Origin of the sequence: Micromonospora sp. NPDC051543, from assembly GCF_044454415.1 — a bacterium.
Classification (GTDB): domain Bacteria; phylum Actinomycetota; class Actinomycetes; order Mycobacteriales; family Micromonosporaceae; genus Micromonospora.
Window position 1 is genome coordinate 287,179 of record NZ_JBITDT010000011.1, and the last position, 44,983, is coordinate 332,161.

The 44,983-nt window shown below is 73.6% G+C and carries 32 protein-coding genes; 15 read left to right on the plus strand and 17 right to left on the minus strand.

The window, feature by feature from the left end:
• Position 1 precedes the first annotated feature (1 nt).
• Positions 2-1,366, minus strand: a complete 1,365-nt coding sequence (locus tag ACIA3K_RS21765; protein ID WP_396803261.1) for a serine/threonine-protein kinase — start codon at positions 1,364-1,366, stop codon at positions 2-4.
• 46 nt (positions 1,367-1,412) lie between these two features.
• Between ACIA3K_RS21765 and ACIA3K_RS21770 the strand changes: the two genes are divergently transcribed.
• The gene (locus ACIA3K_RS21770) at positions 1,413-1,958 is read left to right on the plus strand and encodes an RNA polymerase sigma factor (RefSeq protein WP_396803262.1); all 546 of its coding nucleotides are present in this window, start codon (positions 1,413-1,415) and stop codon (positions 1,956-1,958) included.
• A 27-nt stretch (positions 1,959-1,985) separates the two neighbouring features.
• On the opposite strand, the gene ACIA3K_RS21775 is transcribed toward ACIA3K_RS21770, so the two are convergent.
• Positions 1,986-4,280 (minus strand): BTAD domain-containing putative transcriptional regulator, encoded by a 2,295-nt coding sequence (locus ACIA3K_RS21775; protein ID WP_396803263.1) that lies wholly within the window; start codon positions 4,278-4,280, stop codon positions 1,986-1,988.
• 298 nt (positions 4,281-4,578) lie between these two features.
• Here ACIA3K_RS21775 and ACIA3K_RS21780 point away from each other — a divergent pair, with 298 nt between their 5' ends.
• From ACIA3K_RS21780 to ACIA3K_RS21810, 7 genes are all read left to right on the plus strand, one after another.
• On the plus strand, positions 4,579-7,071 hold the full coding sequence (locus ACIA3K_RS21780; protein ID WP_396803264.1) for an amino acid adenylation domain-containing protein: 2,493 nt from the start codon (positions 4,579-4,581) through the stop codon (positions 7,069-7,071).
• Positions 7,068-10,370, plus strand: coding sequence for an amino acid adenylation domain-containing protein (locus ACIA3K_RS21785; protein WP_396803265.1), 3,303 nt, complete (start codon positions 7,068-7,070; stop codon positions 10,368-10,370). Before ACIA3K_RS21780 ends, ACIA3K_RS21785 begins: the two co-directional genes overlap by 4 nt.
• Positions 10,367-13,450 (plus strand): type I polyketide synthase, encoded by a 3,084-nt coding sequence (locus tag ACIA3K_RS21790; RefSeq protein ID WP_396803266.1) that lies wholly within the window; start codon positions 10,367-10,369, stop codon positions 13,448-13,450. The genes ACIA3K_RS21785 and ACIA3K_RS21790 overlap by 4 nt, the downstream gene beginning before the upstream one ends.
• Positions 13,450-13,641, plus strand: a complete 192-nt coding sequence (locus ACIA3K_RS21795; RefSeq protein ID WP_396803268.1) for an MbtH family protein — start codon at positions 13,450-13,452, stop codon at positions 13,639-13,641. The genes ACIA3K_RS21790 and ACIA3K_RS21795 overlap by 1 nt, the downstream gene beginning before the upstream one ends.
• Before the next feature lie 530 nt (positions 13,642-14,171).
• A complete protein-coding gene (locus tag ACIA3K_RS21800; protein WP_396803269.1) occupies positions 14,172-14,651 on the plus strand; it encodes a hypothetical protein in 480 nt (159 codons plus the stop codon).
• Positions 14,652-14,729: 78 nt separating this feature from the next.
• Complete coding sequence (locus ACIA3K_RS21805; RefSeq protein WP_396803270.1) at positions 14,730-15,956, plus strand: MFS transporter; 1,227 nt, start codon at positions 14,730-14,732, stop codon at positions 15,954-15,956.
• An 81-nt stretch (positions 15,957-16,037) separates the two neighbouring features.
• Positions 16,038-16,508: a hypothetical protein gene (locus ACIA3K_RS21810; RefSeq protein WP_396803272.1), complete on the plus strand. Its 471-nt coding sequence runs from the start codon at positions 16,038-16,040 to the stop codon at positions 16,506-16,508.
• An 8-nt stretch (positions 16,509-16,516) separates the two neighbouring features.
• On the opposite strand, the gene ACIA3K_RS21815 is transcribed toward ACIA3K_RS21810, so the two are convergent.
• The 12 genes from ACIA3K_RS21815 to ACIA3K_RS21870 all read right to left on the minus strand — a co-directional run bounded on the left by ACIA3K_RS21815 (position 16,517) and on the right by ACIA3K_RS21870 (position 34,313).
• Positions 16,517-17,713 carry a 2-oxo acid dehydrogenase subunit E2 gene (locus ACIA3K_RS21815; protein WP_396803273.1) on the minus strand — a complete coding sequence of 399 codons (1,197 nt, stop codon included), beginning with the start codon at positions 17,711-17,713 and terminating at the stop codon, positions 16,517-16,519.
• The gene (locus tag ACIA3K_RS21820) at positions 17,706-18,719 is read right to left on the minus strand and encodes a transketolase C-terminal domain-containing protein (RefSeq protein WP_357125625.1); all 1,014 of its coding nucleotides are present in this window, start codon (positions 18,717-18,719) and stop codon (positions 17,706-17,708) included. The genes ACIA3K_RS21815 and ACIA3K_RS21820 overlap by 8 nt, the downstream gene beginning before the upstream one ends.
• Entirely contained in the window at positions 18,712-19,650 is a 939-nt protein-coding gene (locus tag ACIA3K_RS21825; RefSeq protein WP_396803274.1) for a thiamine pyrophosphate-dependent dehydrogenase E1 component subunit alpha, read from the minus strand. Before ACIA3K_RS21825 ends, ACIA3K_RS21820 begins: the two co-directional genes overlap by 8 nt.
• Entirely contained in the window at positions 19,647-19,895 is a 249-nt protein-coding gene (locus ACIA3K_RS21830) for an acyl carrier protein (protein ID WP_357125631.1), read from the minus strand. The genes ACIA3K_RS21825 and ACIA3K_RS21830 overlap by 4 nt, the downstream gene beginning before the upstream one ends.
• A complete protein-coding gene (locus tag ACIA3K_RS21835) occupies positions 19,888-21,771 on the minus strand; it encodes an HAD-IIIC family phosphatase (protein ID WP_396803275.1) in 1,884 nt (627 codons plus the stop codon). Before ACIA3K_RS21835 ends, ACIA3K_RS21830 begins: the two co-directional genes overlap by 8 nt.
• Before the next feature lie 38 nt (positions 21,772-21,809).
• On the minus strand, positions 21,810-22,838 hold the full coding sequence (locus tag ACIA3K_RS21840; RefSeq protein WP_396803276.1) for a 3-oxoacyl-ACP synthase III family protein: 1,029 nt from the start codon (positions 22,836-22,838) through the stop codon (positions 21,810-21,812).
• On the minus strand, positions 22,835-24,592 hold the full coding sequence (locus ACIA3K_RS21845) for a hypothetical protein (RefSeq protein WP_396803277.1): 1,758 nt from the start codon (positions 24,590-24,592) through the stop codon (positions 22,835-22,837). The genes ACIA3K_RS21840 and ACIA3K_RS21845 overlap by 4 nt, the downstream gene beginning before the upstream one ends.
• The gene (locus ACIA3K_RS21850) at positions 24,589-24,819 is read right to left on the minus strand and encodes an acyl carrier protein (protein WP_355048096.1); all 231 of its coding nucleotides are present in this window, start codon (positions 24,817-24,819) and stop codon (positions 24,589-24,591) included. Before ACIA3K_RS21850 ends, ACIA3K_RS21845 begins: the two co-directional genes overlap by 4 nt.
• Positions 24,816-26,204: an MFS transporter gene (locus tag ACIA3K_RS21855; protein ID WP_396803279.1), complete on the minus strand. Its 1,389-nt coding sequence runs from the start codon at positions 26,202-26,204 to the stop codon at positions 24,816-24,818. Before ACIA3K_RS21855 ends, ACIA3K_RS21850 begins: the two co-directional genes overlap by 4 nt.
• A gap of 11 nt (positions 26,205-26,215) precedes the next feature.
• On the minus strand, positions 26,216-32,818 hold the full coding sequence (locus ACIA3K_RS21860) for a condensation domain-containing protein (protein WP_396803280.1): 6,603 nt from the start codon (positions 32,816-32,818) through the stop codon (positions 26,216-26,218).
• On the minus strand, positions 32,815-33,618 hold the full coding sequence (locus tag ACIA3K_RS21865; RefSeq protein WP_396803281.1) for a thioesterase II family protein: 804 nt from the start codon (positions 33,616-33,618) through the stop codon (positions 32,815-32,817). Before ACIA3K_RS21865 ends, ACIA3K_RS21860 begins: the two co-directional genes overlap by 4 nt.
• A gap of 89 nt (positions 33,619-33,707) precedes the next feature.
• Positions 33,708-34,313, minus strand: a complete 606-nt coding sequence (locus ACIA3K_RS21870; RefSeq protein ID WP_396803283.1) for a class I SAM-dependent methyltransferase — start codon at positions 34,311-34,313, stop codon at positions 33,708-33,710.
• 124 nt (positions 34,314-34,437) lie between these two features.
• On the opposite strand from ACIA3K_RS21870, the gene ACIA3K_RS21875 reads away from it, so the two are divergent.
• Together ACIA3K_RS21875 and ACIA3K_RS21880 are read left to right on the plus strand one after the other, a co-directional pair.
• Positions 34,438-35,031, plus strand: coding sequence for a hypothetical protein (locus tag ACIA3K_RS21875; protein ID WP_396803284.1), 594 nt, complete (start codon positions 34,438-34,440; stop codon positions 35,029-35,031).
• A gap of 150 nt (positions 35,032-35,181) precedes the next feature.
• The gene (locus tag ACIA3K_RS21880; RefSeq protein ID WP_396803285.1) at positions 35,182-39,117 is read left to right on the plus strand and encodes a ThuA domain-containing protein; all 3,936 of its coding nucleotides are present in this window, start codon (positions 35,182-35,184) and stop codon (positions 39,115-39,117) included.
• A 53-nt stretch (positions 39,118-39,170) separates the two neighbouring features.
• On the opposite strand, the gene ACIA3K_RS21885 is transcribed toward ACIA3K_RS21880, so the two are convergent.
• Positions 39,171-39,584 carry a hypothetical protein gene (locus tag ACIA3K_RS21885; RefSeq protein ID WP_396803286.1) on the minus strand — a complete coding sequence of 138 codons (414 nt, stop codon included), beginning with the start codon at positions 39,582-39,584 and terminating at the stop codon, positions 39,171-39,173.
• Positions 39,585-39,624: 40 nt separating this feature from the next.
• The gene (locus ACIA3K_RS21890) at positions 39,625-40,077 is read right to left on the minus strand and encodes a septum formation initiator (protein WP_396803287.1); all 453 of its coding nucleotides are present in this window, start codon (positions 40,075-40,077) and stop codon (positions 39,625-39,627) included.
• Positions 40,078-40,180: 103 nt separating this feature from the next.
• On the opposite strand from ACIA3K_RS21890, the gene ACIA3K_RS21895 reads away from it, so the two are divergent.
• The 3 genes from ACIA3K_RS21895 to ACIA3K_RS21905 are packed head-to-tail and all read left to right on the plus strand — an operon-like array spanning position 40,181 to position 42,742.
• Positions 40,181-40,876, plus strand: a complete 696-nt coding sequence (locus ACIA3K_RS21895; RefSeq protein WP_396803289.1) for a response regulator transcription factor — start codon at positions 40,181-40,183, stop codon at positions 40,874-40,876.
• Complete coding sequence (locus ACIA3K_RS21900; RefSeq protein WP_396803292.1) at positions 40,873-42,159, plus strand: ATP-binding protein; 1,287 nt, start codon at positions 40,873-40,875, stop codon at positions 42,157-42,159. The genes ACIA3K_RS21895 and ACIA3K_RS21900 overlap by 4 nt, the downstream gene beginning before the upstream one ends.
• A gap of 28 nt (positions 42,160-42,187) precedes the next feature.
• A complete protein-coding gene (locus ACIA3K_RS21905; protein ID WP_396803293.1) occupies positions 42,188-42,742 on the plus strand; it encodes a DUF5872 domain-containing protein in 555 nt (184 codons plus the stop codon).
• Here the strand turns inward: ACIA3K_RS21905 and ACIA3K_RS21910 are convergent.
• Positions 42,726-43,634, minus strand: a complete 909-nt coding sequence (locus tag ACIA3K_RS21910; RefSeq protein ID WP_396803295.1) for a LysR substrate-binding domain-containing protein — start codon at positions 43,632-43,634, stop codon at positions 42,726-42,728. The two genes, ACIA3K_RS21905 and ACIA3K_RS21910, sit on opposite strands and share 17 nt — an antisense overlap.
• Positions 43,635-43,705: 71 nt before the next feature.
• Here ACIA3K_RS21910 and ACIA3K_RS21915 point away from each other — a divergent pair, with 71 nt between their 5' ends.
• Complete coding sequence (locus tag ACIA3K_RS21915; protein ID WP_396803296.1) at positions 43,706-44,185, plus strand: GNAT family N-acetyltransferase; 480 nt, start codon at positions 43,706-43,708, stop codon at positions 44,183-44,185.
• A 97-nt stretch (positions 44,186-44,282) separates the two neighbouring features.
• Positions 44,283-44,801, plus strand: a complete 519-nt coding sequence (locus ACIA3K_RS21920) for a PepSY domain-containing protein (protein WP_396803297.1) — start codon at positions 44,283-44,285, stop codon at positions 44,799-44,801.
• Positions 44,802-44,983 lie beyond the last annotated feature (182 nt).

The window sequence follows — 44,983 nt, forward strand, 5'->3', positions numbered from 1 at the left end:
CCTAGCCCTGCGCGATCGTCGGCCCGTCCACCCGCAGGGTGTCGAGGACCTCGTCGGTGCGGTCGGCCCCACCGGTCTGTCTCACCTGGACATAGACGCCGAAGGCACCCCCGGGCGCCATCAGGGTGACCTCGCTGAACGACATCGTGGTGCCGCGGCATCCCGACCAACGCCCGACGCTTCCGCGCAGCGCGCCGACCGTGACCGGGCGATCGGCAGCGCGTGTGCACCCACTGTGGTCCGGCAGAGCCGGCCCTCCCGTCCGGCTGGCGAGGGACGGGCTCGCCCCGGCGAACACCCCCGACGTCACGCTGCCCACATCGGGCCAGGCGGCGAGATCCGGGCCGACGAGCAGGCCCGGGGCCCGGCCGGCGGTCAGACCGACCACGGCCGGGTTCCAGCCGCGGTCGCGCAACTGCCGGGCCCAGCCGTCGGGTACGGCGATCGACAGCGCGCCGGTCACGTCACTCACCCGCGTCCAGCCGTGCGGTGCGAGCGGAGTCGGGGTCGATCCCGCCACGACCAGCGTCACCGCCGCGACGCCGACGGCGGCCACCGACCGGAGGACACGCCGCAGCGCCGGGCGGGCCGGAACCGGCGGCGTGGCGAGCACCTCCTCCAGAGCCGAGGCGTACGCGTCGGCGGTCGGCCATCGACGGCCCCGATCGCGGTGCAGGGCCCGGCGCACCACACGCTCGACGGCGGAGGGAACGCGGCGCGCGGTCACCGGGGACTGCCCAGGCGGGCCTCCGGTCAGCATGTGGTGGGTCAGGGCGCCGATCGAGTAGACGTCGGCCCGTTCGTCCAGTCCGCCGTTCGCGAGCTGTTCGGGTGCCATGTACCCGGGCGTGCCGGCGACCAGTGTGAGGCCGGAGGCGTGCGCGAGCGTCTTCGCCAGCCCCAGATCGGCGACCAGCACGCGGCTCTCCGGCCGGGCGGTGTCGAAGAGGACATTGGAGGGCTTGAGGTCCCGGTGCAGCACACCGTTGTCGTGCAGGACCGCCACCGCGCGGGCGACGTCGACGGAGATGCGCAGGGCCTCGCGGACCGGGAGCGGACCGCCGGCCAGACGGTCGGCGAGCGAACCGCCGTCGGCGTACGTCATCACCAGGTACGGCCGGCCGTCCGGCAGTTCGCCGACGTCCAGCACCCGGACCAGGTGGTCGGAGTCGACCTGCCGCATGAACCGGGCCTCCTGGCGGAAGCGGGCCCGGATGTCGGCCCGCTGTGACCAGTTGTCGGCGAGCACCTTGACGGCGACCGGGGACCGCAGTTCGTCGTCGTACGCCAGCCACACGGTGGCGAACGCGCCGGCCCCGACGGAGTGCGCGACGCGGTACCGGCCGATCTGCGAGGGAATGGACACGGCCGTATTATGCGGCGACAACACGGACGACCGGGGGGCGTCGACAGTGGACGGGGCGGGGACAGAGGAACTGGCACGCCGGGCCGCGGCCGGGGAGGCGGCGGCGCTCGACCAGCTGCTGTCCGCGATCGGGCCGCGGGTACTCGAGCAGTGTGGTCGGTTCCTGCCGTGCCGGCAGGACGCCGAGGAGGCGGCCCAGGACGCGCTCCTTCAGGTCGCCAGGCACATCGAGCGGTTCGAGGGCAGGTCGTTGTTCTCGACCTGGCTGCACACGGTGGTCGCCAACTCCGCCCGGCAGACGTACCGCTCGTTGCGGCGACGCGCCGCCGAGCACCCCAGCGACCTGCTACCCGCCGAGGTCGCCGACCCGCGCACCACGAGCGTCATCGCCGGAACCCGCCTGGACGTGCTCGACGCGCTGGACAGGTTGGAGGCGCACCGGCCGGAGCTCGTGACGGCGCTCGTGCTCCGCGATCTCTGCCAGCTGGAATATCCGCAGATCGCCGATCAGCTGGGCATTCCGGTCGGGACGGTGAAGTCGCGGATCCACCACGCCCGCAGACACGTACGGGAGTCGTTGCGGGAGCGGTGAGCCCGCCGGGTCACCCACGAGCGCCGGTCAGGCTGGATGCTCGATGAGACTCCTCGACGTCCGCTGCGCCGGGACACCGGCCGGACGGCCCGCGTCCACCTCCGCCGTCCACGGGGGTTGGGCGTCGGGGGTCCGCCACCGGGCGACCCGCGCCTCCGGCGCAGCCGCCGGATCCGCGTGCTGCCCGGTGTCGACGCCGGTCGTCGGGCTCGCCGGGGCGATGCCCAACTCCCGCATCCGCTCGACGTACGTGCGGTAGCGGCGTTGCGCCTCGCCGTGCCGTCCGGCCGAGCGCAGCACCTGCACCAACTCCAGATGGGCGTCCTCGTCGTACGGGTCGCGGTGCACCAGCCGCATCAGGTAGACGAGCTTCTGGTCGGTGTCCGGGGTGTGCTGGGCCAGGGCCCGCAGCACGCTGGTGTGGGCGGCCTGCGCCTCCTCCCGCAGCGGTTGGGCCCAGTCCTCGTACGGGTCGTCGGAGAGGAAGTCCCCGCCGTACAACTCGTCGGCGCGCACCAGCGCGCGGGACGTGTCCGGGTGCCCGGCCCGCAGGGCGGCCTGTGCCTCCTCGGCCGCGGTGAGGAACGTCTCGACGTCCACGTCGATCACGTCGAGGTCGATCGCCACCGAACCCCGGTCGGCCAGCACCGCCCCCCGACCGCTGGTGCGGCGCCTGGTGCTGAGCACCCGGCGCAGCGTGGACAGCAGCACCGACAGCCGGTTCGCGGTGCGCGACGGTGACTCGTCCGGCCAGAGCAGCTCCATCAGCCGGGCGCGGGGCACGGCGCGGCCCCGGTGCGCGACGAGGATCTTCAGCAGGTCCCGGGCCTTCTTGGACTGCCACTCGCCGTACGGGACGACGGCGCCGGCCCGGAACACCCGGAAGTCGCCGAGGGTGTGGATGACCACCGCCGGTACGCGCAGCGTGATCGCGCTGAGCCCGTCGGCGACGCCCGGGTCGAGGCGTACCCCGCAGCGGCGCAGTTTCTGCTCGGCGCCCTCGGCGCCGCGACGGGCCTGCCGACCCTGCAGGCGTGCGGCGATCAGCCGGACGGTGGCCTCCTCGGCCGGGTCGCCCAGCTCCCGGCAGAGCGCCGCCGCGTCGTCGAGCAGCCCGGCGGACGCGCGCGGGTCGTCCGCCGCGAGCACGGTGAGCTGAAGCGCCTCGATGAGCGTGGCGCGTCGCCGCCCGACGGTGGCCCCGGTGCGGGCCTCGGCGGCGTCGAAGTGGGCGGCGGCGGTGTCGCCGCGCAGCAGCGCCACCCAGCCGCGCGCCAGCAGGGCGTACGGCCGTTCGAGCTCGCGGGCCACGGTGACCGCCCGCTCGGCGAGGTCCTGCGCGGCGGCCGGGTCGTCGGCGGCGCGGATCCGCGCCAGCTCGGCGAGCACCCAGGCCGGCGAGGCGGGGTGTGCGGGAGACGTGGCCATGGCGCTCAGGGCGCCCTCCAACGCCTGCCGGGCCTGGCGTGGCTCGCGCCGCCGGCGGTGCACCATGCCGAGGGCGGCCAGCGAGAACGCCTCGTCGGCGGTGACGCCCGCCAGCTCCCGCAGGCGAAGACCTGCGGCGCCGTCGGCGAGCGCCTCCTCCAACCGCCCGAGCTGGCACTTCGCCACGGCGGCCAGGGTCAGCGCGTACGGCTCGTAGGCGGAGTCACCTGCCACCTCGGTCAGTCGTACGGCCGCCTCGGCCTGCCGCAGCGCGTCGGCGGCGTCGCCGGCCCGCAGCAGGTGGCCGGCCAGGTCCAGGTGGACCATGAGCCGGAACAGGTTGGCGTCGACACGGCGCAGCCCGTCGGTCGCCTCCGCCCGCGCGAGGGTCGCCATCGGGTCGCCGGTGGCGGCGGCGAGCAGCACGACCACCCGGGCGTACGCCTGGTGGGCGGTCGGTACGCCGCACGCGTGGGCGGCGCGGGCCGCCTCCTCGACGTCGGCGCCGGCCCGCTCGATGTCGTCGTCGAGCAGGTGGTGCACCGCGGCGTGGCAGTACGTCTGCACGGCGTGCGGCCCGGTCGCGCCGATCGGCGCGGTCGCCAGGAGGGCTGTCGCCAGGTGTGGTTCCCCGGCGAGGTGGTGCCGCAGCGCCGTGCGCCAGATCTGGGCGACCGGGCCGTCGGCCTCGTCGGGGTTCGCGGCGAGCAGGTCGGTCTGGGTGGCGAGCCACAGGTGCGCCGCCCTGCGGTCACCGGCGGCGGCGAGGTGCCGCAGCGCCCGCCCCGGATCACCGCTCGTGAGATGTCGTTCTGCTGTCGACGCGTCGCCTCCACCTTCGCTGCGAGCCGGCGGCGACGCGCGCCAGGCATGGTTGACAAGGTCTCCGGACATTCACCGCTCCTGTGTGCTCTCGTGGAGGATCAGGCGAGCGAAGAGACAACCGGGCCCTGCGAGTCGTCACCCGGCGTGGCTTCCCCCCGGCACGATCATTGCCTTCATCGAGCGGCATCGCCATAACCAAAAGAGTCGGTGTACTTACTGACTGCAATGCGCTATCGGCATAAAGCCGCGCTCAGGTTTCCCTCAGGTCGCCGCAACGGCACCCGAACGGTCCGTACAAGCAACTGGCACGGGCGCGGGCCATGCTCTCGGTCATTGCGTGTCACCCGCCGATCGGAGCTGAGATCCGATGACCGAACAGACAATTCTTCCTGCCCTTTCCGCCTTCTGGGAGCAGCAGCTCGCCGCCCTCCCGGACCCGCCGGACCTGCCCTTCACGCCGACGGCAGACCCGCCCGGCGACGCCCGAGTTGAGCTGAGCGAGGAGGTCGACCCGCAGGTCAGCGTGTTGGCTGGCCTGTTCGCGCTGCTGCACCGCTGGGTCGGTGCTCGGGATCTGCTCGCCGCGACACCGGCTACCCCGACCGACGCCGGACGCTGGCTGCCGGTCCGGGTTCGGCTGCCCGAGGATCCCACCTGGACCGAGCTGCGGGACCTGGTCCGAACGGCGCTACGCGAAGCCCGGGCGCATGACACGGAATTGCCCGAAAATCCTCTCGACTATCGGCCGGTGGTATCCATTGGCTCCGATCAACTGCCGGCCGGTAATCGTGGTGTGTTGCGGCTGCTGATCGACGACGCCGACGGACGGCCGACGGCCACCATGGGCGGGCACCCGCACGTCGCATCGATCGCGGCGGCCCTTGCCGTCCTGCTCGACCGGGCGCGGGAACGCCCCGGGGCGCGGCTGTCCGACCTGCCGCTGCTCGACCCGGCGACGGAACGGCGGGTGTTGTCTGACTGGAACGCCACCGACACCGCCTATCCGCGCGAGTCGTCGGTGCCCGCGCTGTTCGCCGAGTGGGCCCGGCGGACCCCGGACGCGCCCGCTCTGCGCGACGACGACCAGACCCTGGACTACCGCGAGGTGGACCGGCGCGCCAACCACCTGGCCGGGCGTCTGCTCCGGCTCGGCATCGGCGCGGAGACGATCGTCGGGATCTGCCTCGCCGACACCACGACCTGGGTGGTCGCCGCCCTGGCGACGCTCAAGGTGGGGGCCGCGTACCTGCCGCTGGACCCGGGTTACCCGCCGGAGCGGCTGGCGCTGATGTGCCAGGACGCCGCGCCGGGCGTCATCCTGCACGCCGCCGCGCTGGCCGACCGGCTTCCCGACGACGGCACACCCCGGATCGCCCTGGACCGGCTGCCGACCGACGACGGCCCGGCCCAGCCCCCGGCGGTGACGGTCCACCCCGACCAACTCGCGTACGTCATGTACACGTCGGGGTCGACCGGCCGCCCCAAGGGCACCGGCGTCACCCATCGCAACATCGTCCGGCTGGTCCGCGACACCACCTTCATCGACGTACGCCCCGACGACGTGATGGGGCAGGCCGCCACGATGTCGTTCGACGCGGCCACGCTGGAGGTCTGGGGCGCGCTGCTCAACGGCGCCTGCCTCGCGGACCTGGACATCAACGACGTGATCGTGCCGGACCGGCTCCGCGCCCGGCTGCGCGACACCGGCGTGACGATGATGTTCCTGGCCACCTCCGTGGCCCGGCAGGTGGCGACCGAGGCGCCGGACGCCCTGGCCGCGCTGCGCTACCTGACCTTCGGTGGCGAACAGGCCGACCGGACCGCCGTGGACCGGCTCCGGGCCGCGTGCCCGGACACGACGCTCGTCAACGGGTACGGCCCGACCGAGGCGACCACCTACAGCACCACGTACGACTGCGCCCGGCTCACCGCCGCGGACCCGGTCGTGCCGATCGGTGGCCCGGTCGCCAACACCCGGGTGTACGTGCTGGACCGGCTCCTGCGACCGGTGCCGCCCGGCGTGCTCGGCGAGCTGTTCATCGGCGGGGACGGCGTCGCCCGTGGCTACCTGGGCCGCCCCGACGCGACGGCCGAGGCGTTCGTGCCCGATCCGTTCGGGCCCCGCGCCGGGGGCCGGCTCTACCGCACCGGGGACGTGGTCCGGCAGCGCCCGGACGGGTTGATCGAGTTCGTCGGCCGGTCCGACCACCAGGTGAAGATCCGCGGGTACCGGGTCGAGCCGGGCGAGGTGACCGAGGCGCTGCGCCGCGGCGGGCTGGCCCGCGACGTGATCGTGCGCGCCGACCGCGACGCCGCCGGTGACACCCGGCTGGTCGCGTACGTCGTGCCCGACGAGGGAGTGGGCGTCGAGGCGATCCGGGAACGCGCCCGCGAGCAACTGCCCGACCACCTGGTGCCGGCCGTGTTCGTGGTGCTGCCCCGGCTGCCGCTCAACCGCAACGGCAAGGTGGACGTCGCGGCGCTGCCCGTCCCCGACGCCACTGCGGCAGCCGACGACGACGCTCCTCGTACGCCCACCGAGCGGGCGGTGACCGAGATCTGGCAGGACGTCCTCGGCGTGCCGGTGCGCCGACGTGCCGACGACTTCTTCGACCTGGGTGGACGGTCCCTGAAGGCGACCCGGGTCCGCTCCCGGCTCGCCGCCGCGATCGGCGCGGAGGTGCCGTTGCGACTGATCTTCGACCACCCGACGGTCGCCGGGCTGGCCGCCGCGCTGGACGAGATCGCTGGCACACCCGCCGGGTCTGCCGAACCGGTCGCGCCGGTCGTGCTGGGCGGGACACCGCCCGCCGATCTCGCGGGCCTGCTCGACCAGCTCGAACAGGGTGCCGCCCGATGATCGGCGCGCTCACCCCCGAGCAGTTGCGCCAGCGCGTGGACGCCCTGCCACCCGAGCGGCGGCGGACGTTCCTCGCGGCGATCCGCGCGGACGGCGACCGGTACGGCATCCACCCGCTCACCGCCGCCCAGGAGTGGATGCTCCTGCTGGCCCAGCTCCGACCGGACAGCCCCGCCTACCACGTGCCGTACCGGGTGGACCTGCGTGGTGACCTGGACGTGGCCGCGTTGCGCGGCGCGCTCGACGAGATCGTGGCGCGGCACGAGGCGCTGCGCACCGTCTTCGTGCCGCTGGACGGCCAGTCGTACCAGATGGTCCTGCCGCCGACCGGTCTGCCGCTCACGGTGGTGGACGTCGCGCCGGAGCGGATCGACGGGTACGCCGCCGCCGAGGCGGTACGCCCGTTCGACCTGGCCCGGGGCCCACTGGTGCGCGCCACCCTGTGCCGCACCGGCCCGGATGACTTCTCGCTGCTGCTGAGCCTGCACCACGTGGTCTGCGACGGCTGGAGCATGGGTCTGCTCTTCGAGGAGTTGTCGGCGGCGTACACGGCCCTGCGGGAGGGCCGTCCCGTGGCGTTGCCGACGGTTCCCCGGGACGTGCCGGCGGCGCTGGCCCAGGACCGGCTGCTCGGCCCGACCGAGCTGGCCCGGCGGCTCGACTGGTGGCGTGACGCGCTGGCCGGCGCGCCGCCCGGCCTCGACCTGCCCACCGACCGGCCCCGTCCGGTGGAGCTGGAGGACGCCGGCCACGAGATCGAGTTCTCCTGGCCTTCCGCGTTGGCCGACCGGGTCGCCGAGGCGCAACGCCGCACCGGCGCGACCCCGTACATGATCTTCGCGGCGGCCTGGGCGGCGTTGCTGCACCGGCGCAGCCAGCAACCGGACCTGCTCATCGCCACCCCGGTGGCGAATCGGCAGACGCTCGACAGCGAGACCGCCGTGGGCTTCTTCGTCAACACCCTGGTGCTGCGCAGTCGGGTCGACGGTGGACTGACGTTCGCCGCGCTGCTGGATCGGCTCCGCGACTCGGCGCTGACCGCGCTGACCGATCCGGTGCCCTTCGACGCCCTGGTGCAGGAACTGCGCCCGGTCCGCGATCCCGGCCGTCATCCGCTGGCCCAGGTCATGTTCGCCGTCGAGGACGGCTGGGAAGAGCGGCTGACGCTGCCCGGCGTGACCGTACTGGCCAGCGGCGAGACGCACACCGGCACGTCCATGTTCGACCTGACGCTGACCGTCGTCGTGCACGAGGGCCGCATCGACGGGCGGATCGAGTACCGGACACGACTCTTCGACGAGTCCACCGCCCGCGCGCTCGCCGACCAGTTCGACACCCTGCTCATGGCCGCGCTCGCCGCCCCGGACACACCGGTGGACCGGCTGCCGCTGCTCGACCCGGCCGCCGGTCGGGACCTGGTCGACCGCTGGGCCGCCACCGCGCCCGCGTCCCCCGAGCAGCCGGCCCTGGGCGAACTGGTCGCCCGGCAGGCGAGGACGAACCCGGATGCGGTGGCCGTGGCGTACCGCGATCAGGTTGTCACCTACCGGGACCTGGACGCCCGGGCCGACCGCCTGGCCCGGACCCTCGCCGCCCGGGGTGTGCGGGCCGAGACGACCGTCGGCGTCTGCCTGCCCACCGGCCCCGACTGGGTGGTCACCTTCCTCGCCGTACTCCGATCGGGTGGGATCTATCTGCCCCTGGACCCGCAGCTACCGGCGGCCCGGCTGGCGCACCTGCTCGCCGACTCGGCCGCCGCGCTGGTGGTCACCACCGCCGACGCGCAGCTCGCGCTTCCCACCACCGACCTGCCGCTGCTGCACCTCCGCGACGCCGCCCCGAACGATGCCGCCCCGCATGACGACGCCGCGCCGCTGGCGGTCGTCCATCCGGACGCCGCCGCCTACCTGATCTACACGTCCGGCTCGACCGGGCTGCCCAAGGGCGTCGTCGGCACCCACCGGGGGCTGGCCAACCTCGCCGAGGCGCAGGCCCGGCTGGTCGGCGTCCAGGCCGGCGACCGGGTCCTGCAGTTCCACTCGATCGGGTTCGACGTCGCGCTGTCCGACGTGGTCACCACGCTCACCGTCGGCGCGACCCTGCGCCTGCTCGGCCCGGACGAGCGCACGCCCGGCCCCGACCTGGCCGCCGCGCTCATCCGGCACCGCGTCACGGTCGCCGATCTACCGCCGGTGGTCCTCGACGCGTTGGACCCCACCGCGCTGCCCGACCTGCGGATACTCACCGTGGGTGGCGAACCGTGCGCGCCGGACGTCGCCGCCGCCTGGTCGCGCGGCCGGCTCCTGATCAACGGGTACGGCCCCACCGAGGCCACCGTCACCGCCACGGCCGCCCACTGCGCGCCCACCGACGCTGAACTGCCGATCGGCCGCCCGTTGACCGGGGTACGCGCCTACGTCCTCGACACCGAGCTGCGGCCGGTGCCGCCCGGGGTGCCCGGCGAGCTGTATCTCGGCGGGCTCGGCGTGGCCCGCGGCTACCACGGCGACGCCGCGCTCACGGCCGGACGCTTCCTGCCCGACCCGTACGCGCCGACGCCGGGGGCGCGGATGTACGCCACCGGTGACCTGGTCCGCTGGCGTGCCGACGGACAACTCGTCTTCCTCGGCCGGGCGGACAACCAAGTCAAGATCAACGGTTTCCGGATCGAACTGGGTGAGGTGGAAGCCCACCTGCGGCAGCACCCGGGCGTACGGCGGGCCGCCGCCGTGGTGCGGACCGACTCGCCCGGTGGCCGACGACTCGTCGGCTACCTCGTGGGCGACGGGTTGGCGGTGGACGAGCTACGCCAGAGCCTGCTCCGGCGGCTGCCCCGCTACCTCGTGCCGAGCGCCTTCGTGGTGGTGCCCGACCTGCCGTTCACGTCCAGCGGCAAGCTCGACGCGTCCCGCCTGCCGGCCCCCGCCGTGGCCCGCGCCGATCTCGGCGCCGCGTACGTGGCACCCGACGGGACCGTCGAACGGGCCATCGCCGACACCTGGCGAGCGGTTCTCGGGCTGGACGACGTCGGTGCGGACGACAACTTCTTCGACCTCGGGGGCACGTCTCTGCTGCTGGCACGGGTGCAGACCCGACTCGCCGAGCGGCTGGGCCGACCGGTTCCCGCGGTGGAGCTGTTCCGCTACCCGACCGTCGCGCAGCTCGCCCGCTTCCTCGACGGCGGGTCCGCGCCCACGATGCCGCCGACCGGTGGCCGACGACGAGACGAACGCAAGCAGGCGCTGGCCGACCGGGCCCGCCGGGCCCGCCCGGTGCCGGCGGGGGAGGGGCGAGCGTGAGCGACCAGGAGACCGGACTGGAGATCGCCATCGTCGGGATGGCCGGCCGCTTTCCGGGCGCGGCCGACGTCGACGAACTGTGGCGCCGGGTCCTCGCCGGACAGGAGACCATCACCCGGTTCACGGACGCGGAGTTGGCCGCCAACGGGTTGAGCGAAGAGGAGCGACGGCACCCTGACCACGTGCCGGCGCACGGCGCGCTGCCGGACGTCGACCGCTTCGACGCCGGCTTCTTCGGCTACTCGCCCCGCGACGCACGGCTGCTCGATCCGCAGCAGCGGCTATTCCTCCAGATCGCCTGGACCGCGCTGGAACGCGCCGGTCACCTCGCCGGGGACCCCGACCGGCTGGTCGGCGTGTACGCCGCCGCGGCGGCCAGCGGCTACCTCCTGCACCACCTGTTCCGTAACCCGCGGCTCGACTCGGTCTCCGAGTACGAACTGATGCTCGCCAACGACAAGGACTCGCTGCCCACCCGGGTGGCGTACCACCTGGACCTGCGGGGACCCGCCGTAGCCGTGCAGACGGCGTGCTCGTCGTCGTTGGTCGCCGTACACCTCGCCGCGCAGGCGCTGCTCGCCCGCGAGTGCGACGTCGCGCTCGCCGGTGCGGCGCACATCCTGCTGCCCACCGGCACCGGCTACCGCCACGAGGTCGGCGGCATCATGTCCCGCGACGGGTACTGCCGGCCCTTCGACGTACGCGCCACCGGCACCGTGGGAGGCGACGGCGCTGCCGTGGTCGTCCTGCGCCGGCTGGCGGACGCCCGCGACGACGGCGACACGGTGTACGCCGTCATCCGGGGCTCCGCCATCAACAACGACGGCCGGGTGAAGGTCGGGTTCACCGCGCCCGGGGTGGACGGTCAGGTGGCCGCGATCCGGGCCGCCCAGGAGGTGGCCGAGGTCGACCCCGCCACCATCGGCTACGTCGAGGCGCACGGCACCGGCACCGAGCTGGGCGACCAGATCGAGCTACGTGCCCTGACCGAGGCGTTCCAGGGCGCGGCCGGGGGTGGGGACGCTGGGGGTCGGGGCGCTGGTGGCGGGCGGTGTGCGCTCGGTTCGGTCAAGTCGATCGTCGGTCACCTCGACGTCGCCGCCGGCGTCACCGGGCTGATCAAGGCCGCGTTGGCGCTGCACCACCGGGTGGTGCCACCCAGCCCGTACTGCACCGAGCCGCACCCCGAGCTGGCCGGCGGCCCGTTCCGGGTGCCCACCGCGCCGCAGCCCTGGCCCGACCTGGGCGGGTCGCCCCGCGCGGCGGTCAGCTCCTTCGGCATCGGGGGCACCAACGCCCACGTTGTGCTCCAGGCCGCCGAACCGGCGCGGCAGTTCCCCGACGACGAGCGGTCCGCGTACGTGCTGGTGCTCTCCGCCCGGAACGCCGACGGGCTCGATGAGGCCCGTACCCAGCTCGCCACCCACCTGGAGGCGAACCCGGACGTGCCGCTGGCCGACGTCGCGTACACCCTGGCCCACACGCGACGGGCGTTCGGCCACCGTCTGGTCGCCGTCGCCCCGGACGCCCGCACCGGCGCCGCCCGGCTCGCCGACCGCGACTCATCGGTGGTCCGCACCGGCGTCGTCACCGGTACGCCGGCCGGTGTGGCGCTGCTCTTTCCCGGCCAGGGCGCGCAGTACGCGGGGATGGGCCGCACCCTGTACCGCGCGGAGCCGGTCTACCGGGCGGCCTTCGACCGCTGCGCCGAGCTGCTGCGCCCGCACCTCGACGTGGACCTGCGTACGCTGCTCTGCCCACCCGGCGAACCGGTCCCCGCCGTACCGGAGCTGGACGAGACCCGACTCACCCAGCCGGCCCTGTTCGCCGTCGAGTACGCCCTCGCCGAGCTGCTGCGGCACCATGGCGTACGTTCCGTCGCGATGGCGGGACACAGCCTCGGCGAGTACGTGGCCGCCTGCCTGGCCGGCGTCTTCACGCTGCCCGACGCGCTCGCCACTGTCGCCGTACGCGGCCGGCTCATGCAGGCGCAGGCCCCCGGCTCGATGCTGTCGGTGGCGCTCGGCGTCGACGAGGTCACGGCGCTGCTGCCCGACGACGTGGAGGTGGCCGCCGCAAACGCGCCGCGCCTCGTCACCGTCTCCGGCACGACGGCCGCCGTCGCCGCGTTCGCCGCCGACCTGCGGGGGCGCGGGGTGGCGTGCCGCGAGGTGCGTACCTCGCACGCGTTCCACTCCGCCATGATGGAGCCCGCCCTCGCCGGCTTCGCCGCACACCTGCGCGAGGTTCCGCTCAGCCCGCCCGCCCTGCCGATCGTGTCGAACGTGACCGGACGCTGGCTCACCGACGACGAGGCGACCGACCCCGAATACTGGGTGCGGCAGCTCCGCCGCCCGGTCAACTTCACCGCCACCGCCGACCTGCTGCTGGGCGAGCGGTACGCGCTGCTGGAGGCCGGCCCGGGCCGCACCCTGGCCACCCTCGTCCGTCAGCACGGGGCAGCCCGCGGAGCGACGGTGCTGACCAGCCTGCCCGCCGACCGCACCCCGGCCGGGGAGGACGACGCGGTCGCGCTGGCCGTCGGTCGGCTCTGGCTCGCCGGGGCGCCCGTCGACTGGCCCACCGGACGACGGCGGGTGCCCCTGCCCACGTACCCGTTCGCCCGCGAGCGGCACTGGGTCGACGCGTACCGGCCCGGCCCGGTCACGCTCGACGAGAGCGCGCCGGTCACCGCCTCCCCACCATTGACCATCCCGGACACTGCCGTCGCGCCGACCGACGAGCCGTACGAGGTGGTGCGGCGGATCTGGGTGGACCTGCTCGGGGTGGACGAGATCGGCCCCGACGACGACTTCTTCGAGCTGGGCGGCCACTCGCTGCTCGGCACCCGGGTGGTGGCGCGGCTGCGCGACGCGTTCGGCGTCGACCTACCGCCCGCCGCGATCTTCGAGTCACCCACCCCCGCCGCGTTGGCGCGTACCGTCGCGGACCTGGCCCGGCCGGCTCCCGCCGTACCGGACGGGGACCTCACCGACCTGCTCGCGGAGATCAGGGCGCTCTCGCCCGAGAGTCTCGCCCGCGAGCTGCACCTGGCCCGACACGAGGAAGGTAACTCCTGATGGCTGACGAACACCGCGTGATGGTCAACGACGAGGAGCAGTACGCCCTGTGGCCCCGGCACCGGGAGGCGCCGGACGGGTGGCGGGACGCGGGCTGCGCCGGCAGCCGCCAGGAATGCTTGGACTTCGTCACACGCACCTGGACCGACATGCGCCCCCGCAGCGTCCGCGAACACCTCGCCGCCAGCTGACGGCCGGTCGCGCGCTGGCGCGGTCTCGGCGGTGGCGCGGTCTCGGCGGTGGCCCCGGTCGACGGAGGTAGGTGTCCGTGCTGCCTGTCGAGCTGCCCCAGAAGTGGGGCAGTCCCACAGCCCCAATTGGCACCGCAAGTGGGGCAGCTCGACACCGTTCGGTTGTTCCGCAAGTGGGGCAGCTCGACAGCGTTCGGCCGTCCCAGAAGTGGGGCAGCTCGACACCGTTCGGTTGTTCCGCAAGTGGGGCAGCTCGACAGCGTTCGGCCGTCCCAGAAGTGGGGCAGCTCGACACAGTTCGGTTGTTCCGCAAGTGGGGCAGCTCGACAGCGTTCGGCCGTCCCAGAAATGGGGCAGCTCGACAGCGTCGTCGGATAGTGGGGGCCGCCCCGGCCCGCCGGGAAACCGTGGCACAGGCAGCTGTCCGGTCGGGAACGCCAGGCCGCCAGTCGCCCGTGCGGTCGGGACCGCAGGCCGGGCCCCGAGCCGCCGTACTCGCCACGTCGATTTGTCAATGTAACGTTGACGCGGTGACGACACCGCTGACCGGTCTGGCTGAGGTCCGTGCCGCTCGTACCCGCCTGGATGAGCAGGAGGCCGAGCTGATCGACCGGGCCCGCCACGATGGCGCGACCTGGGCGCAGATCGCGACGGCACTGGGCCTCGGCAGTCGGCAGGCGGCCGAGCAGCGTCGGCAGCGCCTGGCCGTGGCGCGGCGTGCGCGGCGGCAGGACCTGGACCGGTGCTGGTCGCCGCAGATCGTGGCTCTGCGGGCCGCGGTGGCCGAGTTGGGGCGGTGGATCGCGACGGACCGACGGTGGGACTCGCGCTTCCGTCGGGCGACACTCGTGCGGAGCACGGTCGACGCGGCTCTGGACGCCGACCCGGGGTCGCTCTACGCGCTGGCCCTGCATCTGCGCGCCGACCTCGACCACGCGGGCGACCGACTGCCGCCGCCGGCGCGAACGGTGGCGGACGCCATCGAGACCTCCTTGTCAATGGTGCATTGACACCGCCCTGATCGCATTGCCCGATCGAGGCTCAACCCAACAGGATGTGAGTGAACTCGGCTCAACCTGGAGGGTTGAATGCGGCGCAACGCCTACCTGTTCGTGGCGATCTCCCTGCTGTCCGGGTTCGGCAGCAGCGCCATGTCGCTGGTGGCCGGCCTCTGGGTCCTCGACCTCACCGGCTCGACCGCCGTCGCCGCGCTCACCGGGCTCTGCGTGTACGCCCCGGTCCTCGCCGGCCCGTGGCTCGGCGGCCTACTCGACCGGGCGTCCCGGCGACCGCTGGTGATCGCCGTCAACCTCGCGCTGGCCGCCGCCCTGTTCTCGCTCCTCGCCGTCCGTGGGCCGGGGCAGACCTGGCTCGTCTTCGCCGTCTCGTGCGCCTACGGCGTCAGCTATGTACTCATCGACGCGGGCGAGACGGCGCTGCTGCCGTCCGCGCTGTCGGCAGCGGAACTCGGCGATGTCAACGGGTGGCGCTCCAGCGCCCAGGAGGGCATGAAGCTCGTCGCGCCGCTGGTCGGCGCGGGCCTCTACGCCTGGCAGGGCGGGCACGCGGTAGCCGTGCTGAGCGCGGTGATGCCGATTCTGGTCGCCCTCCTCTACCTGCTGGTCCGCCTGAACCGGCCGCCATCCGGTCGACCGACGAGGCGGGCGCCCGGGCTGCGTGCCGGACTGGCAGTCCTGGCCGGACAGCGGACCATCCGCGTCCCGATTCTGCTCGCCGGAGTGTCGATCGCCATGTCCGGCTTCGTGACCGCCGCTCTCTACGCGATCGTCGTCACGGAACTGCGCCTGCCAACGAGTTTCCTGGGGGTGCTTGCCAGCGCCCAGGGCGCCGGCTCCATCCTGGGTGGAATCGTCGTCGGCCGGCTCCTCACCCGACGGGGTCCCGTCGCCGTCGCGGTCGCCGGAACGGTGCTGTTCGCGATGGGTTGTCTGGCCCGGTGTCTGCCCTGGTGGCCGGTCACGGTGGCGGGCGCGGTGACTGTCGGCGTCGGACTGCCGTGGACCCTGGTCGCGGCGGTCACCGCCGTGCAGACGCACACCCCTGCGGCGCTGCTCGGCCGGGTCGCCGCGACGGCCAGCACCGCGATGTTCGGGCCGCTCGTCCTGGCGATCCCGCTCGGCTCGGGAGCCGTCCACCTGGGCGGACGTCCACCCCTGCTCGTCGCCGCCGCGCTGTGCGTGCTTGCCACGACCGCCGCCGCCCCTGATCGTTGGCGGCTCAGCAACACGACACGCCGTACGTGCCGCTGCTCAACAGCCAACGATCACGACCGGCAGACCTGCCTGATCGGCTGACGAGCGGGCACCACGGGCAGCGAGATCGATTCGTGGCCGTACCGTCGTCGGTCAGGTACCCGCCGTGACTAGCCTTTCGCCATGCGCCCAGTCCTGTCACCGCACCCTCCGTCGGTTGATCCACCGCCCCGGGCCTCGCGCACGGGATGGTTCGTCGCGGGCGCCATCATCTTCGGGTGCCTGGCGGCGCTCGCCGTGCCGGTCGGCGGCTTTCTCCTGTGGATGTACGCGGGACCGGACGTGGACGAGCCGCGGGCGGCGGCCGACCAGTTCGTCGGTCGGCTGGAGAGCAACGACGACGCCGCCGCCCACAAATCCCTGTGCGAGGAGATCAGGGCGCGGACCGATCTGGCGGCGTTCACCTCGGCGGTGGAACGCTTCGGCCGGCCCGTGGCGCACACCATGGGCCGGGCCGCCTTCACCGACGAGGCCGGCAGCAGCGCCTCGGTGACCATCGAACTGACCGGCCGGAACGGTCAGACCTTGCAGCTCGACCTGCGGCTGGAGTCGGAGGTCGGCTGGCAGGTGTGCGACGAGAAGCTCTTCGGCTGACCGGCGCGTCACTCCTCGGCGAGGTGGTCGGGGGACTCCAGGGCGACCTTCACCGCCTGGAGGAAGGCGACCGCCTCCCGTCCGTTGACGACCCGATGGTCGTAGACGGCGCTCAGGTTGACGAACCGGCGGGTCACCACCTGACCGTCCGCGTCCAGCGCCAACTCGTCCTGGGTCCCACCGATCGCCACCACGCACGTCTGACCGGGGAAGACGATCGGCCCGGCGAGCACCACGTCGGGATCGGTGTGCAGGGACACGACGATCGTCCCGCCGGCCAGCTCGCCGGCCCGGAAGCCCTCGCCGCCGGCCCGGCTGCGGAAGTCCATCAGCGTCTCGGCGATCTCCGCGCAGGTCAGCTCCTCGACGTCGCGGACCACCGGGATGAACAGGCCCGTCCCGACGTCGATGGTGACGCCGACGTGGGCCGCCTCGGCCAGCCGTACGCTGCTGCCGTCGCCGGGGGAGGCGAAGAGCAACGGGTGGTCCTCGCGCAACCCGCCAATCACCTTGACCAGCAGTTCCGGCAGGCCGACCAGGGTGCGGGTGGCGCGGGTGAGCTGCCGGGCGACCGCGAGGGCGGCGTCGGCGCGTACCTTGATCACCGCGAGCGCCGCCGGCACCTCGCGGTGCGACTCGGTGACCACGGCGGCCACCGCGCGCTGGGCGCGGGAGAGCGCGTGGACCGGGCGCGGGTCGTCCGGCTCCGGGCCGTCGCCGGCCGCCAGCGCGGCGGCCGCGGCCACCACCACCGGCTCGGTCGCGGCCGTGGGCGCCGCCGACCGGTCGGCCAGCAGGCGTTCCACGTCGGTACGACGCACGACCGCCTTGCCGATCCCGCCCAACTCGTCGTCGCCGAGACCGTGCGCGGTGGCGAGTTCCCGGGCCGAGTCGGTGAGTACGGGCCCACCCGGTCGCGCCTCGGGCGTCGGGGCGGCCGGGGTGACCGCGAGGAACCGCTGCCGCGCCTCCTCGTCGTCGAAGACGTGCCCGATGACGTCGCCCGGGGCGCACTCCTGGTTGACCTCGACGAGCCGGTGCAGCACGCCGTCGCCGTCGCTGAGCAGCTCCTCGGCCGCCTTGGACGTCTCCACCTCGGCGATCGGCTCGCCGGCGCGTATCCGCTCGCCGTCCTCGGCCAGCCAGTCGAGCAGGACGTACGTCGTGTCGTTGTTGTTGAGCTTGGGGACGACCAGGTCAGTCACCACTGACGACCTCCTTCACGGCCTGGTGGATGTCGGCGTCCTGCACCAGCACGGTGCGTTCGAGGTGCGCGGCGGTCGGGATGACGCTGTCCGCGGAGTGCACGAGACGTACGGGCGCGCGCAGCGATCCCCAGAGCCGCCGGTGCACGACCTGCGCCAGCTCCGCGCCCCAGGTGCCGCCGGCGGTGCTCTCCTCGGCCACCACGACCCGTCCGGCCCGCGCGATCGGCGGCAGCAGGGCGTCGGTGTCCAGCGGCCAGAGCCGCGAGGGCACCAGCACCTGGCAGACGACGTCGTCGCGCAGCAGCAGCTCCCGGGCCACCGACACGGCCCGGGCGGCCAACCCGCCGGGTACGACAAGCACGCAGTCGGCCTGCTCCTCCTCGTCCACCCGGACCCGGGCGACGTCGGCGTCCGGGCCGATCAGGTCGTAGCGGAACAGCTCGTCCACCACGCCGTCGGCGTACATGCGGGTGGTGTAGAGGACCTTGTCCTCGAAGAGCAGTCCCGGCCGGCCGGAGGCGAGCATCCCGGCGAGCACGGCCCGGTTGTCGTGGAACGGCGACACCTCGTGCACGCTCAGGCCGGGGATGCCGATGAAGTGCTTCAGTGGGCTCTGGCTGTGCGTCGGGCCGTACCCGCGGTTGCCCCCGCTGGGGCAGCGCACCACGAGCCGCATCGGCACCCGCCGGCCGTACATGGCGGTGGACTTGCTGGCGAAGTTGAGGATCTGGTCGAACGCCAGCGCCACGAAGTCACTGAACATGATCTCGACGATCGCGCTCTGCCCGGCCAGGGCCAGCCCACCGGCCACGCCGACGATCCCGCCCTCGCTCAGCGGGGTCGACAGCACCCGATCCGGCCAGCGCGCCGACAGTCCCCGGGTCACCTTGAACGCCCCGCCGTACGGGTCGACGAGGTCCTCGCCGAGCACGCTCAGCGTGGGATCGTCGGCCAGCAGCGCGTGCAGGGCCTGGTTGAGGTTCTCCACCACCCGCTCAGCCACGGTTCTCCTCCGTCCAGCGGCTCGCCGGGCGGCCGGCGACGTCGGCGACGACCTGGGCCACGTACGCCCGTTGGCGTTCGTCGCGCGCGTCGAACTGCTCCGGGTACGCCCGCGCGTAACGCGCGTACCAGTCGTGCGCCCGCGCGTGCGCGATCTCCTCGGGGCGACGGCTGTCGTCCCCCTTGCTGTGCGGCCCCACCCGGTGGGTGAGCAGCTCCACCACGTACGGCGTGGACCGCTCGCGGACCCGGCGCAGCACCGGTGTCAGCGCGGCGCGGACGACCTCGGTGTCGGTGGAGGTGATCCGGAGGTGGTCTACCCCGAAGGCCCGGGCCCGGCCGCCGATGCTGCCGGCGAGCTGCGCGGTGGTCGGCGTGGACTGGGCGATGCCGTTGTTCTCCACGACCAGCACCAGCGGCAGGCCCCACAGCGCGGCCATGTTCAGCGCCTCGTAGACGGCGCCCTCGCCCCACGTGCCGTCGCCCAGGTAGACCAGCGCCAATCGGCCGGGTTCGGTGCGCTTGAGGTGCAGCGCGACCCCGGCGGCCACCGGCGCGCTCTCGCCCTGCACCCCGGTCGACAGGTAGCGGTCGCGCAGGATGTGCTGGCTGCCGCCGACGCCGTGGCACACCGCACCCTCGCGGCCCATCACCTCGGCGAGCAGGCCGTGCGGGTCGTCGAACCGGGCCAGGTAGTGGCCGTGGCCCCGGTGGTTGCTGAACACGAAGTCGCCGTCGTCCAGCAGCGGGCGCAGCGCCACCGGCACGTACTCCTGGCCCAGGCAGGTGTGCGTGGTGCCGTGCAGCTCGCCCCGCCCGAACATGTCCAGCAGCGCCAGCTCGAAGTGCCGGATGAGCAGCAGCAGGTCCAGGTCGGCGTCGGTGAGCCGGGTCGGCGCGGTGGGCGCCGCCTCGGTGCGGGTGGCGGTCACCGGACCACCCCGTCCCGCTCGGCGGCGACCAGGTCGACCAACTCGCCGACGGCGGTCACCGCCAGGTACGCCCGCAGGTCCAGCCGTACGCCGAGGTCGTCCTCCAGCGCGGAGAGCAGTCGCAGCGCCTCCAGGCTGGTCCAGTGGGCCAACGACGCGAACCGGACGTCGGGCGTGATCTCCTCGGCCGGCACGTCCGCGACCTGCTCGATGAGGCCCGCGACGGTGGTGAACAGGTCAGGCACGGATGTCTCCCTCCTCCAGTGCGATCCACGCCGGCAGCAGCCGGGGCGGGGGGTGCAGTGGCAGCACGTGCCGGGTGGTGCCGTCCTCGACGGAGGCCACGGTGAAGCCGGCGGACGGCCAGACGGCCCCGCCGGGCTTGTTGCGGGCGGTGGGCCGGAACAGCGCCTCCAGGCGGGTCGCACCGGCGGAGCGGGCCAGCTCCGTCACCCGGTGCAGGGCCGCCTGCTCGACGCCCCGGGAGAACACCCGGCAGCTCAGCACGAAGTTCTCGATCACCCAGGCGTCCGGGTCGGTCCGGTCGAGCCACAGGCCGCCGACCAGCCCCTCCGCGCCGAACCGGTCGGCCACCTCGACGGTGAGCACCAGGTGGTCGGGGGAGTCGGCGTGGGCCCGGGTCTGGGCCTCGGTGTGCGCCCGCTCGGCCATCGTGAACTGGTTGGTGCGCAGCCCGAGCTGCGCGACCCGGGGCAGGCTGTGCGCGTCGACGTGCCGGACGCTGACCCGCAACTTCAGCTCGTGCAGGTAGTCGGCCGCCGAGTCGAACGTGGCGGCGAAGCGTTCCCGCCCGGCCCGGGCCCGGTACAACTCGGTGCGTTCCCGATCGGTGACGCCGGTGGCCAGCACCGTGAAGTGCCCCTCGGTGAGCAGCCGCGTGGAGAAGCCGGCCGGATCGCCGGCCAGCTCCACCACTCGCACGCTCGGCAGCTCGTGGCGTACCAGCTCGCACTCGAACGGGCTGTCGTCGGCGAACACGACGGCGTCCAGGCCCAGGTTGAGGCCGGTGGCGAGCTGGCGCAGGTTCTCGTCCTTGCGCCCCCAGTTGACCGCCTGCGCGACGAAGTCGTCGGCGCGCAGCAGCAGGTCCGGGTGCTGCGCGAACGCCTCGGTCACCAGGTCCGGGTCGTTCTTGCTGCACATCGCGAGCAGCACGCCCTGCCGGCGCAGCGCCAGGGCCCGACGCTGCACGTCCCGGTGGCAGTTGCCCGGGTAGTCGGCGCCGAGTCGGATGCCGGTGAGCCCGTCGTCGCCGAGCACGCCCGCCCAGAGCGTGTTGTCCAGGTCCAGCGCGAGCACCTTGGCCGTCCGGCCGAGGACCGCCCGGCAGAACGTGGCCGCCTCGTGGGCGTACCGGCGCTCCACGGTGGGCGTCCACGCCATGCTGGCGAACCGGTACAGGCGCTCGTCGCGCACCGGGCCGTCGTGGTCGACCAGCAGCGCCTCCAGGTCCAGGGTGTACGTCGTGTCCCGTCCGCCCAGCTCCAGGAGCTGGGCGTTCAGCTCCCGCCAGAGCAGGCCCAGCTCGGCCCGCCCCCGGAAGCTGACTAGGCTGCGGTGCTCCAACGGCGACAGCGGCACGGTGTGCAGCAGCACCGCGCCGTCGGTGCGGGCGGCGTACCCGCGCAGCGCGGCGGTGAGCACGCCGGCCCGTTCGCGCAGCACGTCGGCGAGGCCGGCCAGGTCGCCGGGGTCCCATTCGGCGGGCAGGAACCAGCCGTCGTGCAGCAGGCAGAGCGTGACGTCCGGTCGGAACTCGGCGAGTGCCGAGCCGGGGTCGCTGAGGTCGAGCACGAGCTGGTCGAAACCGGAGACGTGGATTTCGGCGGCGATGCCGATCCGCAGCAGCGCCACCCGCAGCAGCGGTTCCAGCGTGCCGGGCGTGAACGTGCCGGTGACCGCGACCCGCAGCGGGCGCAGCGGGAAGTCGGTGCTGGCCAGCTTCTCGACGGGTACGTCGGCGAGCAGCCGACCGGCGGACGCGACGGTGGTGACCGCCGCGTCGTCCAGGTGGACCAGGCCGGGCGCCAGCTCCGGGTCGGCGGCCGCGCCTGGTCGGCGCAGCCGGCGGATCCGGTGCAGGACCTCCTCGACTCTCATGTTCGGTGTTCCTTCCCGTGGGTGGGTGCGGCGGCCGGTCAGACCCGCAGCAGGGTGCAGACCCAGTGCATGCCGCTGCCGGTGCTGGTCAGGGCGATCAGGTCGCCGGTGGTCACCTCGCCGCTGTCGAGGTGACGTTCGAGGCTGATGAGCTGGTCGGCGCAGCCGATGTGACCGTGTGCGAGGGCCAGCTCGACGTTCGTGCGTTCCAGGTCCACGCCGAGGTCCTTGGCCAGCTCGGCGAACTGCCGCGCGTTGTCGTGGAAGTGCACGAAGCGGCGGACGTCGGCGAGCGTGACGCCGGCCCGGTCGCAGGCCGCCTGGACCACCTGCCGGTTGCGCTCGCGGATGGTCGCGACGAACCGGAACATCCGCCGTACGTCCCCGGCGAAGAACTCGTTGAGCCGGTCGGCCGGATCACCGACGCGGGGGGTGCCGGCGTCCGGCGTGAACGGCTGGGCGGCGCCGCCGACGGGCATGCGCATGAAGCCCGCGTACCGGCCGTCGGTGATGGTCTCGGTGGCCAACCAGCGGCACCGGTCGTGGTCGCGGACCAGCACCGCCGCCGCCGCGCCGTCGGAGAAGACGCTGGTGTTGACCTCCATCCGGTTCCAGTACGGCTCGCAGACCCGGTTCGCGCCGATCACCAGCGCCGTTCGGTAGCCGGGGTGGGTGGCGAACCGCCCGGCGACCGTGTCGAACGCGGCCACCCCGCCGCCGCAGGCCTGGTTGAGCAGCACCGCCTCGGCCCGGTGCGCGCCGAGGCGGGCCTGGGTGTGCGCGGCGGGGTCCCAGTAGAGGTATTCGGCCAGGTCGGGGATCGCCAGCACCACGAGGTCCACGTCGGCGGCGGACATCCCGGCCCGGTCCAGGGCCGTGCCGCCGGCCACGACCGCCAGGTCGGTCACCCCGACGGCGGGACCGGCCCGGTGGAAGGTCCGGTACTCCCAGGACCGCAGACGATCAAGATCCTTGGTGTACGCGGCCGCGGCCGCCGCCACGTCGACCGGCTCGCCGAGGACATGGGCCAGGGCGGCCACCCCGACGCCGACCGGCGGCGCGCTCATCGGGGTACCGCCGTCGCGGCTGTCGCGGCGTCGGCTGTCGCGGCCTCGGGCGTCGCGGCGTCGGGCGTCGCGGACACCGTCGTCGGGTCGGCCGAGGCGCGCGCGGCGCGTAGCCGGACCCGGGGATCCGCGGGCGCGAGACCGTCCACCTCGGACAGGAAGCGCCGGGCGGTGCCGTTGCGGCCGGTGTCGGTCCACCGGACGACCACCTCGTCCGCGCCGGCCTCCCCGGCCCGCCGGGTCACCTCCCGCAGCACGGCCGTCTCGACGCCCTTGCCGAGCACGGGACAGGAGAGCGAGAAGACGTCGACGGTCCAGCGGTCGGCGCTGCGGTCCAGCGCGACGAGGCCCGAGGTGCCGTAGTCGCCCAGCCGGTCGCGGACCCGGATGGCCAGGAGGTCGGCGGCCCGCGCGGCCAACGCGGCGGCCGGTGGGGCCGGCGTCAGCGCGAAGTCGTGCGCCCGGGCCACCACCTCGGCGACCTCGCCGACGCCGTCCGCGACGACGGGCAGATAGTCGACCTGGACGTCCAGGCCGGCCACGAAGTCGTCAAGGGACAGCGCGGCGTGCGGCGCGGCGGCCGACCGAGTCGGTCCGCCACTCCAGCGCCGCTCCGGCAGCCGGTCGGTCAGCACGGCCGCCCGCAGCTCGTCCGACCAGGTCGCCGGGTCGGCCCCGAGCGGCACGCGTCGCGCCAGCCCGTCGCCGGTCGGCCCGTCGCCGGTCGGCCCTTCGCCGGGCGGCCCTTCGCCGGGCGGCCCGTCGCCGGTCGGCCCCGCGCCGGGCGGCCCGTCGCCGGTCGGCCCCGCGCCGGGCGGCTTGAGCTGGGCCGCGTCGACGCCGGCCAGCACGATCTGGGCCGGGGCGACGTCCAGCTCGGCGGTGATCTCCGCGAGCTGTTCGCCGATCGGCCGGTCGTCGGTGACCCAACCGTCGAGCACGCTCAGCAGGTCGACGGCGTCGCCGTCCGACCAGCACCCGTCGCCGGTGGCCCGCAGCGCCACCCGTACGCCGGCGGCGCGCAGTTCGCGCAGTGCCGGCAGCAGGTGCGCCGCGCCGGTCAGCCCGTCGCCGTCGACGACCAGCGCCCGGCAGCCCGCGCCGAACCAGGACGCCACCAGCGCGGCGGCGGTCACCCCGATTCGGGCGAAGACCTCCTCGGTGTACGGCACCTTGGCGAGGCGGAACAGCACCGGGTGGTGCGCCCGCTCGTCGCCGACGGCGCGGACCGCCTCGTCGGCGTCGACGAGCAGCACCCACGGGTCGCCGGCCAGCCGGTCGCGCAGGCGTTGCCGTACGAGCGTGGCGCTGGCGACCAGCCCGTCGGCGTGCATCGCGTCGGCCGGCCCGGACGGGCGGGCGGTGGGGATCGCCGGCAGCACGTACACCAGCAGGGCGCCGTGCCGACGTGCGGCGGTGACGGCCGCCTCGGCCCCGGCCAACAACTCCGTCGCCCAGGCGTCGCCGGCCGCTCCGGGTTCGCCCGCTTCCTCGAGGCGCTGCGCCACCACCAGCACGTCCGGCCGGACGTCGGCGAGGAAGCCGTCGGTGGCCAGGCACTGCTGCACGACCTGCTGGAACGGGCCGACGGTGAGCGTGGCGGATAGACCGCGCTCGTGCAGGTCCAGGCCCAGGTACGGCACCAGCGGGTCGGCCGTGTAGCTGGCCAGCAGGGCGACGCGCAGCGCCGGGACCGGCCGCTGGCGGGTGAGCGCCTGCCAGCGGGCGCGTCGGCTGAACAGGACGGTGCTCATCGCGTCTCCGTGCCCTTGGCGCGCAGCACGGTCCGCAGCTCGCCGACGCTGCGCACGTCGCGGATCTCGTCGAAGGCGAAGGAGAGCCCGTAGACCTCCTCCAGGGTCACCACCAGTTGCAGGTGGCGCAGGCTGGTCCAGGTGCCGATGGTTTCCGGCCCGGACTCGTCGGTCACCTCGGCCGGGTCGACCTCCAGGACCCCGGCCACCACCTCGGTCAGCGTCACTTCGCCACCACCGCGCGGTCGTCGGTCAGCTCCTCGGTGCCGGTCGGCGACGGCAGCGGGGCCGGCGGGTCGGTCGGCTCGTCGTAGTCGGGCAGGTCGGTCTCCATCCGGCGGACGCTCGGCGAGGCGAACCCGGCCGCCGCCACGCCGATGCCGAACACACCGACGATCACGAAGATCAGGCCCATCCCGGCACCCGGTCCGCTGCCGACCAGCCACCCGAAGTACGGCACGCCGGGGCCGCCCTCGCGCATCATCGGCTCGAACCAGCGGTCCGCGGCGATGCCGGCCAGGGCGGTGCCGCCGGGGTACGCCAGGTCCTCGATGAACTGCCGGGCGGCGAAGACCCGGCCCTGGTGGGACGGCTCGACCTTCTCCTGCCACACCGACTGGGCGTACCCGTCGATGAAGGGGATGGACAGGTGCAGGAAGAGCAGGGCGACGGACCAGACGATGATGCTGTCCCCGACGCCGTAGACGATCCGGCCGAGGACGCTGAAGACCAGGATGGCGACGAGCATCCGGCGGATCTTGTGACGGGTGTTGGGCAGCAGCCCGAGCAGGAGCGCGCCGGCCACGCCGCCCACCGCGCCGATGGTCTGCACCAGACCGACCGCGTTGGTGCTGCTGTCGGTGCGGGCCAGGATCTGCGGGACCAGCAGGGCGAAACCGACGGCGGCGAGCACGTTGATGGCGAACATGATCGCCTCCAGCCCGGTGAACGCCCGGCTGGTCAGGATGTAGCGGAAGCCGTAGATCGTGTCGTACCAGAAGCCGCCCTCGTCCGGCTGTGTCGAGCGGGGCCGGGGTGGGAGCTGCACCAGCAGCACCGCCCCGATCGCCACCACGTAGGAGAGCGCGTCGACGAGCAGGATGACCTTGATGTCCATGAAGCCCAGCAGGGCGGCGGCGAAGCCAGGGGCGAAGATCACCGGAATGGTCCGGACCGCGAACATCATCGCGTTGGCCCTCGGGTACTGGCCCTTCTCCATCATCACCGTGATGGTCGCCTGGTACGCCGGGAGCTGGAACGCGAGGAACGCGCCGGTCACCAGGTTGACCAGGTAGAGGTGCCACACCTCGACCGAGCCGCTGAGGAACAACAGCAGTACGGCCGCGGTGGTGAGCGCCGAGCCGACGTCACTGAGCACGATGGTCAGTCGTCGTCCCCACCGGTCGACGAGCGCGCCGGCGATCGGGCTGAAGATGACTGTCGCGCCGAACGCGAACGCCATCAGCATGGTCAGGTCGAAGGCCCGGCCGGTGGCGTCCCACACCCAGATGCTCAGGGCGAAGTTCGTCATCCGGGTGCCGAGCGCCGACAGCAGCTGGCCGAACCAGATCGTGGTGAACCCGGCGAACCGGGACGGGCGTCGGAACGCCATGGGGTCTCCTCCTACTGCCGTGGCGGTTGCCCGGGGCGTCCGGCCAGGCGCAACAGGCCTTGCCGGATGCCGTCGAGCAGGTTCTGGGCGGTCTCCGGTCGGAAGGCCGGAGTGGCGTAGCTCAGATCGACGCGCAGCTCGGGGCCGGTGAGCGCCCCCGTCACGTCGAAGGGGAAGGGCCAGTGCCCGTCGGGGTCCTCGGTCGGTCCGAACGGCGCCGCGCAGACGTCGAGGAGGTGGTTGGCCGGGGCGACGTCGTCGAAGCCGTACCCGCCCATGTAGTTGACCGCCACCATCGGCGCGGCGGTGGCGGCCAGCCGGGCGCGTACCTCGTCGTCCGGGCAGAGGTGACGCAGCAGCGCGTAGCCGATGCCGTTGTCCGGCACCCGGCCGAGCTGGCGGATCACCGAGCGGACCGAGCGGGTCGCGTCGGTGGTCGCGGGCAGCTCCAGGCGCAGCGGGTAGAGCACCTGGAACCAGCCCGTCGTACGGCTCACGTCGACGTCGTCGAAGAGCGGTTCCCGGCCGTGACCGGTGGTGGCGACGGTGACCGCGCCGCCGGTACGCCCGGCGACGGTGTCCACCACCGCCCACACGAGCAGGTCCCGCACGCTGGCGCGCAGCCGACGGGCGGCGGCGTGCAGTCCCCGGGTCGCGGCCTCGTCCAGGGTCACGGTGGCCAGGCCCAGGTCACCGAGGCGGAACGGCGTGGCGGACGGCTCGTCGGCCAATCGGGACAGCACCCCCTCGTCGGCCTGCGCCAGCCAGAACGGCACCTGCGCGCGTAGCTCCGGCGAACCCGCGTGTGCGGCCAGTCGCCGCGCCCAGTCCCGGTACGACGTGGTCTTGGCGGGCAGCGTCGGTTCGACACCGCGTTCGAGCTGGTCGCAGAGCGTCTCCAGATCGGCCAGCAGGACGCCCCGGGAGACCGCGTCGACGACGAGATGGTGGTTGACGAGCAGCAGCCGGTCGGGCAGCTCCGGGCCGAGCCGGAAGTGCGCCACCCGGGCCAGCGGGCCGGCTTCGAGGTCCAGGGCGGTCTGCGCCTCGGCGCAGCGGGCCTCGACCGCCGCCTCCCGCTCGTCGACACCGAGCCCGGTCAGGTCGTGGCTGACGAACGGCACGGCGTCGGCCGGGTCGCCGTGGTGCTGACGCCAGCTCCCGTCCGCCTGCCGGGTCAGGCGCAGCCGCAGCGCGTCGTGCTGGGCCACCAGCCGACGTACCGCCTCGCGGACCAGGTCGGCCGGGAGCGGCCGGGCCAGCTCGAGGTAGTAGGGGTGGTTGAACAGGGCGGGCCGACCCATGGTGGGGGCGATGACGTCGGTGAACCAGCGCTGCGCGCCGGTCAGCGGGGCGTCGCCGCGCACCTCGCCCTGCTCGGCGTTCGGCGTCGCCGTGGTCTCCCCGAGGCTGGCGGCCAGCTCGGCCACCGTGGGGTGGCGGACGAGCTGTCGGGGGGTGATGTGGATGTCGGCGGCCGCGCAGCGGGCCACGAGCTGCATGGCGAGCAGCGAGTCGCCGCCGGAGGCGAAGAAGTCGTCGGTGATGCCGAGCTGGTTGGTCCGCAGCAGCTCGGACCAGATGGCCACGAGCTGGCGTTCCCGGTCCGTGCGCGGCGCGGCGGCGACCCGGTCGGCCGAGCGCCGGTACCCGTCGGTGACCGCGCCGCGCACCGCCGCCGCGTCGGCCAACTCGGTGGCCACCTCGGCCAGCAGGCCGGCGGGAATCCGGTCGACGGGCGCGTCCCCGTCCACGGTGGTCCCGGCGTCGAGCCACCAGAGACCCCGCAGCAGGTCCACCGGCCCGACCCTCTCGTCGACGGGCAGCGCCAGGACGTCGGGCGGCGCGGGTGTGGCGGCCGGATGCAGGAGCAGGGTGGCCGCGTCGGTGGCGGGCGTCGGGGCGTACCCGATGATCCCGGCGGTGACCAGCGCGGACAGCTCCGCGCGCTGCGGCGTCGTGGTGAGCAGCACCTCGCGCCCGGCACGGGCCTGGGCCGCGAGCAGCCGGGCCAGCTCCGGCTGCTGGTGCGGCGGCCCGGCCGGTAGGACCAGCCGGCGCAGCGCCGGATGCCGCACCGCCCGCCGCACCAGCAGCGTCGCGGTGACCGCCGCCAGCTCCGGCGACCAGTCGTCGCCGGGCAGCTTCGGCACTCCGTAGCGCCGCGCCCACGCCTCGACCGGTACGACGTCGACGTCCGGCCGGGCCCGGGCCAGCCGCGCGGTCAGCTCCGCGAAGACAGCGGTGTACGGCGACGTCCGGTACGGCGGCGACGGCGGGCAGACCACGATCGTCAGCGCTGCCGCGCGGCGCGACCGGTGCGCGTCCAGCGCCGACAGCAGCTCGGTGTGGAAGTCGCGCAGCCCGGCGATGCCCGCCGCGAGCGGACCGGGTGCGAGCCGGTCCTCCCAGCGCAGGACCAGCGCGTTGCGGTCGCGCCGGCCGGTCGCCAGCCCGGCGGCCGGGTCGCGCAGCAGCCGCAGCAGCGCGCCGGGCGCGAGCTGTTCGAGGGTGTGTGGCAGGTGGAGCAGCCCGGCCCAGAAGCGGACGGCCTGGGCGAGCTCCGGAACCGCGACGGTGCCGCCGACCACCAGCCGGGGCGCGGGCGGCGTCGACCGCCGGGACGCCGGCGTACGGCGACCCGCGCCGATCGGCGCGTCCGGTCGACGCACCCCGTCGTCGAGCACCTTCACGAGGCCGGTCAACAGACGGACCATCCGTTCCGGGGTGAACAGGTCGGCCCGGTACGCCAGGTCGGCGTGCAGGTCGTCGCCCTGCCAGGTGACGCTGAGGAAGAGGTCGAAGTCGACACCGACGCTCGGCACCTCGACCGGCGTGGCGGTCAGCCCGGCGAACTCCGGCAGCTCGTCGGCGCCGTCGAGGACGTTGAGCACGCACTGGAACAGCGGGTGGTACGCGGCCTGCCGGGGCAGTCGCAGCGCCTCCACGATGGTCGCGAACGGCAGCCCCTGGTGCCGGTACGCCTCCCGGGCGGTGCGATGGGCCCGGGTCACGAGCTGCCGGAACGTGGGCCGTCCCGCCACGTCCATCCGCAACGGCAGCAGGTCCGCGAAGCACCCGATCAGCGGGGCGAGCTCGGCGCGTTCCCGGCCGGCGGTGGGCGTGCCGAGCACCAGGTCCGGCTGCCCGCTCTCGGCGTGCAGCAGGGCCGCGAAACCGGCCAGCAGGACGGCGAACGGGGTGACGCCCTCCGCCCGGGCCAGCTCGCGCACGGCCGCGCCGAGCCCGGCGCCCAGCCGCTGGGCCTGGTATCCGGCGACGTCCGAGCGCTCGTCGGGGCGTGGCTGGTCGGTGGGCAGGTCCAGCAGCGGTGGCGCGTCGGCCAGCCGCTTGCGCCAGTACGTCAGGTGCGGCTCGACGGCGGCCGACGCCAGCCAGTCGCGCTGGTGTCGGGCGTAGTCGGTGAACTGCACCGGCAGCGGCGGCAGCGGCCGGTCGACGCCGGTGGCGTGGTGGGCGTACCGGGCGGCGAGTTCGTCGAGCAGGATGCTCCACGAGGTGTTGTCACAGACGATGTGGTGCATGCCGAGCAGCAGGTGCCAGCGCTGGTCGGGCAGCCGTACCAGGCGGGCCCGCACCAGCGGTCCGGTCCCCAGGTCGTACCGGTGCGCGGCCAGCTCGGCGGCCGCCCGGCGCAGCGTACGGGCGTGCTTCGCCGCCGGCACCCCGGTCAGGTCCAGCGTCTCCAGCCACGGGTCGACGTGCGGGTGCACGACGGGTTCGGGCTCGCCGTCACGGCCCCGGAAGGTGGTCCGCAGCACCTCGTGCCGGGCCAGCACGTCGTCGAACGCCCGGCGCAGCGCGGTCGTGTCGAGGTCGCCGCGCAGCTCGACGGCGGCCGTGGTGTTGTGCCGGACCACGTCGTCGCCGAGTTGGTCGAGCGCCCAGAGCCGTTCCTGCGCCGAGGACGCCACGGCCGGCGTACCCGTCGGGGCGCACGTGAGCGGGGCGAGCGCGGTGGCGTCCTCATCGGCGTCCAGCACGGCGGCGAGCCCGGCCACCGTCGGGTTGGTGAACAGGGTGTAGAGCGACACCTCCCGGCCGAACTCGGCCTGCACCTGCGACAGCAGGCCGGTGGCGAGCAGCGAGTGTCCACCGAGTCCGAAGAAGTCGCTCGTCACGCCGACCTGTTCGACGCCGAGCGCGGCGGCCCAGAGTCCGGCGAGCCGCTCCTCGGTGGGGGTGCGCGGCGCGACGACCTCCTCGTCTCCGACGGTGCGCACGGGGGCCGGTCGGCTGCGCTCGGCGATGGCGGCGGCGGTGCTCAGCTCCTCGACGACGTACGCGGCCCGCTCGGATCCGATCGGCGTGCACAGCTCACTCGGCCCGGCGCTCGTCACCGGCGGATCCAAGGCCCAGACGTGGGCGAGCACCCGGCGCAGGTCCTCCGTGCCGGCGGGCACGGCCAGCGCGAGCACGCCCGGGTGGTCGCCGCGCAGCGCCGCGACCGCCTCCGGGTCGCTGTGCAGCACCACCGTGGTGGCCGGGTCGGCGGCGGCGAGCGCCTCCGCCGTGTACGCCCGCACCTCGTGACCGGCCAGCGCGTCGGCGAGCCGGTCGACCGGCAACCGTTCGCCGTCGACGAGCACGAGCCGGCGCGGCTGACCGGCGAGCCGCCGCAGCTCGCGCAGCACGATCGTGCCCAACGCCGCGAAGTACTCCCCGGTGTACGGCACGTGGCCCAACTCGTCCGCGCGCTCGTCGTCCACCTCGCCGACCGGGTAGGCGCCGGCCTGGTCGGCGGCCCACACCGCGTGGACCCCCGGCGTACGCGCCGCCAGCGCCGCCAGCCGGTCGTCGAGCCGGCCGAACTCCTGGCGGGCGGCGCGCGGCGAGGCGGGGCAGACCACCAGCAGCAGCGGCGCGTCGGTCCGTCGCCGGTACGCCGCCACCGCCGCGTCGAGGTCGTCCATCGCCGCGTCGAGGGCCCCGGTGGTGTTCTCCTGCCGGCGCAGCCAGTCCTCGAAGCGCAGCAGGCACACCGTGGCGTCGACCGTCGGCCCGGCCAGCAGGTGGGCCACCAGCTGGCCGTACCCGACCAGCTCCACCGACGCGGGTACGCGCAGGAAGCGCAGCCAGAACTCCACCGGGTCGCGCAGCGGGTCCACGGTGAAGGTGGCCGCCAGGGCGATCCGGTGCCGGCGCAGCCCGGGCACCTCCGACAACGGGCGGTCCGGGTCGTCCACCATGGCGCGCAGCAGCTCCGGCAGGCGGCCCACGGTCGCGGCGATCGTCTCGTCGAGGTACAGGTCGGCGTTGAAGTCCACCGCGCCGTCGATCCGGTCACCCTCGACGGTCAGGCTGACGAACAGGTCGAAGTCGGTGAGCCCGCTCTCCGCCGGCACCGGACGGAACGTCGCACCGGCCGCCTGCCGCTGCCGTACGCCGCCGTCGGTCACGGTCGCCAACACCTGGAAGAGGGGATTCACGCTGGGGTCGCGGACCGGGCGGACCTCCTCCACCACCCGCGCGTACGGGGCCTCCTGGTGGGCGTACGCCTCACTGACCGTCCGGTGCACCCGGCGGACGAGATCGCGGACGCTCGGGTCGCCGGTGGTGTCGACGCGCAGCACCAGCATGGTGGCGAAGCAGCCGATCAGCGGCTCCAGATCGGTGCTCGCCCGGCCGGCGGCGGGCATCCCGAGCAGCAGGTCCTCCTGGCCGGTGGCCTGGCGCAGCAGGGCGGTCAGCCCGGCGAGGACCACCGCGTTGACGGTGGCTCCGGCGCGGCGGGCCAACCCGCCGAGGGCGTCGGTCAGCTTGGCGTCGACGGTGAACGGCAGGCTCCGGCCCCGGTGGGTCTGCACCGGCGGCCGGGGCCGGTCCGGCGGCAGCGTGGACCGGGCCGGCGCCGAGGCGAGTCGTTCCCGCCAGTGCGCCAGGTGACCCGCGAGCTCCCGCTCGGCCTCCGGCCGCCGGCGGGCGGCGACGTGCGCCACGAACCGGGTGGGCAGCGCGGGCAATCCGGCCGGGGCGTCCCCGGCGAACTCGCCGTACCAGCGCACCAGCTCCTCGACGAAAACACCTGCCGACCAGGCGTCGAAGACGATGTGGTGCGCGGTCACCAGCAGCAGGTGCTCGTGGTCCGCGACGGCAACCAGCCGTGCCGCGAGCAGGGGCCCGCTGGTCAGGTCGAAGCGGACCGCCGCGTGCGCCGCGATCTCCCGCTCGGCCGCCGCCTCCCGCTCCGACGCGGGGAGCCCGGTCAGGTCGAGCAGCGGCAGCGGCACCTCCAGCGCGTCCGACACCCGCTGGGTGACGACGCCGTCGACGGTCGCGAAGACGACCCGCAGCGCGTCGTGCCGGGCCACCACCGCGTTGACCGCCCGGTGCAGCGCCGCGACGTCGAGCGGACCGGTGATCCGCTCGGCGAAGGGCACGTTGTAGACGGGCGTGCCGGGCTCCAGCCGGTCGAGGAACCAGAGCTGCTCCTGGGTGAAGGAGAGCGGGAAGATCGCCGTCGCGGGCGTCGCTGTCGGATCGGCGCGGCCGGCTTGGCTCTGGCCGGCGCGGCTCTGGCGCAGCCGCAGGGCCAGCAGCTCCCGCTGCTCGGGAGTGAGGTCGGCGAGGTCGGGGTGCAGATCCTGGGTCATCGGGTGGCCCCTTCGACGTACGCGCGGTCGGTTGCCGGCCCGTCGTCGAGCAGGCGGGACAGCGGGGGAGGGGTGTCGTGCAGGTAGAGGTGGCCTCCGGGGACGACGGTCAGCGAGAAACCGGCCGCGGTGCAGGCCGCCCAGCCGGCCACGTCGTCCGGGCTGACCAGGGGATCGTCGGCGGCCGCCACCGCGTCCACCGGCAGCGGCAGCGGCGTCACGGTCGCCGGCCGGTACGACGCGACCACGTTCAGGTCGGCCCGCACGGTGGGCAGGATCAGCTCCAGCAGGCCGGAATCGGCGAGCACCTCGTCGGGTATCCCGCCCAGGTCGTGCAGCCAGCGGGTCAGCGCCGCGTCGTCGAGGCGGTGCGCCGTACCGAGCGGCGCGGCGTCGCGGGGCGGACGGGCCGCCGAGACCACCAGCCGCTGCGGCGTCGGACCGCCCCGCGCGACCAGGCGGGCGGCGACCTCGTACCCGATCAGGCCGCCCATACTGTGCCCGAAGATCGCGAACGGGGCCGGCACCCGCGCGACGATCGCGTCGACGAGCGGCGGCACCAGGTCGTCCATCGTGCTCAGAGGCGGGTCGGCCAGCCGGCGCTCACGGCCGGGCAACTGCGCGGCCCACACCTCCACGTCATCGCCCAGCAGCGCGGCCCACGGCCGGTACGCGCCGCCGCCGGCACCGGCGTACGGCAGGCACACGAGCCGCAGCCGGGCGGCCGGGCGGGGCGCGACGCAGGTCAGCCAGGCGCTGACGTCGGTGGTCGTCGGCGGGGTTACGGGTGGTGTCGCCATGCCCGCACACGCTAGGAACGGGCCGTGAGGGCGGTCTTAGCGTCGGCTGAGCGATCCTCGTGGTGTCCGCTGCGCGCGGGCGGCCCGACTCACCCCGTTGCGGTGGCCGCGATGGCGTAGTGCGGCCGGTGCGGGCCGCCGTCGGGGCGCTCCAGGCGCTCGACCTCGGTGAAGCCGGCCTTCGTCAGCCGCGCCGAGATCTCGTCGACGGGCCACCGGTAGGCGGTGGTCACCTTGTGGTCGAAGGCGTCGACCTCGTCGCCGGAGAAGAGGCCCAGCACCAACGCTCCGGACGGGGTCAGGGCACGTCGGAATGTCGTCAGCACACCGTCGAGGCGCTCCGGGGGCAGGTGGATCAGCGAGTACCAGGCCAGGATGCCGGCGATGGAGTGGTCGGCCGCGTCGAGGTCGTCCAACGACCCGAGGCGGTAGCTGCCGTCGGGGTGGGTCGCCTTCGCGTGGGCGATGAACTCGGGGACGATGTCGATGCCGGTCGCGTCGGCGCCCAGCGACCGCAGGTGGTCGGTGAGGTGGCCGGGGCCGCAACCCAGGTCGAGCACCGGGCCCGGTAGGCCCGCCAGGTGCCGACCGACGAAGGCGAGGTCGTCGGGGTGCACCTGCTCCCGGGTGCCGAACAGTTCGATGTAGAGATCGGCGACCGAGGCGTACGCCTGCCGTACCCGTTCCGTGCTCACCGCGCGACTATAGAGGGCCACCGGGATCAGGGTTGCTCGGTGGAAGACCTGAGGCGGAAACCCGGGCCGTACCGGGGCTGCGCCCGGAGGTCTGGCGGGTGCGGGCGGCCAGATGATGGCCCGCATGAGACGCGACGCATTCTTCGTGATCGCCGGGCCGGCCTGCATCGTGGGCTACGGGCTCGTCCGACTCTGGGGTAGGTCCGACGGGACGTACGGCCCCGGGTTCGACTGGCAGGCCGCGCACCTGGTCGGCCTCGCCGGCATGGTGGCGTTCGTGCCGGCGGTGCTGGCGGTGGCCGGCCTGCTGCGCCCCGGCCCGTGGCGTACGTCGGTCGTGGCTGTCACGCTCGTCGGGCTCGCCGCCACGATGGTGCAGTTCGGCGCCGACATCGTCGAGGGTCTGCTGGCCGCCAACCGGGCGGAGATGTCGGCTCTCGGCCGGGACTTCAAGAACGTGCCCGGCGTCGAGGTGCTGTTCTACGACGTCGTACCACAGCTTTTCTTCCTCGGTCTGCTCGTTCTCGCGGGCATGCTCGCCGCGCACCGGCGGCTGCCCTGGTGGAGCGTGGCCCTGCTGCTCGTCGGCATCGTCCTACCGGCCGTCACGCTCGACCTGCTGCCGCTCGGCGGCCTGTGCATGGCGGTGGCGCTCGCGCCGACGCTGCCGGCCCTGCGCCGGGACGACGCGCGGGACCGCGCGGAAACCGTAATCTGATCTCTCTTCCCGCAGTCGTGCTGACCTGCTGAGATAACGCTCTCTCGGATAGTGCGGAAGTCCTTGACGAGGTGGTAATCGACCCGTAACGATGCATGCACACCACCACCGGCGTGATCGGCGCACGTCGTCCCGCGAAAGGACCAATCCGTGCGCAGATCCCTGAGAGCGTGGCTCGGCGCTGTGTTGAGCGCGATCCTCGTGCTGGGCGGCGTCGTCGCCACGCCACCCGCAGCCAGCGCCGCCCCGTTCACCGTCCTGGTCTTCAGCAAGACCGCCGGATTCCGGCACGGCTCGATCACCCCCGGCATCACGGCGATCCAGCAACTCGGCGCGGCCAACGGCTTCACCGTCGAGGCCACCGAGGACGCCGGCCAGTTCACCGACGCCAACCTGGCCCGGTTCGCGGCGGTGATCTGGCTGTCCACCACCGGCGACGTGCTCAACGCCGCCCAGCAGGCGGCCTTCGAGCGCTACATCACCGCCGGCGGCGGGTACGTGGGCGTGCACTCCGCCTCCGACACCGAGTACGACTGGCCCTGGTACGGCGGGCTCGTCGGCGCGTACTTCGCCTCGCATCCGGCGGAGCAGACCGCCACCGTGACGGTCGCCGACCAGGTGCACCCGTCCACCAAGGGGCTGCCGCAGCGGTGGAGCCGCTTCGACGAGCTGTACAACTACCGCGTCAACCCCCGGGGCACCGTGCACGTGCTGGCCACCCTCGACGAGAGCACCTACACCGGTGGCAGCATGGGGTACGACCACCCGATCTCCTGGTGCCAGAACTACTCCGGCGGCCGGGCCTGGTACACCGGCCTCGGCCACACCGACGCCTCGTACGCCGACGCGGCCTTCCGGCAGCACCTGCTCGGCGGAATCCAGACCGCCGCCGGGGCGGTCACCGCCGACTGCGGCCCGACGGTCACCACGAACTTCCAGCAGGTGGCGCTGGCCAAGGGCGCGGCCGAGACCGGCGAGCCGATGAGCCTCACCGTCCTGCCCGACCGGGGTGTGCTGCACACCGCCCGCGACGGCGTGATCCGGCACACCGACGCCGCCGGCAACACCAAGGTCGCCGGCACCCTCGCCGTCTACACCGGCGACGAGGAGGGCCTCCAGGGCATCAAGGCCGACCCCAACTTCGCCACCAACCGCTGGGTGTACGCGTACTACGCGCCCCCGCTGAGCACACCCGGCGGTGGCGCACCGGCCGAGGGCACGCCGGCCCAGTTCGCCGTCTGGGACGGGGTCAACCGGTTGTCCCGCTTCACCGTGAACGCCGACAACACCATCAACCTGGCCAGCGAGACCCTGATCCTCAACGTGCCCACCAGCCGGGGCATGTGCTGCCACGTCGGCGGCGACATGGACTTCGACGCGGCCGGCAACCTCTACCTGTCCACCGGGGACGACACCAACCCGTTCGACTCGGCCGGCTTCACCCCGATCGACGAGCGGGCCGGCCGCAACCCGGCCTTCGACGCGCAGCGTACCGCCGGCAACAGCAACGACCTGCGCGGCAAGGTGCTGCGCATCAAGCCGAGCGCGGCGGGCGGCTACACCATCCCGGCCGGGAACATGTTCGCGCCCGGCACGGCCCGGACGCGCCCGGAGATCTACGCCATGGGCTTCCGCAACCCGTTCCGGATGAGCGTGGACAAGGCCACCGGGATCGTCTACCTCGGTGACTACGGGCCCGACGCGGGCACCGCCGACCCGAACCGGGGTCCGGCGGGCAACGTCGAGTTCGCCCGGATCGACCGGCCCGGCTTCTACGGCTGGCCGTACTGCACCGCCCGCAACGACGCCTACAACGACTACACCTTCCCGTCCGGGCCGTCCGGGGCGAAGTTCAACTGCGCCGGCGGGCCCGTCAACAACTCGCCAAACAACACCGGCATCACCCAGCTCCCGCCGGCGATCCCGGCCTGGCTGCCGTACGGCGGTTCCGGCTCGCCGCCCGAGTTCACCGGCGGTGGCCTGTCGCCGATGGCCGGCCCGGTCTACCGGTACGACCCGAACAACACCTCACCCGTGGCGTTCCCGCAGTACTACGACGGCACCTTCTTCGCGGGCGAGTTCGGCCGCCGGTGGATCAAGAACGTCAAGCTCGACTCCAGCGGTCAGCCACTGAAGATCAACCCGTTCCCGTGGACCGGCACCCAGGTCATGGACATGGAGTTCGGCCCGGACGGCGCGCTCTACGTGCTCGACTACGGCACCGGCTGGTTCAACGGCGACGCCAACTCGGCGCTCTACCGCATCGAGTACGCCCGCGGCGGCCGCGCGCCCGTGCCGAAGGTCACCGCCACCCCCACCAGCGGCACCGCGCCGCTGACCGTGGCCTTCTCCTCGGCCGGCACCCTCGACCCGGACGGTGACCCGTTCACCTACGCCTGGGACTTCGACAACAACGGCACCACCGACTCGACCGCCGCGAACCCGAGCTTCACGTACACCACCAACGGCACCCGCAGCCCGACGCTGACCGTGCGGGACACCACCGGCAAGACCGCCACCGCGAGCGTGGTCGTCACCGTCGGCAACAGCGCCCCGGTGGTCACCGTGAACACCCCGTTGAATGGGCAGACCTTCACCTTCGGGGACGCGATCCCGTTCTCCGTCACGGTCACCGACGCCCAGGACGGCACCATCAACTGCGCCCGCGTCAAGGTGAACTACGTCCTCGGCCACGACTCGCACGGCCACCAGCTCGCCAGCGCGCAGGGTTGCACCGGGGTCATCCAGACCTCGGCCGACGGCGAGCACGACAGCGCGGCGAACATCTTCGGCATCATCGACGCCGAGTACACCGATCTGGGCGGGGGCGGCCAGCCGGCGCTGACCACGCACACCCAGGCGGTGCTGCAACCCCGGGTCCGCCAGGCCGAGCACTTCGGTGACTCGTCCGGCGTGCAGATCGTCGCCGGGGCGGCCGGGCACGGCGGGGCAGCGGTCGGATACATCGACAACAACGACTGGATCTCGTTCCGTCCGTACAACCTGACCGGCATCCAGTCGTTCAGCGCCCGGGTCGGCGCGCCGGCCGGCGGCGGCGGGACGTTGGAGCTGCGCGTCGACTCACCCACCGGGCAGTTGGTGGGCTCGGCGACCGTCACCTCCACCGGCGGGTACGCCAACTTCGCCACGGTCACCGGTGGAATCACCGCGCCCACCGGCACCCGGACGCTGTACCTGGTCTTCAAGGGCACCGGGCCGTGGTTCGACATCGACGAGTTCACCCTGTCCACCAGCCCCGGCGGGCCCGGCCCGGACCCGGACCCGGATCCCGGCACGGGCACCAACCTGGCCAAGGGCAAGCCGGCGCGGGCATCCAGCTACGAGGGCGCGTTCGTCGCGGCCAACGCGTTCGACGGTGTCGCCGGCACCCGTTGGGGCAGCGCCTTCGGCGACCCGCAGTGGATCGACGTGGACCTCGGCGCGACGTACGCCCTCAGCCGGGTCAAGCTGACCTGGGAGGCCGCGTACGGCAGCGCGTACCAGATCCAGACCTCGACCGACGGCGTCACCTTCACCACGATCCGCACGGTGACCGGCGGCGACGGCGGGGTGGACGACCTGACCGGGCTCACCGGCTCCGGCCGGTACGTCCGGCTCCTCGGCACCGGTCGCGGTACGGCGTGGGGCTACTCGCTCTACGAGTTCGAGGTGTACGGCGGCACCGGCACCCCGACCGGCGGCAACCTGCTGCTCAACAAGCCGACGACGACGTCCAGCACCGAGGGGGCCGACGTGACCGGCGCCCAGGCCGTCGACGGCAACCTCGCCACCCGCTGGTCGAGCACGTTCTCCGACCCGCAGTGGATCCGCGTCGACCTGGGCAGCCCGACCGCGATCGGACGGGTCAAGCTCGCCTGGGAGGCGGCGTACAGCAGCGCGTACCAGATCCAGACCTCCAACGACGGCACCACCTGGACCACCGTGAAGACGGTGACCGGCGCCGACGGTGGCGTGGACGAGCACAGCGGCCTCGGCGCGAACGGCCGCTACCTGCGCATCTACGGCACGGCCCGGGGGACCGGCTACGGCCACTCCCTCTGGGAGGTGGAGGCCTACACGAGCTGAACCACCACCACGACGTGGCCGGCACGAGCCTTCGTGCCGGCCACGCCCGTCAATCAGCTGCTGGGTGTGGGAGTGGGCTCCTGGGCGAACTCCCACGGGGGCTCGCCGAACACCTTGGTGCATGCCGCGAGCATGCCCTGCCGCGCCTCAGCCAGGCGGAGGTCGGCGGGCCCGGTGTCGATGGCGGGGTCCTTCCGGAAATAGATGTCGCCGACCTCCTTGGCGGCCGGTCCCAGCCGCTCACCGGCCGCTCGGATATCCGGGTCGGTCGAGTAGGCGGCGTGATTCGCGGCGCCCGCGTCCTTGAACGGGGGCAGGACGTTCTCTTTCAGGGCGTCTGCCAGGTACCGGCAGGCGGACACGGCGCGCAGGTCCGAGGCTTTGGTCGGGCTGGCCACGGGGTCGGGCTTATCGGTGGGCGAGCAACCCGCGAGCAGCAGCGAGGCGAGAACGACGGTGCGGATCATGGCGGGATCCTAACGATCTCGCCGCAGCACCACGATCCGGTTAGTCGTCGGCGACGGCCACCGGTTCGGTGCCGATGCAGCGGACCTTCAACTCGTGCCGGCCGGCCGAGCCCTCGAACGTGACCTCGACGTCGTCGTCCGGGCCCCGGTCCACCTCGTGCACCCGGTAGCCCTGCGCGGGCGCCCACGACACCAGCCGTACCCCGTCGGCGCCGCACTCGGCCACGGCCGTGCCGCCGCCGGTGGCGAAACTCCGGCGGACCCCGGCGCTGGCGCTCGGTGCGGCGCTCGCCGTGGACGGCCCGCCCGTCGTGCCACTCGGCCCCGGCTCGGGCGAGGCGAGCGCCCGTTCGATCTCCGCCTCGCTGCGCACCCCGCCCGGCGTGCCGGTGATGCTCTCACCCACCAGCCGGATCGCGCCCAACCCGATCAGGGTCGCCACGGCGACGGTGGCCACCCACCCGGCGGCGACGAGGACCGAACGACGGCTCATGCCACCGACTATCCCCGATCCATGGTTGTTCCCGGCATATCCGGAGGCTAAGGCACGGTTAACGTGCGCCGCGCCGGCGGTGACAGCGGTTAGCCTGCCTGCTGTGGCCCGCCTGCTGCTCATCGAGGACGACCTGACCATCCGTACCCCGCTGCTGCGCGGGCTGCGCGAACGCGGCCACGCGGTCGCCGCGGCCTCGACCGCGATGGCGGGGCTGCGGGACGCCCTCGACGACCGGCCCGACCTGGTGGTGCTCGACCTGGGACTGCCCGACCTGGACGGACGCGAGCTGCTGCGGATGTTGCGCGCGGTCAGCTCCGTGCCGGTCATCGTGGCCACCGCCCGCGACGACGAGTCGGAGATCGTCCGGGTGCTCGACGCGGGCGCCGACGACTACGTGGTCAAGCCGTTCACCGCCGCGCAGCTCGACGCGCGCGTCCGCGCGGTCCTGCGACGAGGTCCCGCCGGCGTCGACGCGCAGGATCCGTCCCTCGTGGTGGGTGGCCTGCGCGTCGATCCCCGGTCCCGACAGGTGACCCTGGACGGCACGCTGGTGGAGCTGACGCCGCGCGAGTTCGACCTGCTGCACCACCTGGCCGGGCGGCCCGGTCAGGTGGTCACCAAACGCGAGCTGCTCACCGAGGTCTGGCAGATCCCGTACGGCGGGGCCGACAAGACCGTCGACGTGCACCTGTCCTGGCTGCGCCGCAAGCTGGGGGAGACCGCCCAGCAACCCCGCTACCTGTACACCGTGCGTGGCGTCGGCGTACGCCTCGAAGCACCCGCGGCCCGCCCGTGAGGGCGCGTCTGGCGCTGTTGGTCGCCGCGGTCAGCGTCCTCACGCTCGTCGCGTTCCTGGTGCCGCTGGCGTTGCTCGTGCGCACCGTCGCGCAGGACCGGGCGACCGTGCGGGCCACCGCCGACGCGCAGAGCCTCGTGCCGGTGGTCGGTACCGCCGACGCGCCCACCATCCGGCTCACCGTCGAGCAGCTCGCCGCGGAGTCCGGCCGGCCGGTGAGTGTCTTCCTGCCCGACGGCACGGTTCTCGGCGCCCAGGCGCCCCGTACGCCCGCGGTGGCCCTGGCCGCACGGGGGCAGAGCCTCACCGGGGAGTCGGCGGCCGGCCGCGAGGTGGTCATCGCCGTGCAGGGCCGGGCGGACGGCACGGGCGTCATCCGGATCGTGGTGCCCCGGCAGGAGCTGACCGCCGGGGTGACCCGGGCCTGGCTGGTGCTGGCGCTGCTCGGTGTGGTGCTGGTGTTGATCGGGCTGGCGGTCGCCGACCGGCTGGCGCGCACGCTGGTCCGGCCGATCAGCGACCTGTCCGCCGTGTCGCACCGACTGGCGAACGCCGAGCTGGGCGCTCGGGTCGTACCGGCCGGCCCGGCCGAGCTGCGCGAGGTCGCCGGGGCGCTCAACCACCTGGCCGGCCGGATCCAGGTCCTCCTGCTCCAGGAGCGCGAGCAGGTCGCGGACCTGTCCCACCGCCTGCGGACACCCCTGACGGCGCTGCGGTTGGAGGCGGAGTCGCTGCGCGACCCGGACGACGCGGTCCGGATCGCGGCTGCCGCCGACGGGCTCGAACGGGCGGTCACCGGGCTGATCCAGCAGGCCCGCTGGCGTCGCGCTCCGGTGCCGGGCGCGGTCGCGTCCGACGCCGCGGCGATCGTCGCCGACCGGGTCGCGTTCTGGTCGGTGCTCGCCGAGGACACCGGCCGGGCCGTCCACCTCGACCTGGCCCCCGGCCCGCTGACCGTCGGGGTGGCCGCCGACGACCTGACGGCCGCCGTGGACGCCCTGCTCGGCAATGTCTTCGCGCACACCCCCGACGGCACGCCGTTCACGGTCCGCCTCGTGTCCGACGCCGGCGAGGTGCTGCTCACCGTCGCCGACGAGGGCCCGGGGCTGCCGCCGGGCGCCGTCCAGCGGGGCGCCAGCGCGGCCGGCTCGACCGGGCTCGGTCTGGACATCGCCCGCCGCGCCGCCCAGTCCGGCGGCGGCCGGCTGGAGCTGCGCCCGGGCCCGAAAGGTGGCGCGCAGGTCCTGCTGCGGCTCGGCCCGTCGCCGCAGCGCCAGGCATAGCCGCTGCGCTGCCGGGTAGCTGCCACCCATGGCGCGGTATACGAAACCCGAGCTCAGAGAGCAGATCAAGGAAGAGATCAAGGCGTCCGACAAGGGCGGGAAGCCCGGCCAGTGGTCGGCGCGCAAGTCACAGCTGGTGACGCAGGAGTACAAGCGGCGCGGCGGTGGATTCTTGGGCGAAAAGGACGACCGGCAGAAGGCGTTGCAGCGCTGGGGCAACGAGAAGTGGCAAACGAAGGAGGGCGACGCCCGGGCCCGCAAGGACGGCACGACGAGCCGTTATCTGCCCAAGAAGGCCTGGGACGAGATGTCCGAGAGCCAGAAGCGCGCGACCGACACCAAGAAGCGGGAGGCGTCCCGGACCGGCCGGCAGTACGTCGCCAACACCGGCCCGGCCAAGAAGGCACGACGCGACGCCACCACCGCCGGCCGGATGTCGGAGATGTCGGTGGCCGAGGCCAGCAAACTCGTCCGTGGCCTCGACACGCGACAGCTCCGGACCGCCCTGCGCAACGAGCACGCCGGCAAGGACCGCAAGACCCTCGTCCAGCGGCTGGAGGCGGAACTCAACCGGCGCGGCTAGTCGCGGGCAGGTCCGGAGGTCGGCCTGCGGTCCCGAAGCCGGTCGAGGTGACCCGGTCGTCGTCCCGGCGACGCAGGATCCGCATCTCGGTGGTGGCCTCGGTGCCGCTCAACGGCAGCACCGCCACCCGGGGCGGCGCCACGGCGGTGACGCTCGCCGGTGCGATCGTCACACCGAGGCCGGCCGCGACCAGGTGCACCACCGTGGTCCAACTACCGGCTTCCTGGACGATGCGCGGCGTGTAGCCGGCGTCCAGGCACGGCCGGAGATTGCGCTGGTAGGCCCGCTCGCCGGCCACCCGCGGGATGAAGACGAACGGGTCGTCCCGCAGCACCGCCGTGTCGATCGCGCGGCTTCCGGCGTGCGGGTGGTCGGCCGGCAGGACGGCGACGAAGGACTCGGTGGCGAAGGTGACGCTGATCAGCTCGTCGTGGTCGTCCGCGTCCCGGACCACGCCGAGATCGACCTCGCCGTTCAACAGCCGGTCGACGATCTGCGCCGTGTACGCCTCGTGCAGGCGTAGGTGGACGGCCGGGTGGCGTTCACGGAACCGACGGATCGGCCCGGCCAGCCCGAGTTGGATCGCCGAGCTGACGAAGCCGATGTCGAAGCGTCCCTGCTCCCCGCGCCCGATGCGGCTCGCCTCGTGCACGTCGTCCGACACGGCGGCCAGCACCCGCCGGCACCGGACGAGATACGCCTCACCGGCGGGCGTCAGCGCCACCGACCGGGAGGTGCGGACGAACAGCGGCGTCCCGATCATCGCCTCGAGCTGTCGGATCTGCTGCGACAGCGGCGGCTGGGCCATCCGCAGTCGCGCCGCGGCCCGGCCGAAGTGCAGTTCCTCGGCGACCGCGACGAAGTACCGCAGGTGGCGCAACTCGGGATCCATACGTCGAGGATACGAATCGGTCCCAACAAGATATTGGACGTTCGAATAGGGGCGGCCGGAGAATCGGGGTCATGAATCCGAGCACGCTGACCGTCACGTCCATGACGACCCCCGAGGAGGCCGAGGCCTTCCGGACGCTGAACGAAGAGTGGATCTCCCACCGCTTCACCATCGAGGAGTCGGACCGCAAGACGCTCGGCGACCCGTTCGCTGCCATCGTCGAACCGGGCGGCGACGTGCTCGTCCTGCGCGACGGCGGGGAGATCGTCGGTTGTGTCGCCCTGGTACGCAGCTCGGCGGACGTCTTCGAGTTGTCGAAGATGGCGGTGACCCCGGCGCTGCGCGGCAGGGGCCTGGGCCGGCAGCTCATCGACGCCGCGATCGCGCGCGCCCGCGAGCTCGGCGCGGCGACCCTGTTCCTCGGTAGCAGCACCAAGCTCCCGAACGCCGTGCACCTCTACGAAACGGCCGGCTTCCAGCACGTCGATGCGGAACAGATCCCGCTGGCGCCGTACGCCCGTGCCGACGTCTTCATGCGCATGGCGCTCTGACCACCGGCTTAACCCGGCCTTAGCGTTGGGACAGCGCGCTGCTATCCCGGTTCCGCCGATCCTCGTAGTCGACAACCGAGGAAAGGTGGACACCACGATGAAGCGGACCAATCTGCTCCTGGCATCGGCCGGCGGGGTGGCGGTGCTGGCGGTGGCCGGGGCCGCGCTCGGCGTCACCGCCGCGAGGGACTCGCGCACCGACACGACGCTCGCCGCCGCGACCGTCGCGCCGACGGCCGAGAGCACGACCGCCGCGCCGGCGACCAGCGATCCGTCGTCGACCGGCGCACCGTCGGGTACGCCGACGAGCGGTGCCCCATCGTCCAGTGCCCCGTCTGCGGGCGGGGCGCCGGCCGGCGCCGCTGTCGACGAGAAGCGAGCCGGGGAGATCGCGCTCGCCAAGGCTGGCGGCGGTCAGATTGTCGAGATCGAGGCCGAGCAGGAACACGGCCGTCCGGTCTGGAGCGTCGAGGTCGTCGTCGGCGACACCGAGCACGAGGTGGACGTCGACCGTGAGAACGGCTCGGTGGTCAAGGCCGAGCAGGAACCGGTCGACGCCGATGACGACGCCGACGACAAGGACGACGACGCGGACGACGACGGCGACGACGACTGATCGTCGAATCTCGCCGCCCGCCCCGGGATCGACCCGAGGCGGGCGGCGACGTCGTGGAGCAGATGCCCCGGCGCGGTGGTCTAGATCCAACGCCGTTCAGTTAGGCGTTTGGTGTGGTCGTCAAGGGTCGGGGCTGATGATGTTGATGTTGGTGGTGGCTTGGTAGCTGCGTCGGTCGATGG

Coding starts and splice junctions, on each gene's coding strand:
- ACIA3K_RS21915 (WP_396803296.1), top strand. CDS start 43,706: ATGAATCCGAGCACGCTGACCGTCACGTCCATGACGACCCCCGAGGAG.
- ACIA3K_RS21780 (WP_396803264.1), top strand. CDS start 4,579: ATGACCGAACAGACAATTCTTCCTGCCCTTTCCGCCTTCTGGGAGCAG.
- ACIA3K_RS21920 (WP_396803297.1), top strand. CDS start 44,283: ATGAAGCGGACCAATCTGCTCCTGGCATCGGCCGGCGGGGTGGCGGTG.
- ACIA3K_RS21865 (WP_396803281.1), bottom strand. CDS start 33,618: ATGGCGACACCACCCGTAACCCCGCCGACGACCACCGACGTCAGCGCC.
- ACIA3K_RS21860 (WP_396803280.1), bottom strand. CDS start 32,818: ATGACCCAGGATCTGCACCCCGACCTCGCCGACCTCACTCCCGAGCAG.
- ACIA3K_RS21775 (WP_396803263.1), bottom strand. CDS start 4,280: ATGTCCGGAGACCTTGTCAACCATGCCTGGCGCGCGTCGCCGCCGGCT.
- ACIA3K_RS21795 (WP_396803268.1), top strand. CDS start 13,450: ATGGCTGACGAACACCGCGTGATGGTCAACGACGAGGAGCAGTACGCC.
- ACIA3K_RS21840 (WP_396803276.1), bottom strand. CDS start 22,838: ATGAGCGCGCCGCCGGTCGGCGTCGGGGTGGCCGCCCTGGCCCATGTC.
- ACIA3K_RS21875 (WP_396803284.1), top strand. CDS start 34,438: ATGAGACGCGACGCATTCTTCGTGATCGCCGGGCCGGCCTGCATCGTG.
- ACIA3K_RS21910 (WP_396803295.1), bottom strand. CDS start 43,634: ATGGATCCCGAGTTGCGCCACCTGCGGTACTTCGTCGCGGTCGCCGAG.
- ACIA3K_RS21885 (WP_396803286.1), bottom strand. CDS start 39,584: ATGATCCGCACCGTCGTTCTCGCCTCGCTGCTGCTCGCGGGTTGCTCG.
- ACIA3K_RS21785 (WP_396803265.1), top strand. CDS start 7,068: ATGATCGGCGCGCTCACCCCCGAGCAGTTGCGCCAGCGCGTGGACGCC.
- ACIA3K_RS21805 (WP_396803270.1), top strand. CDS start 14,730: ATGCGGCGCAACGCCTACCTGTTCGTGGCGATCTCCCTGCTGTCCGGG.
- ACIA3K_RS21905 (WP_396803293.1), top strand. CDS start 42,188: ATGGCGCGGTATACGAAACCCGAGCTCAGAGAGCAGATCAAGGAAGAG.
- ACIA3K_RS21890 (WP_396803287.1), bottom strand. CDS start 40,077: ATGAGCCGTCGTTCGGTCCTCGTCGCCGCCGGGTGGGTGGCCACCGTC.
- ACIA3K_RS21835 (WP_396803275.1), bottom strand. CDS start 21,771: ATGAGAGTCGAGGAGGTCCTGCACCGGATCCGCCGGCTGCGCCGACCA.
- ACIA3K_RS21810 (WP_396803272.1), top strand. CDS start 16,038: ATGCGCCCAGTCCTGTCACCGCACCCTCCGTCGGTTGATCCACCGCCC.
- ACIA3K_RS21845 (WP_396803277.1), bottom strand. CDS start 24,592: ATGAGCACCGTCCTGTTCAGCCGACGCGCCCGCTGGCAGGCGCTCACC.
- ACIA3K_RS21855 (WP_396803279.1), bottom strand. CDS start 26,204: ATGGCGTTCCGACGCCCGTCCCGGTTCGCCGGGTTCACCACGATCTGG.